The sequence below is a fragment of the Streptomyces sp. NPDC052721 genome, from assembly GCF_040678315.1.
Taxonomy (GTDB): domain Bacteria; phylum Actinomycetota; class Actinomycetes; order Streptomycetales; family Streptomycetaceae; genus Streptomyces.
This window is the reverse complement of record NZ_JBFATL010000051.1, coordinates 1-54,742: the sequence shown is the minus strand read 5'-3', so window position 1 is coordinate 54,742 and position 54,742 is coordinate 1. Positions and strand designations below refer to the sequence as shown.

Here is a 54,742-nt window from a genome sequence, read left to right as displayed (position 1 = left end):
CGGCACCCAGCCCATCGCCTACTTCGGAATCCACGGCGTCAGCGACTCCGTCCTCAACATCGCGCAAGGACGGTCCCTGCGCGACCGATTCGTCGGCAACAACGGCTGCACCCCCCAGAGCCCGCGCGAGCCCGCGCCGGGCAGCCGTACGCACATCACCACCACCTACTCGGGCTGCCGTGCCGGGTACCCGGTCCAATGGGCCGCGTTCGACGGAGGCCACATACCCGGTCCGGTCGACGGCTCCTCCGGCGAAAGCGGCATCACCACCTGGACCAAAGCAGAGATCTGGAGGTTCTTCGCACAGTTCCAGTAACACGTCCGCACCACGGAGTGGAGCCAGGGTGATCCTGGCTCCACTCCGCCGACGTCTATCCCAGATCGAAGAAGGGAGCGGCCTTTCAGGAGAGCTCCACGCCTTCGGCCCCCCCGCGGGGGGAGGTATCGCCCGCCCCGTTCACGGCCTCGCAGGCCCGCCACGGCCACGGGTTTGCTGAACGAGGGCGACGGTGGCGGTGATCTCGGCGGCCTCCTGCAAGAGATGGTCGGCGGGCCACCGGGGACCGCGCTCATCGACTCCGCCACGAGCTTCGCAATGATCCGCGGAGGCCACATCGACACCGCAGCCCTCTGCGCCATGCACGTCTCGGCAGACGGTGACCCGGCCAACTGGATGATCCCCGGCAAGATGGATCCGGCCGCCTGCACCTCCTACCTGCTGGACGGCCCGCGGCGCGAATGCTGGCAGACCACATGGTGTGCTATCCGCCCTCCCGGCCGCATGGCGGGAGGGCAAGCCCTCCAGCCGCTCCTACCCGACCGTCTCGCCGAGGACTTCATCGCACTCACTCTGCCCGACAGCACCGCGCCGAACACCGGACATCCGTGGGCGCGGCACATGCTGGATGCGCTGTGCGCTCAGGACGGGCCGCGGGCGGCATACGGTACCCACGCGGTCACGGTGCTGGTCACGGCGGCGCAGCGACGGCCGCACGCCGGACGCGACCATCTGCGGCATGTGGCGCTTGTTTGTGCCGAGTTTGCCGCCCGGCCAGCGCGGGGTCGATCCGGCGATAGCGTGATCCTCATGACGGCTGAAGACGAGGCGCTGGTCGGCGGGATGATGAACGCGGGTGCGGTCTTCCGCCGGGGGGAGTTGGTGGAGCGTCCGGCACCGCGCAACGCGCGCGCTCTGCATGCCCATCTCCTTGCGTTGAAGGAGCGCGGCTTCGACGCGGCGCCGGTCCCTGTCGGTCTCACCGCGGATGGCCGCGAGCAGCTGACCTTCGTCCCTGGCGACGTGGCTCTGCCGCCGTACCCGGACTGGGCGATGACGAAGACAGCCGTCGAATCGGTGGGGAGCCTGCTGCGGCGTCTGCATGAGACCAGCGCGGCCGTCGCGGTGGACCCTCATGCCGAGTGGCCCCGGGACCTGGCCGACCCGGAGGGGGGAACGATGCTGTGCCACAACGATGTGTGCCCGGACAATGTCGTCTTCCGCGACGGCCGCGCTGCTGCCCTGATCGATTTCGACTTGGCGGCCCCGGGCCGTCCCCTGTGGGACGTTGCCATGACCGCGCGCTATTGGGTGCCCATGCTCGATCCCGCATCCGCCGCCACCCTCCACCCCTCCGGCCTGGACGCGCCCGCACGGCTGAGGATCCTTGCCGACAGCTACGGCCTCTCGGCGGGGGACCGCGCCGAGTTGGCCGGCGTCATCGAGCAGGCCACGGAGGTCTGCCGGGCCTTCGTCGCCCGCCGCGTTGCCGACGGCGACCCCGTCTATCTCCAGGCGCTGGCCGAGCGTGGTGGATGGGAACGCTGGGACCGTATGCAGACATGGTTGATGGACCACCGCGAGACATTCACGGCTGCCCTGCTGAGCTGACCGGACCGGACGTTCGAGGACAAACTCACGGGCCTCAATATCCTAACCACCCGTGGATACGTCACGGTCTTCGACGAGGACGTGATCCGTCACTACGTCACACACCTCGACAAGCGCAAGGTCGAACTCGGCTCCTGCGACAGGCCATACGGCTCTCCTGCCAACACGAGCACGCCTGCACCGCTGTCCGATGCTGCACGTCAACCCCAAGACGCCGGCCCGCCTCGGTGAACTCGAGAAGGACCTCCTCTCACGCCGTGAGCGTGCGGAACGAGAGCGATGGGCCGGTCAGATCGCAGGACTCAACCTCACCCTCGTCCTCCTCCGCTCCGAACGCGGCGAAACCCAGCGCATGGCACGCCGACCCGCTGTCGGCCTTGGGATTCCCAAACCGCGCAGGGTGAGGGAGAACCCGTGAGGCACGACTGCGGCGCACATCTCACTCCGACGCTGACGCGCTGGCCAGGGCCTGCCGGACCTCAGCTGCGGGGAATGGAGTGCGCTTGGTCTCCGTAACAAGTCGATGGGCGAAGTCGTCCATGACGACGGCGTGCGGGGCATGGCGATCAATGATGGCCATGATCCCGGGAGGAACGCCGTCAGGGCGGCGGCCCGCGATCCATTCGCGCAGGAAAGTCCCGAGTTCCGTGTCACCGCGCACGGCCTCGGGCAGGTGGTGGCGCAGCAGATGCCACGGTGCGTAGCAGCGGTCATACATGAGGTGGTCGGCGAGGAAGGCGGCTTCCTGGGCCGAGAGCTCGAAGTGGCGGCTGAGCGCAAGCCCGAAGTCCGCGAAGTACACCTGTTGACCGTCGGTCAGCAGGTTGTCGAAGTGCGTGTCAAAGTGCACCAGCCCGCGTGAACTCATGAACTCGGTCCCCCGCAGCAGCGCGTCTTCCACCCACAGATACGAGGAGTCGTCTCCTGGCTCCGTGCTAGCCGCGTCACGGGTGTCGCTGAGCCAGGCCGCGAGTGTCTGAGGCACGTGCTCCAGGAAGAGCACCAAACTGAGGGAGGATCTTCCGATGGCTTCCAGCCGATGACGTACGGCAGGCGATCCCTCCCAATGCGCGACGGCTCCCTCGACGCCCCCGAACTCATCAGCGAAGTCGACAGGCGGCCGGTCCGGCAGAACCCGCCAGTGATACATGAGCGGGAAACCGGCAAACTCGTCCCTCAGAACCCAAGCGGTGGTCATGACGTGCGCGGCCAGTTCACGCCAAGCCCCGAAGCCTGCCGACCCCACCCCGTACTGGTAGTAGAGAGGGAGTTCGAACAGGTTGGCGGTCGAGCGCACATGCTCCGGCCGCGACTCGATGTCCGTCAGCGGGATCCGCTTGACGAAGACAGGTATCCCCGCGACCTCCATCTCGCCCCGTCTGCCACCGAGGCCCGAGCCCAGTGCCGGCGCGGCAGCCATCGCATCGCCGAGCCTGCGGTCGCTGAGCAACGAGAGCTGTGCTCCTACGGCCGCGTAAGCGGATACACGTGCGGCGGATAGTGGCTCGGTTCCATCCATCGGTGACTCCTGCCTGACATCACACTGACCGCTGTCGATCATGCCAGGCATCCCGATGCGACTCCCGATGTCGCCGTCAACGGCTCCCCGAGAAGCCGAGACAGCCCATTCTCCGCCACGACCGCACCACCGCGCCTACCAAGCGGCACTGAACCGGCCCACGATGAACCGACGGATCGAGGACTTCATCACTGGGCATCCGCACTGGCCCTCCGCTCGGGACGCCCCGCGAAGTGATCCCTGACGACCCGCACGGCGCCATCGGCGCCGAACGGTTCCGCCGCACCCTGGCCTGGCACATCGCCCGCCGTCCCGGAGGACTCGTCGCCCTCGCCATGCAGTACGGCCATATGCGCACCGCCGTCAGCGCCGGCTACGCCGCCCACAGCCGTGACGGAATCCACGACCTGCTCGACATCGAGAGCGCCGGCGCCACCGCGGACCCGCTCGCCACCCTGCACGACGATCTCGCCTCGGGCGTCGGCGTGCAGGGGCCGGCCGCGAGGCGCGCCATCCACGCTGCCGCACAGGCATCCTGGCGGCGCCCCCGAGCGCTCGAGCGGCGCCCTGACCGTCGTTGCCCTGGCCACCGAAGCGGACGTTCCCCGCAACGCGCTCACCCAGCGTCAAGGAACTCCGCACCGCGGACCAGGAGGAACTCGCCGAACTGCGCGCCGACCGCGAAGCCCTCGTCCGCGTCGTCAACCAGCTGACACTGCAGCACCGGCAGTTCCGCCGGCAGCTCACGGCCCCCGCCCCCGTCGTCCGTATCCCCGCCTGAGGATCGGGCAGCGCACATCGCCGCCATCAACCTTTGGCTCCCCAATCGGTGAGGGCGGGCGAAGCCCGCCCTCACACCAGCTTCGAAACACCTCCAGGACTTGGTTTCCGGGCCGGAGCTTCAGCTCTTGGTCAGGGTGCGGCCGAGAAGGGGCAGCAGGCGGTCCCAGTGAAGCTGCAGTGCGGCGGCGTTGAAGGCATCGGTGTCGGACATGGTGAAGCCGTGGACGGTGCCGGGGTAGATCTCGGAGGTGTAGCCGACACATGCCGCGTCCAGGGCCTTGTTGAGCTCGCCGAGGGCCTCCGGCGTCAAGTCGCTCTCGGCGTGGCCGAAGTGGACCTCGGCGGTGAGCTGCGAGAGGCCGTCGGGTCCGTCGGCTCCCACCGGGCCGTGGAATGCGGCGAGGGCGGCTATCTGGCCGGGGTGGGCCGCGGCGGTGCGCGTCGCCAGGAGGCCGCCCATGCAGTAGCCGGTCACCGCGACCGGTCCGGCGCTGACCTCGGGCTGGGCAGTGAGGAACCTGAGGTAGGCGTCGGCGTCGCTCAGGACACGTTCTGTGGTGTGCTCCTCGATCAAGGGCATCAGCTGGGCGAAGACTGCGGGCCGGGCCTCTTCTCCGATGTACTCGGGAAGTTCGATCACCGGTGCCGGGCCGTGCCGGTAGAAGAAGTTGGGCACGAGGACGTAGTACCCGTGCCCGGCCAGTTCGCGGGCCATTTCTCGCAGCACGGGCCGGATGCCGAAGCCATCCGCGTACATCAGCACCCCTGGGTGCTGCCCGCCGCGGTCGGGGAAGGCAGCGAAAGCGTCGGCCTGGCCGTCCGCGGTGGGAATCTGCAGCGTCTTGGTGGGCATGAATGCTCCTGTCGTGGTTGATGTGTGGAGCCTGCGATCAACACGACGGAGGCGGAGCCCGCGCGGCAGCCCGAGATCTGCGATCGAACAGCGGGCCCGCGCTGGCCCGTACGGCGCTCAGAAGGGCACCGGGTCACCAATCCGTGTGTGGCGCAATGCCGTCCCGGTAGTCATGTCTGCAACATAGCCCACGCAACAAGCCCGCCGCTAAGCCCGATAGGACCCGTCCGGCGGATCACGCTTGCGCCTGGGAGGTCGTAGAGGTAGGGGCTGCTCGGTAAGGTCGGGGCGTGCACCGCGATGAGAGCGCTTCCGTCGATTCGACGCCTGTCCTGGACTGGCAGGTCGGGTCCACGTTGCGGTGGATCGATCGACCTGAGGAGGTCGATGCCGCGTTCGATCGGGGTGAGCCGCTCGTGGGGGTGGCTGTCATCGCTCTCGCCCTCAATCACGTGGACGCGGACGTGATTCTGCCGCGGGTCAGCGAGGCGATGGAGTCCGAGGATGCGGAGATCCGCCGCCAAGGTGTCATCGCTCTGGCCCACGTCGCTCGTCTGCATCGGACTGTTGATCAGCGATCTCTCGCGCTACTCCGCGCTTGCCCGCGCGGCAACGAGGCCGATGACGACCTGTGGTCGTTCGTCGCTCACCGTCGGCTGCCGTGGTGGCTTTGGCGGCACCACTTCACCCAGCGATTGACCTCGTTGTTCCGCGGCGGCTGGCGGGTTTGACGGCTGACGGTCCCGAAATCGGCGTCCCACCCTTATCCCGGCCGGCAGATCATGGGTGGAGCCACAAGCGGATCGCCGCCGCAGTGACGCTGCCGTGGAAGACGTAGGCCCGCTGGTCGCCACGGCACGGGAGTTCGCAGCGACGGGCAGGCGAACGTACGCGAGTCCGGCGCTTGGTCAGCCGCAGCGGCGTGAGCCGATCAGGAACGCGTCCCCATCGCCTCCGGCCGAACCGCACTCGTTCTGGACGCGGACGGCGCGGAGTTGTGGCGCACCTGCCGTCGCGGGTGCGCCGGATGTGGATGGAGGCGTCCTGGTTGCCGCGGCAGATCCACTTCCCCGTGCATGCCACGGCCAGCGCCAGGTGTGAGCCGACGTAAGGGTAGGTGGCCACCGGCGTTTCGGTGTGGCGTTAGCGAGCTGACCATGTCCGGTTACCCGGAGAAGGTCTCCCGCCACGCCTTTGCCGACCCCGGATTCCGGCCGGCCGCCGACGGCGCACCCGACGTGACCGTGTGGGACTTCTCCGGCAAGGGGCCGGAGGGCACCGCACCGCGTCAGCTGCGCTGCCATGAGACCGTCACCGCACTCGCCCGGCGCCCCGGCCCGGCCGGCCATCTGGCCAGCGGCGGCCACAACGGCACCATCGCGCTCTGGTGCGCCCCGGCCGGTAGGCCCCAGACACAGATGAGCCCGGTGCGTGAACTGGACGGGCACGGCTCGGCGGTCGCAGCGCTGGCCTGGGCCGGACCCCATCTGCTGATCGCCGCCTGGCGCGACGGCCGTGTCCGGGCCTGCGGCGTGCCCTCCCGGAATGCCCTGTGAACCGCTCCGTGATCCAGGCCGCCGCGAACCGGCCCTACACCCTCGTCGTCTGCCGGGGCTGCTGCGACCAGGCCACGTCATCGTCGTCCAACCCTCGACCGCAGGCCGCCGGGCCGGCGCCCGCGCCGTGTGGATCGGCTTCGCTATGGACGACGAGTGCACCGACGACCTGCTCAATCGGGCAGCCGCCGGCGGGCCGGGCGTCGCCGAGCCGCCGGCCACGCTGGCACTGCAGGTCATCCGCCCGCCCCGGGAGGCACGGGCCCGTGCACGCCGGTGAATCCCTGCAAGCCACGGACGGCCGTGACGTCATCGCGGCGTCCGTCGCTGCCACGCTCCAGGCCCCGGCCACCCCTCCCGGCTGCTGATCCTCACTACCCTGCGGCACGCACCCTGCTCCGTCGGCGACCTCGCCGCCACCGTCGGCATGGAACAGCCGTCGTCTCCCGCCAACTGCGCCTGCTGCGTGCCCTCGGCCTGGTTACCCGACGCCGAGAGGGCCGGCGCAGCGTCTACAGCCTCTACGACGACCACGTCGCCCCACTCCTCGACCAAGCCGTCCACCACCTCGAGCACCTGCGCCTGGACGTCCGCGGCAACCGCCATTAGTAATGGGATCCATTTTCATGTAGCGTCTTCCTCGCCCATCCGAGGAGGAGAACCATGGCCGTCCCCAAGCGGAAGATGTCCCGCAGCAACACCCGTCACCGCCGCGCCCAGTGGAAGGCCGCCACGCCGACGCTGGTGCCGGTCATGATCGACGGCGTGCGTCACCTTGTACCGCAGCACCTGGTCAGGGCCTACGAGCGCGGGTTGCTGCGCCCCGAGGGCTGAGGGGAACGGAGATGGCGCACGACCCGCTGCCGGTGACCGTTCTGTCCGGCTTCCTCGGCGCGGGGAAGACCACGCTGCTCAACCATGTGCTCGGCAACCGGGAGGGGCTGCGCGTCGCGGTCATCGTCAACGACATGAGCGAGGTGAACATCGACGCGGCGCTCGTGCGCGGCGGTGAGGCGGCGCTGTCGCGGACCGAGGAGCGGCTGGTCGAGATGACCAACGGGTGCATCTGCTGCACGCTGCGCGACGACCTGCTGGTGGAAGTGGACCGGCTGGCCCGGGAGGGGCGGTTCGACTACCTGCTCATCGAGTCCAGCGGCATTTCCGAGCCCATGCCGGTCGCGGCCACCTTCGCCTTCGCCCGCGACGACGGTGCCACCCTCGGCGATCTCGCACGTCTCGACACCATGGTCACGGTTGTCGACGCCGCCGACTTCCTGCCCGAACTGGCCAGCGGAGACGAGCTCGTCGAGCGCGGCCTGGACCAGTACGAGGACGACGAACGCACGGTCAGCGACCTGCTGATGGACCAGATCGAGTTCGCCGACGTCATCGTGCTCAACAAGCTCGACCTGGTCGACGACGAGGCTGCCGAGCGACTGCGGGCGACGCTCACCCGCCTCAACCCGGCGGCCCGGGTCGTGCCCGCCGTCCACGGACGCGTGGAGCTCAAGGACGTACTCGGCACCCGGCTGTTCGACCTGGAGCGTGCCCAGCAGGCACCCGGCTGGGTCATGGAGCTCAATGGCGACCATGTGCCGGAGACCGAGGAGTACGGCATCTCCTCCACCGTCTTCCGCTCCGAACTGCCCTTTCACCCTGGACGGTTGTCGCGGTTCGTCACCGAGGAGATGGACAGTGGCGCCTACGGGCAGGTCCTGCGCTCCAAGGGTTTCTTCACCCTGGCCAGCCGCCCGCAGGTGACGGGGCTGTGGTCGCAGGCCGGCTCCGTCGCCCGCTTCGAGCCCTCCGCCGCCCGCGACACCGACAGCCCGGCAGGCCAGGAGCTGGTCTTCATCGGCACGCACCTGCATGCCGAGGCGCTGCATGCCGCGCTCACCGACTGCCTGCTGGCCGACGGTGAGAGCCTGCCGGCGGACGATCCGTTCCCCGCCTGGGACACCTACGGCATCGACGACGCCTGCGACCACGAACCACCCGTACTCGTGGCGCGGCCCTGAGACTCCGGGCCGGGCGGTGGACGCAGCCACGGCGCCGTTCGGCCCGGTACATCCCGTACGGACGGAGACCGAATCGGGAGGCCGGCATGACGGAGCACACAGAACACGGTGTACGGCTGGGCACGGTCCAGGAGACCCTGCTGATCCCGCTGTACGGGCGGGCGGTGGACAACCGGAAGCCGGACGCCATCCTGCGCGACACACGGGCCGAGGAGATCGTCGCCTCGATCGACTACGACTTCGCCCGCTTCGACGGCCTGCCCAGCCTGACGGGAGCGGTCCTGGGCACCGCCCTGTTCGACCGCTGGGTCGCGGAGTTCCTCACCGAGCACCCCTCCGGCACGGTCGTGGAACTCGGTACGGGACTCGACACGCGGTACGAGCGGGTCGGCAACGGCCGCGCCCGCTGGTTCGAGCTCGACCTGCCCGACGTGATCGACCTGCGTCGGTCCTTCTTCACCGACACTCCGCGCCGGACGACCATCGCCGCTTCGGTAACGGATCCGGCCTGGGCATCATGACCGCCCAGGACGAGCACGACGCGCTGAGCAAGGTGGACGCCCGGATGCAGGGGTCCTGCACTGGCCCAAGTAGCTCGCGTACCGTCAAACCACCCCGAAATGCGCCTCTCGGACAGCGCTCGTTTCGGCCGCTTCAAGCGGACTAGCCACCCTTCGTTGAGTGGGCATGGTGGCCGCACGCACAGTCAACCCCTGAACTATGTTGCCCCGCCACATGTGCGGCTGACCTGCATGTTTCTACGGTGTGCCGACACGTACCCGTCCCCACCGCACACGAGGAAGTGGCGCACATGGCCTCCGGAACCACCGCTCCCCCACCCCCTGCCAGTCTCCCCCGCATCGTCGCCGCCAGCCTCATCGGGACCACGATCGAGTGGTACGACTTCTTCCTCTACGGCTCCGCCGCCGCGCTGGTGTTCAACAAGCTGTTCTTCCCGGACTCCGACCCGCTCGTCGGCACGCTGTTGTCGTTCCTGACGTACGCCGTGGGGTTCGCGGCCCGGCCGCTGGGAGCGCTCGTCTTCGGGCACTACGGTGACCGGCTGGGGCGGAAGAAGCTGCTGGTGCTGAGCCTGCTGCTGATGGGCGGGGCCACGTTCGCGATCGGCCTGCTGCCCACGCACGCCACCGTCGGCACCGCCGCGCCCGTACTGCTCACCGCGCTGCGGCTGGTGCAGGGCTTCGCGCTCGGCGGCGAGTGGGGCGGTGCCGTCCTGCTGGTGTCGGAGCACGGGGACGCGCGGCGGCGCGGCTTCTGGGCCTCGTGGCCGCAGACCGGCGCGCCGGCCGGGCAACTGCTCGCGACCGGTGTGCTGTCGGTGCTCACCGCCGTACTGTCCGACGACGCCTTCGGCACGTGGGGATGGCGTATTCCGTTCCTGCTCTCCGGGGTGCTCGTGCTCGTCGGTTTGTGGATTCGTCTTTCTGTCGATGAATCGCCCGTCTTCAAGGAGGCGCGGGAGCGGGCCGAGGCGCGGCGGGACGGCGCGCAGGAGAAGCTGCCGCTGGTCTCCGTGCTGCGGCACCACTGGCGGGACGTACTCGTGGCGATGGGCGCCCGCATGGCGGAGAACATCAGCTACTACGTCATCACCGCCTTCATCCTCGTCTATGCCACCACGTCGGCCGGCGTCTCCAAGCAGACCGCGCTCAACGCCGTACTCATCGGCTCGGCCGTGCACTTCGCCGTCATCCCGGCCTGGGGCGCGCTGTCCGACCGGGTCGGGCGGCGGCCCGTGTACCTGCTGGGCGCGGCCGGTGTCGGGCTGTGGATGTTCCCCTTCTTCGCCCTCGTGGACACCGGCTCGTTCGGGTACCTGATCCTCGCCGTCACCGTCGGACTCGTGCTGCACGGCGCCATGTACGCGCCCCAGGCCGCTTTCTTCGCCGAGATGTTCGCGACGCGGATGCGGTACTCGGGCGCGTCCATCGGCGCGCAGTTCGCCTCCGTGGCGGCCGGCGCGCCCGCCCCGCTCATCGCCACCGCGCTGCTCAAGGACTACGGCAGCTCCACCCCGATCGCGCTGTACGTGATCGCCGCCGCCGTGCTGACCCTGATCGCGGTGGGGCTCGGGCGGGAGACCCGGCACCGCGATCTGGCCCAGGTCGACGGTGAGGGCGGGGAGCCCTCCGCGGCGAGTCCGGCCGCGGAGGCGCGCACCGTCTGAGCGGCGACGTCGCGTCCCCTGCCGTCCGCCCGACCGGCCTGGCACCGCACCGGCCTACTGACCGGCCCCGCGCGGGGCCGGTCAGTGCCGTCCCGGTGCCGCCAGCCGGTGCAGTCGCAGGGCCAGCTGGATCTCCAGGGCCCGCGCGGGCGTCTGCCAGTCCTCGCCCAGCAGGCGGCCCACGCGCTCCAGCCGCTGCGCCACCGTGTTCACGTGGACGTGCAGCGCGTCCTTGGTGCGTGCCGGGCTCATCCCGCCCTCGAAGTAGGCGTCCAGGGTCCGCAGCAGTTCCGTGCCGCGCCGCTCGTCGTACGACACCACCGGGCCGATGGTCCGCTCGACGAACCCGGCGATGTCCCGTTCGCCCGCGAGGAGCAGGCCGAGGAAGCCGAAGTCCTCGGCAGCCGCGCCGTCCCCGGCCCGGCCCAGCAGGTGCAGCGCGTCCAGGCAGCGGCGGCCCTCGGCGTAGGCGGCGGTCACGGTCTCGGGGTGCCCGGCGAGGTCGGTGACGGGTGCGGAGGCGCCGACCGTGACCGGCTGGTGGACGGCCGTGCCCAGATGGCGGGCGGTGCGGCGGGCCACCTCCGTGGCGGTGTCGCCGGCGCCGAGCGGCAGCAGCAGGACCGTGCCGCCGTCGCGGGCCGCGGCCAGGCCGTGCCGAGTGGCCGCGAGGTGGGAGGCTGCGGACCAGAGCCGGCGGCGGGCCGCGGCCTCCTCGTCGGCGTCGGCCGCCGGGCCGTCGAGGCGGGCGGCGAGGACGACATGGGTGGCGTCCAGGTCCGCCTGGAGGCGGCTGGCGCGCTCGCGCAGCAGCCGCGGGTCCCGGTCTCTCGCGTCCAGCAGATCGTCCAGCAGCTCGCCGCGCACGCGCTGTTCGGCCTCGGCGGCGGAGCGGCGGGCGAGCAGCAGCAGAGAGGTGACCATCGCCGCGCGCTCCAGGGTGCGCTGGTCGACGGGGTCGAGGCCGGGGTGGCCGCGCAGGACCAGGGCGCCGAGGAGTTCGCCGCCGGCGGCCACCGCGGCGATCCAGTCGCTGCCGTGCCGTACCGCGTGCCCCTCGGCGCGGGAGGCCTCCAGCGCCTCGGCCGGTGCCGCGGCGGCCTCCGTGAACGCGACGGTTCCGGCGAGGACCTGGGAGACGGCGGCTGCCACGTCATGGACTCCGCCGCCGCGCAGGACGAGTTCGGCGAGCCGGTCGTGGACGTCGGACGCGCGCTCGATGACGGCGCTGCGGTCGCGGATGATCTCGTTGGCGTGCTCCAGGCCGGCCAGGGCGGCGCGGGTCTCGGTGAGCAGGTTGGCGGTGTCGATGGCCGCTGCGGCGAGCGCCGCGAAGGAGCCGAGCAGGGCGATCTGCTCGCGTTCGAAGACCCTCGCGCGCCGGTCCGCCGCGAACAGGACGCCGATCACGTGCGGGCCGAGCATCAGGGGCACGCCGAGGATGGCGACCAGCCCCTCGTCGCGGACTCCGGCGTCGATGGTGAGGGTGTGCTGGAAGCGGCCGTCCTGGAAGTAGTCGTCGGTGACGTACGGCCGTGCGGTCTGGGCGACCAGTCCGCCGAGCCCCTCGCCCATGCCGAGGCGCAGTTGCTGGAAGCGGGCGGAGACGGAGCCCTCGGTGACCCGCATGTAGGTGTCGCCGCGGGCCGGGTCGTTGAGGCTGAGGTAGGCGACGTCCGTGCCGAGCAGGGAGCGGGCGCGCTGCACGATCGCCTGCAGGACGGCGTCCAGATCGCGCAGTCCGGCCAGGTCGTGGGCGGTCTCGAAGAGCGCCGACAGCTCCGCCTCTCGCCGTCGGCGGCCCTCCAGTTCCGCTCGTACACGCAGGGCGAGCAGTCTGGCCTCTTCCAGCGCGGCGATGCGGCCGGCCGGCGCGCCCTCGGCTCGGGCGCGCAGCACGGGCTGCTCGTAGGCCTCGACGGAGGCGTCGCGGGCCAGCAGGTCGAGGTACGGGGCCTCGGCGCTGCCGCTGGGTGCCGACTGCAGGTGATCGCGGGACATGGTCACAGGATTCCGTATGGGCCACCCGGCCCGGCAGCCCTGTGGAAAACTCCCGGAGCCGGTGCCGCCGGGCCGGTCAGTGGGCCGTCCACCCGCCGTCCAGGACGAGCGAGGTGCCGGTGACGAAGGACGCCTGCGGGCTGCACAGGTAGGCCACGGCTTCGGCGACCTCCTCGGGTTCGATGAGCCGCCGCACGGCGCTGTCCTTCAGCAGGACCTCGGAGAGCACGCGGTCCTCGGGGATGCCGTGTGCCTGTGCCTGGTCGGCGATCTGCTTCTCGACCAGTGGGGTGCGCACATAGGCCGGGTTCACACAGTTCGAAGTCACTCCATGGGCGGCGCCTTCCAGGGCGGCCGTCTTGGACAGCCCTTCGAGGCCATGTTTGGCGGCCACATAGGCGGACTTGAAGGCCGAGGCACGTAGACCATGGACGGAGGACACATTGACGATCCGGCCCCAGCCCTGTGCGTACATGTGCGGCAGGGCGCCCCGGATGAGGCGGAAGGGTGCCTCCAGCATCACGGTGAGGACCGTGTGGAACACCTCGGGCGGGAACTCCTCGATGGGCCGCACGAGTTGCAGTCCGGCGTTGTTGACCAGCACATCGGTACCGGCGGCGGCGCGTTCGGCGGCGTCCAGGTCGGTGAGGTCCACGACCACGGGTACGACGGTGCCCGCGAGGTCGCCGGTCCGCTCCGCCTGCTGGGCCAGCTCGGCCAGGCCGGCCGCGTCCCGGTCGACGGCGCGCACCTCGGCACCGGCGGCGGCGAGCCGCAGCGCGCAGGCGCGGCCGATGCCGCTGGCGGCACCGGTGACGAGGGCGGTCCGGCCGCCGAGGTCGAGGCTGAGGGCCTGGGGCCGGGGGCCGGGACCCGGCAGGGGGGTGGGCGAGGTCATGTGCCGACCCTAAGTGGAACCCCACGGTCACCACATGTGGTGGCCACCCATACTTCAGCTGGCAGTCATAGGGTCAAACCATGTGGGTGCATCCGACATGGCTTGCTTGATCCGGAAGAGCCCGAACTCATGCAGTTCGGGCAGCGCGTCGACCGTGAACCAGCCGACCTCCAGCGACTCGTCGTCGTTGACCCGGGCCTCGCCGCCCACGGCCCGGCAGCGGATGGTGATGTCCATGTACTGGCAGATGTCGCCGTTGGGGTAGGTCACCGGCTCCAGCGCCTGGACCAGGACGACCCGCTCGGCGACGCAGTGCACCGCCGTCTCCTCGAAGACCTCCCGCACCGCACAGGCCGCGGGCTGCTCGCCCGGCTCCGGGATGCCGCCGATCACCGACCACTTGCGCGTGTCGGACCGCCGGCCGAGCAGCACTCTGCCCTCGTCGTCGAAGACGATCGCGGTGACCCCGGGGAGCCACAGCAGTTGTCGACCGGCGGTGGCCCTGAGCGTGCGGATGAATTCGGGAGTAGCCATGATCCCGACCCTAACGGGCCGATGCGCCGCGTCAGGGCCGGTTCAGAGGTCGTACGACGGTCATACAGCGGTCGTACGGCACACGTACGGCACACGTACGGCTACGCGGCACCGGCGCGCCGGCGGGCGCGCGGTCCGGACCCGATCGCCCAGCCGATCCCGCCCGCGGCGACCAGCACCAGGGCGATCTCCGGGACGATGCCCAGCTCGGTGGCAGGGGTCGTGGACGTGCGCAGCGGTACCTTCTGGACGAGATAGGCGGGCACGAACATGCCGGTCCTCTGGGTGATCCGCCCGTCCGGCATGATGACCGCGCTGACCCCGCTGGTCACCGGCACGGCCACGGTGCGGCTGTGCTCGACGGCGCGGATGCGGGACATGGCGAGCTGCTGGTAGGTCATCTCGCTGCGGTCGAAGGTGGCGTTGTTGCTCGGCACGGAGATCATCTCCGCGCCGTGCGTCACCGTGTCCCGCACGGCCCAGTCGAAGGCGGCCTCGTAGCAGGTGGCCAGGCCCACCTTGGCGCCACCGATGTCGAACACGCCCGGCTTGGTGCCCCGGCTGAAGTCCTGGTGGACCATCTCGGTCCAGCTCTTGTTGACCGCGCCGACCAGCGAACGCAGCGGAAGGTACTCGCCGAACGGCTGGATCTGCCGCTTGTCGTAGGTCTGCGTCGGCCCCTTGACCGGGTCCCACAGGATCTGCTCGTTGAGCAGCCTGCCGTCCCGCTCGACCACGCCGCCGACGGAGACGGGCACGCCGATGTCCTTGGCCGCCTGCTCGATGACGACTGCGGCGTCCGGGTACTCGAAGGGGTCGATGTCGGAGGAGTTCTCGGGCCACAGGACGTAGTCCGGCTTGGCGACCTTGCCCGCCCTGACGTCGGCGGCGAGCTTGTGCGTCTCGCGCGCGTGGTAGTCGAGCACGGCCCGCCGCTGGGCGTTGAACTCCAGCCCGGCGCGCGGCACGTTGCCCTGGATGAGCGCCACGGTCGCGGTGCCGTCCTGCGCGGAGTCGCTCACCAGCGCGCGGGCGGCGACCGAGCCCACCACCGGTACGGCGACGCTGAGCAGCGCGGCGGTCGCGGCGGCCCGCCGCACGACCCGGTTACGGCGCCGCTCGGCGATCAGCCGGCCGGTCTCGTACAGGCCGAAGCCGCACAGGACGACCGCGAAGCCGAGCACGGGGGTGCCGCCCACCGCGGCGAGGGGCAGGAAGACGCCGTCCGCCTGGCCGAACGCGACCTTGCCCCAGGGGAAGCCCTGGAAGGGCGCCCGCGCGCGTGCCGCCTCCCCCGCCGTCCACACGGCCGCGGCCCACACCGGCCAGGCGGGCAGCCTGGAGACGGCGGCGACGCCCACGCCGACCAGCGCGATGAAGACCGCCTCGATGGCGACGAGCGCCAGCCAGGGAACGGGGCCCACCTCCACGCTGGTCCACACCAGCAGGGGCAGCAGGAAGCCCAGCCCGAAGAGGTAGCCGAGGCCCAGGGCGGCCTTCCAGCTCCGGCCGCGCAGCACCCAGCCGAAACCGGCGAAGGCGGGCAGGGCCAGCCACCACAGGGTGCGCGGCGGGAAGCTGACGTAGAGCAGCACTCCGCACAGCGCGGAGGCGGCGGCCGGGACCAGGCGCAGCAGCCCGCCGCCGCGCGCGCCGGAGGCGGGGCCCGGCTGGAGCTGGTCCGACTGGTCCACGGAAGTTGCGGTGACGGTCACCCGGGTGAGTGTACGGCGGGTGACGTCACCGCCGACAGCGCGGTCGGACCCCCGTACACCGGCGTTCGCCGCTGGTGGGCAGCCTGTTCTCGCCGTGGTGGGCGGTCTCCGTCACGTGGCGGGATCACGGTGTTGCTCCGCACCTCGTCCCCAAACCGGTCATGAGCCGTTACGGTGTGCCCAGCTTCGGCGGCGCGGCCGGATCCGGCGCGCGGCCGTGGCCTGCCACAGGTCGGGGGACCGGGTACGGGGGGCGGCGGGTGGGGTCGACGGGGACGGGGTCCGCGACCGGTGCGTACGGTGCGGATGCCCACAGCGCGCGAAGAAGCGTGTCCGACGGGACGGGCATGATCCTGTTGGGGGCCTGCGCCGGGTGGTCGCTGATCACCGCGGCGGCCCACGGCGGACGGCCCGAGGGCATGCTGCTCGCGGTGCTCGCCGTGGCCGCCGGGTATGCCGCGGGCCGGGTCTCCGGTGCGCTGCTGCCGGTGGCGGCGCCCAGCGCCGGTGCCGCGGCGGGACTCGCCCTGGCCGTGACACTGCCCGCGCTCTCCCCCGGTCCCTGGTACGCCGCCCCGCTCGGGCACGCCGGTGCCACGGCCGCCTTGCTCGCGCTGGCCACCGGCGCCGCGTGCTGTGCCGCCTGGGCGACGGCCGTACCGGCCCTCCGGCTGGCGCTGTGGGCGCTGGCCTGCGCCGTCGTGACGGCCGGGGCGGTGCTGGGGTCGACGGCGGGCTGTGTGGCCGGCGCGGCGGTCCTGCTGTGCTCACTCGCCGCCGGCTCGGCGCGCGGCCGGGGCGTGTGGCTGGCGGGGACGGCCGTGGCGGCGGGCCTGGTGGCGGCGACGATCTGGGCGGTCGCCGGGGACGCGCTGCCCGGCGGCCTGGCCGGGGCGCTCGAAGGCCGGTTCACCGCGCACCGGGTACGGGTGTGGCGGGACGCCCTGTGGCTGGCGGGCCGGAACAGCGGTCTGGGCATCGGCCCGGGCCGGTTCGGCGACCTGAGCCCGGCGACACCGCGGACCCCGCTGTCCGACGGCAAACCGCACTCGGCCCCCCTGCAACAGGCGGCAGAACAGGGCCTGGTCGGAGTGCTCCTGCTGGTCGCCGTGTTCTGCTGGGTCCTCTACGCGCTGTGGCGCGCCCCGCGCCCCACCCCCGTCGCCCTCACCGCGGGCGCGGCCCTCGCGGCGCTGGCCGCCCTCGCCTCGGTGAGCAACGCCCTCAGCTTCACGACGGTGACGTCAGGCGCGGCCCTCCTGGCCGGCTGGGCCACGGCCCGCCCGTGGACGGGCGGGCCCCCGGCGCCGAGACTCTGACCGAGGCCGGTGGGCGCCATGAGTGACGAACTCCTGGCGCGGGCGTCCCGGCGAGACGGGTCAGGCCGCCGTCCCCGGCTTGATCGTCCGCAGGCGGTCCCTGATGGCCCGTACCGCCGCTTCGGCGTTGTCCACGGTGATCGTGAACGTGTGGCCGTCCCACAGGCGCAGCACGATGCCCTCGCCACGGCGTACGACCACCGCGGTGCCCTTCTCGGGGCGCCAGCGGTAGCCCCAGCCGCCCCAGTGCCGGGGGGTGACGAGTGCGGTGAAGTCGGCGCCGGCCACGTGGGAGAGCGGGATGCGGCGGCGCGGCAGGCCCATGTGCCCGCAGCGCACTTCGACGCACTCCTTGTCGAGCTTGAGGTCGACGTGCACGAAGGCGAGCGTGCCGAAGAGGACCAGCAGGCCGGCCGCGATGCAGCCCACGACCGACATCACGAGCGGGGCGATGCCGGAGCTCCAGGCCGAGTCGACGGCCAGCTCGATGCCGAGCGCCATACAGGCGGCACCGACCAGCGCCAGCAGCCACTGGACCCGGTTGGTGGCGCGTCCCGTCCAGACGTCCGGGCGCGGGGTGTCGTCGGCGTCGGGGTGGTCCCTCATGAGTACGAGGTTACTCAGGTTTCGGTGCGCGGGTAGGGCGTGGCACGGGGTGACTGGCCCGGCCGGGGCACGGCGGACCGCACCGCCGGGCCGGTTCCGCGCCGGTCAGCGGACGGGGCTGACGGCCTGGAGGAAGCGGCCTTCCTCGTAGGACAGCGCCGTGTCCGGGAGGGTTGCCTCGCGGCCGCTCAGCAGCACCGTCAGCGTGGTGTCGGCGACGGCGGCCGGGACCGACTCCGCTCCGATCCGGCGCAGGGCCTGGGCAGCCACCGCCCCGGCGGTGCCGTGCAGGATGAGGGGCGGGCGGCCGGGCCGCTGGACGGCCGCCCGGATGCGCTCGGCGACCAGCTCGTAGTTGGTGCAGCCGAGGACGAGCGTGGTGACGTCGTCGGGGGTACGGGCGGCGGCCGAGGCGATGGCGGCGTCGATCGCCGCGTCGTCCGCGTGGTGCACGGCGTCCGCGAGGCCGGGGCAGGCCACCTCGGTCACGGCCACCCCCGCGGCGAACTCCTCGATCAGGCCGCGCTGGTAGGCGCTTCCCGTGGTGGCCGGGGTCGCCCAGATCGCGACGGGCCCGCCGCCCGCGGCGGCCGGCTTGATCGCCGGTACGGTACCGATGATCGGCAGGTCCGGCTCGAAGCGGGCCCGCATCGCCGGCAGGGAGTGCACCGACGCCGTGTTGCAGGCGACGATCAGGACGTCGGGCTCGTGGGCGGCGGCGGCCTCGGCGACGGCGACGGCCCGCTCGGTGATGTCCTGCGGGGTGCGCGGTCCCCAGGGCATGCCGTCCGGGTCCCACGACAGCACGAGATCGGCGTCGGGTCGCAGTCGACGTACCGCGGCGGCGGCGGGCAGCAGGCCGATTCCGGAGTCCATGAGCGCGATCTTCACCCGGCCACGATAGACGATGCGTCCTCGGGAGCCGGCCGGGTGGGGCAGACTGCGGCCGTGAGCGCCTTCCTGTGGATCACCGTCGTATCACTGGCCGCCTGGTGCTGGCTGCTGCTGGGCCAGGGCTTCTTCTGGCGCACGGACGTGCGGCTGCCGCGGCGCCGGGACCCGGACGTGTGGCCGTCGGTCTGTGTGGTCGTACCGGCCCGCGACGAGGCCGCCGTGCTGCCTGTCAGCCTGCCGTCGCTGCTGACGCAGGACTATCCGGGGCGGGCGGAGGTCTTCCTGGTGGACGACGGCAGTACGGACGGCAGCGGGGACCTGGCCCGCGAGCTGTCCCGGCGGCACGGCGGGCTGCCGCTCACGGTGGGATCGCCCGGGGAGCCGCCGGCGGGCTGGACGGGCAAGCTGTGGGCGGTGCGGTACGGCATCGGGCTGGCACGCGCGCGTGACCCCGAATATCTGCTGCTGACGGACGCCGACATCGCGCACGCGCCGGACAGCCTGCGCGAGCTGGTGGCGGCGGCCGGCACCGGCGGCTTCGACGTCGTGTCACAGATGGCGCGGCTGCGGGTGGCGAGCCTGTGGGAGCGGCTCGTGGTCCCGGCGTTCGTGTACTTCTTCGCGCAGCTGTATCCCTTCCGGTGGATCGGCCGGCCGGGCTCGCGCACCGCCGCCGCGGCGGGCGGCTGCGTCCTGCTGCGCGCGGACATGGCCGAGAAGGCGCGCGTCCCGGAGGCCATCCGGCACGCCGTCATCGACGACGTCGCGCTCGCGCGCGCGGTGAAGGGCTCGGGCGGTCGCGTCTGGCTGGGGCTGGCCGACCGGGTGGACAGCGTGCGCCCCTATCCGCGGCTGCGCGACCTGTGGCGGATGGTCGCGCGCAGTGCCTACGCGCAGCTGCGGCACCGACCGCTGCTGCTCCTCGGTACGGTCGCCGGGCTCGCGCTGGTGTACCTGGTGCCGCCGGCGGCCGTGGCCGTGGGCGCGGCCGGCGGCGCCGCGTCGGTGGCGCTCGTGGGGGCGGCGGCGTGGGCGGTGATGGCGGGGACGTACGTGCCGATGCTCCGCTACTACCGGCAGCCGCTGTGGCTCGCCCCGCTGCTGCCGTTCACCGCGTTGCTCTATCTGCTGATGACGGTCGACTCGGCCGTGCAGCACTACCGCGGGCGCGGGGCCGCCTGGAAGGGCCGCACCTACGCCCGCCCGGACGCCGTGGCCGACGAGGGCTGAGCCCGGTTCACTTGCGGCCGGGGGTCCAGTTCATCCCCCAGCCGTAGGCGCGGTCTACGGCCCGCTGCGGGCTCGATCCGCGTTCCGGTACCAGATACCGCGCCTCGCGCTGGACGAGGAGGTCGCCGCCGGTGTTGGTGATCAGGGCGAGCGCGCACACCGGAGAGTCGACGGTGCACTCGTCCAGCGAGAACTCGATGGGTGCGCCGTGCTGCGGCTGCAGGGTGACGGTGGCGTGCAGGTCGGCGAAGGAACGGGCGCCCTCGTAGATGGTGACGAAGACGAGGACGCGCCGGAAGTCCTGCCTGTGGTCCAGGTTGATGGTGAGGTTCTCGCCGGCCGCCAGGGCCCCGGTGCGGTCGTCGCCGTCGAGGTGGATGTACGGCGGCCGGTGGAGCGAGCCGAAGGCGTTCCCGAGGGCCTGTACGACTCCCTTGCGGCCGTCGGTGAGTTCGTACAGCGCGCACAGGTCGAGGTCGATGTCGCCACCGCCGCCCCAGCGGCCCCGTCCCGCGGACTGTTTGCGCGTCTGCCAGTTGAGGTTCACCCGCATCGCGCCGGAGGTGCCGCCCTGCTTGGCCAGCGAGACGGAGGGGGCCGCCTTGGTGAGGGTGACCTTGGAGAGGCGGACGGGCTGGGCCGGGGGCGGCGGGGTCGGGGCCGTGGTGGGGCGCGGTGGGGTGGCGGGCGCGGCGGGCGGTGGGGTGTGCTGCGGTGCGTCCACGGTGATGCCGAAGTCCGTTGCCAGGCCTTCGAGTCCGCTGCTGTAGCCCTGGCCCACGGCGCGGAATTTCCAGCCGCCCTGGCGGCGGTAGAACTCGCCGAGGACGAAGGCCGTCTCGACGGTCGCGCCGGGGCTGTCGAAACGGGCGACCACCTGGCCCGAGGCGGCGTCGGTCACCTCGATGGAGAGGTCCGGGACCTGCCCGAAGGTTCCGCCGTCGGCGGAGGCGGCGAGGACGATCCGTTCGACGGCGCCCTCCACGCGCGCGAGGTCGGCCAGCAGGGTGTCGGTGACCCGTCCGCCGGCCGTCCGCTTGCCCTCGTGGCGTACCGCGCCGGAGGAGTGCGTGGGCTGGTTGTAGAAGACGAAGTCCCCGTCGGAGCGGACCTTTCCGGCGGCGAGCAGCAGTGCCGAGGCGTCGGCGTCCGGAACTCCGGGGCCGGAGCGCCAGCCCACTTCGACGCGCAGCGCCGTGGTGGGCACCGGTGTGTTGGATCCTTTGGGCATTGACATGTCCGCCCCCATCACGTGTCGGCTTCCGGGTCTCGCCCCGCGTCCGTGTCGTCCCTGCCCCCACAACCTATTCCGGGGTGGGCCGCATGCCCATGAGCGGCACAGGAAGATCGCCGGTCAACCGCCGGTAACCCGGGACGAACTCGGCCTTTACATGATCCAAACGTGGATCTGCGTCCCTTTTTGCCAAGTTCGCTCGTATTGGGGATCCCAGGCTCTTGCCGACACGGAAAACAACCCTCTTATCGGTCTCCCCAACCAGCACATCGTGGGCTTAACTTATGTGCCATGACCTCCCCCCGCTCCACTTATGGTGGCGGCTACTACTCCGCCTCCTTCCCGGACACCCCGATCTACGACTCGCTCGTCGCCGAGCGGGGCACCCCGCAGATCGCCCCGATCCGGGTCCCCGCCGCCTACGACACGGGCAGCAGCCTGCCCGCCCTGCCGTCGGCCCTCCCCGCCCTCCCGGCGGCCCCGGCCCAGCAGCAGCCCCCCGCCTACGGCTACCCGCAGCAGCAGCCCGCACCGCTGCAGCAGGCGCCCACGGCGTACATCCCGCAGCAGGCGAGCGCCCCGCGCGGCTATCCCGGTCCGCAGGCACAGCAGCAGCAGCGGCCCATGGCGCCGGGCAACGGGTACGAGGCCATGCGCCCGGCCGCGCCGCGGCCCGCGCCGGCTCCCTACCAGGACCCGTACAACAACCAGCAGTACCGCGGGTACTGACCGGCGGGTCCCGGCTGTCGGTGCCGCCTGGCACGATGGACGGCATGGGATACGCCGAAGTGGAGTCGATCCACGTCCACCCGGTCAAGGCGTTCCGGGGCGTCTCGCCCCGGGAGGCCGTCGTGGAGCCCTGGGGCCTGGCCGGTGACCGACGCTGGACGCTGATCGACCACGGGGGAAGGGTCGTCACACAGCGCGAGCAGCCGCGTCTCGCCCTGGCCGCCGCCGAGCCTCTGGCCGGCGGCGGCCTTCGTCTGTCCGCGCCCGGTCGGCCGCCGCTGACGGTGGAGGTGCCGGAGCCGACGGCGACCGTGCCGATGAACGTGTTCGGCACGAAGGTGGAGGGGGTCCCGGCCGACCCGGCCGCGCACGCCTGGTGCAGCGCCTATCTGGGGTCCGAGGTCCGCCTTGTCCACATGGACGACCCGGCCCACCGCCGCCCGGTCGACCCCGAGTACGCCCTGCCCGGCGAGACGGTGAGCTTCGCCGACGGCTACCCCCTGCTGGTCACCACGGTGGCCTCCCTTGACGCCCTGAACTCCCTGATAGCGCGGGGGCCGGACGCCCACGAGGGCCCGCTGCCCATGAACCGGTTCCGGCCGAACGTCGTCGTCGCGGGCACCGAGCCGTGGGCCGAGGACCACTGGACGCGGATCGCCGTCGGCGAGGTCGTCTTCCGGGCCCCGAAGCCGAGCGGACGGTGTGTGGTGACCACCACCGACCAGGCCACGGCCGTACGCGGCCGGGAACCGCTGCGCACCCTGGCGCGCCACCGCAGGATCGGCGGCGGGCTGCTGTTCGGTCAGAACCTGGTGCCCCTCTCCACCGGCACGATCAGGGTCGGCGACCCGGTGCGGGTGCTGGGGTAGGGACCGGCTCGCGCACGGCCGTCGGTGATGATCCGGCGGACCGGGAACCAGGGGGCGGGCGCCGGTCGTTGAGCGAGCGTGAGAAATTCGTGAGAGGCCGCGTGCGTCAGGTACCGCGGCGGACGTGAAGCGCCCTCACCCGGCCCGGTCAGGGGGCGAGCGCCGATGCCGGGGATCATGACGGGCCGGAAGGGGGTGGGGACATGCGAGAACTCAGTGGGCTGTGGCGCTGGCGGCGCAATCCGCTGTGCCGCGCGACCGATCTGGCCGAGGCGTGGGTGGCCCTGGTGGCGCTGCTGCTGATCGCCGTGGCCGCACCCGTGACCGGCTGTCTGGTCGGTGCCGCCGCGCAGGACTCGCTCCAGCGTTCCGTACGACAGCAGCAGCACACGCGCCATCCGGTCACGGCCACCGTGGTGCGGGAGATGGGCGGCGCGCTGCCGGAGTCCGACCCCGACACCACCTCCGCGCGCGAGACCGGCAGCCGTGTCCTCGCGGACTGGACCGCGCCGGACGGCACCCCGCGGCACGGCCCGGTCCTGGCGGACCTCAAGTCCCCGCACCGAGGGGACCACTTCCGGCTCTGGACCGACCCGCACGGCCGAATAACGACCCGCCCGCTGGACTCCGCCACGGCGACGACGCACGCCGTCCTCGCGGGATTCGGCGCGGCCCTGCTGACCGCGGCCCTGGTCGAGGGCGGCCGGCGCCTGACCGTCTGGCGCATGGTCCGCCGGCGGTACGCGCGCTGGGACCAGGCCTGGGACCGGGCGGGCCCGGACTGGGGCAAGGCGGGCACCGGCAGCTGACGGCCTTCCGGCTCTGGTCAACTCGGCGTGCACGCACGCGCTACGGTGGACCGGCCGAAGCGCATTCGGCGACAACCCGCGGGTGCGTGAACCCCCGGGGCGCACAGGTCTCCAGGGGCGCGGACGCGCTCACGCCCCGAGGGCCGAGCACGGTCGCGGTCCGGGCACCGGCGGCAGCGCCCCGGCGGGCAGCGAGCCATCAGTACGACGAGGTGGGGGCACAGCAACGCCATGGCACAGGGCACGGTCCAGGTGACGCACACCGGTACTTCGCGGTGGCGGCGCCGCACGGGTGAGTACGCTTCGCTCGCCGCCGCCCTGGAGGCCGCCGCCGACGGCGACGTCCTCACCATCGCCCCCGGCACCTACCGGGAGAACCTCGTCGTCCAGCGGGCGGTGACACTCCGTGGACCCGAGGGCTCGTCCGGCTCGGTGCGGATCGCGCCGGTGGACGGCGTTCCGCTCACCGTGCGGGCCTCGGCCGTCGTGCAGGACCTGCACGTGGAGGGGCAGGACGCGGCGGCGCCCGCACTGCTGGTCGAGGAGGGCACGCCCGAGCTGATGGACGTGCGGATCGTCACGCGGTCCGCCGCCGGCATCGAGGTGCGCGGCGGCGCCCGCCCGACCGTGCGCCGGTGCACCGTCGACAACCCGGCCGGCATCGGCATCGCCGTACTCGACGGCGGCGGCGGGGTGTTCGAGGAGTGCGAGGTCGTCGCGGCCGGGCAGGCGGGCGTGGCGGTGCGCGGCGGAGCCCATCCCCGGCTCGAGCGCTGCCGGGTGCACCACGCCTCCGGTACCGGGCTGACCGCGACCGGCGAGAACTCCTCGCTGGAGGCGGTGGGATGCGAGATCTACGAGGTGCGCGGCTCCGGGGTACAGGTCACCCAGCGGGCCACCGCGCACCTGACCGACTGCGAGGTGCACCGCACCACCGCCGACGGCATCACCCTGGACACCGACGCGGTGCTCACGCTCGCCGACTGCCACCTCCACGACATCCCGGAGAACGCGGTCGACCTGCGCTCCCGCTCGGTGCTCACGCTGACCCGGACGACGGTCCGCCGGTTCGGGCGCAACGGCCTGTCGGTGTGGGACCCGGGGACCCGGGTGGACGCCAACCAGTGCGAGATCTTCGACAGCACCGGCGACTACCCGGCGGTGTGGGTGAGCGACGGGGCCACCGCGGTGCTGGACTCCTGCCGGGTGCACGACGTGCCGGACGCGCTGTTCGTCCTGGACCGCGGCTCCCGCGCGGACGTCGTCGACAGCGACCTGTCGCAGGTGCGCAACACGGCCGTGTCGGTGAGCGACGGGGCGACCGCGCAGCTGGACGACTGCCGGATCAGGGAGGCGGCCACCGGTGCCTGGTTCCGCGACCACGGCAGCGGCGGCACGCTCAACAACTGCAGCGTGGACGGCACCCAGACCGGTGTGATCGTCACCAAGGGCGCCGACCCGACCATCGAGCGGTGCACGGTCGACTCGCCCTCGGAGGCCGGTTTCTACGTCTCCGCGGGCGGCCGGGGCAGCTTCCTGAACTGCCGGGTCACCGGCAGCGGCGGCTACGGCTTCCATGTGATCGACGGCTGTCGTACGACGCTGCGCAAGTGCCGTACGGAGCGGTGCGCGCGCGGCGGGTACGAGTTCGCCGACGGCGGCCCTGACGCGGGATCCGGGACGGGACCGGTCGTGGAGGACTGCACCAGCGACGAGAGCGGCGGTGTCCGGGCGCCCGCGGTCCGGGAGGCGGCCGTGGAGACGGTGACGCAGTCCGCCGGCCTGTTCGGCGCGCTCCCCGGGCAGCGGGCGGCGGAGCAGACGCCGGCCGTCGCCGCGGCGGAAGCGGAGCAGCCGCAGCGCACGTCGAAGGACGTGCTCGGCGAACTCGACGCGCTGGTCGGCCTGGAGAGCGTCAAGCGCGAGGTGCGGGCGCTGACCGACATGATCGAGGTCGGCCGGCGCCGGCAGCGGGCGGGGCTGAAGGCGGCCTCCGTCAAACGGCATCTGGTCTTCACCGGCTCCCCCGGCACCGGCAAGACGACGGTCGCCCGGCTCTACGGCGAGATCCTCGCCTCGCTGAACGTGCTGGAGAAGGGCCATCTGGTGGAGGTGTCCCGGGTCGACCTGGTCGGCGAGCACATCGGTTCCACGGCGATCCGCACCCAGGAGGCCTTCGAGCGGGCGCGCGGTGGTGTGCTGTTCATCGACGAGGCGTACGCGCTGTCCCCGGAGGACGCCGGGCGGGACTTCGGCAAGGAGGCCATCGACACGCTGGTGAAGCTGATGGAGGACCACCGGGACGCGGTGGTGGTGATCGTCGCCGGATACACCGCGGAGATGGAGCGCTTCCTGTCCGTCAACCCGGGCGTGGCCTCCCGCTTCTCCCGCACCATCACCTTCGGCGACTACGGTCCCGAGGAACTGCTGCGGATCGTGGAGCAGCAGGCCGACGAGCACGAGTACCGGCTGGCACCGGGCGCGTCCGAGGCGCTGCTGAAGTACTTCACGGCGATCCCGAAGGGCCCGGCGTTCGGCAACGGCCGCACCGCCCGGCAGACCTTCGAGGCGATGGTGGAGCGTCACGCGAGCCGCGTCGCCCAGCTGCCCGACCCGACCACCGACGACCTGACCCTGCTCTACGCGGAGGACCTGCCGGAGCTGCCCTGAGCAGTCCCGTGGTCGGTTGGGGGCAGCCTGTCGAGTACGTCACGCCGAGGGTCCGGCGGCCTCGGCCCGAGGCCCCGGCTCCGGGCGCTGGACCGGCAGCTCCGGGTGCAGGCGGGTCAGCAGACGGGCCCGTTCGTGGGTGAAGGCGGGGTCCGACTGGTAGTCGGAGTGGCCGAGGATCGGGGCCGGCAGCGGGTGGTCCGGGGTGCGGCCGTAGACGAGGGGGTCCCGCAGCGGCTCGTGGTCCACGTCGGGGGTGGTGTCGTCGGAGACGCGGACGGGGCCGCCGATGGGGTCGGTGCGCCGGTAGAGGTTGCGCCAGCAGTCGATGTCGTGGTGCAGCGCGGCCAGGGCCGGCGGGCCGAAGTGGGCCGGGAACCAGCGGCCGTACAGGCGCTCCAGCGGGGAGCCGTAGGTGAGCAGGGCGACCCGCCCGCGTACGGACGGCGGCAGCTGCCAGGCCGCGGCGGCGGCGAGGACGCTGCCCTGGGAGTGGCCGGACAGCACCAGCCGGCCCCCGGTGCGCCGGGTCCAGGTGGCCATGCGCCAGGTCAGGTCCGGCACCGCGCGCTCGGCGTAGCAGGGCGGCGCGAAGGGGTGGGCGGCACGCGGCCAGAAGGTGCCGACGTCCCACAGGATGCCGATGGTGCGCCGCGCCGAGGCGTCCTTGTAGGCGCGCCTGCCCCAGGTGACGAACAGCAGGAAGCCGACACCGACGAGCCAGGAGCCCAGCGCCTGCGAGGTCTCGGCCACGGCCTGGACGAGGTGGTGGGTGCGGTGGGCCGCCCCGTCGGGCGTCTTCCGCGTGGCCAGGGCACCGGTCAGCGCCGCGGAGCCGAGGACCAGGGTGGTGGCGGTGAGTACGGCGACGACGAGCGGCATCCGGTCGGTGAGGGTGGCCATGGCCCGGGCGTGCGCGATGGCGCGGGTACGGGCCGGGTCCTCGGGCTCGCCGGGGTGCTCGCGGCGGACCCGGTCGCGTTCGGCGCGGGCGAGCCGGGCGGTGTTCAGGGCGAGCCCGGCGGCCAGGAGCAGCAGGACCGCGAGGAGCGGCGGGATGACGGACGCCTGCCAGGTCAGCAGGACCGGCGGCCCGGTGAGCACGGCGCGGGTGCCGTCCAGCCAGTCGGCGACGCGCTGGGCGACCCCGCCGGAGATCACGCCGCCCAGCGCGCAGCCGAGCAGGGCGACGGCGGGCCCGCCGAGGCCGCGCATTCCGGCGCGCGGATCGGGACGGCGCCGGTGCAGGTATCCGGCCACGGCGGCGAGAGCGACGACGAGGAGGCCCTGGGCCAGCATGAGGGCGCCGAAGGACGGGTCGCCGGGCAGCCGGCCGGTGGACTGCCAGCCGGGCCGGGACCAGCCGGCGTACACCAGCCCGAGCAGCAGCAGGGCGAGCGCGGCGAGCGGCAGGCAGCGCGCGAGGTGCCGGTCGAGCCGCTGGTCGAGCCGCCTCTCGCTGCGGCCCCGGCGGCAGACCACCGCGACCACCGCCGCCCCGCAGACGAGCAGGGCCGCGGCCAGCAGCAGGCCGAGGGCGTCCAGGACTGCGGGGCCGCCGGGCCGGTGGTCGAAGCGGGCGGCCGGGGTGGTGACGGCGGCGGCCACTGTGAGCAGGCCGGCCGCGGTGTGCGCCGCGCGCAGCCGGGCGACCAGGCGGCGCCCGTACCAGAAGCCGGGCCGGGCCAGCGCACTGCCGTGGACGGCGGGCTCGGGCTCGTCGCTGTCCGGCTCCGGTCCGCGCCTGTCCGGGACGGATCCGCCGCTCCCCGGCCCCGACCCACCGCCGGCCGAAGCGGACCCGTCGCCGGCGGGCTGCGGTCCCTCGCCGGCCGGCCGAGGCGCACCGCTGGCCGGCTGCGGTCCGTCGCCGGCCGGCACCTGGTCGTCGTGGGTCGGCTCCGGTCCGTCGCCGGTCGGCACCTGGTCGTCGTGGGTCGGCCCCGGTCCGTCGCCGGCCGACACCTGGTCGTCATTGGCCGGCTGCGGTCCGTCGCCGGCCGGCACCTCGTCGTCGTTGGTCGGCCCCGGTCCGTCGCCGGTCGGCATCTGGTCGTCGTTGGCCGGCCCCGCGTCGGGGGTCAGCGGCCGGTGGGACTCGTAGGCGCTCCAGGTGCGGTGCGAGAGGTACCACAGCAGGCCGGTCAGCGTGGTCGGCAGCGCCGCCGCGAGGGCCAGCCGGCGGCCGGGGGCGCTCCACCAGCCGCCGGCGGCGGGTGACAGGAAGTCCAGCCAGGAGTGGCGGCGCACGCAGGCCTGGACGCCCGCGCACTGCCAGGCGACCAGGTCGAGCGCCACCTCGCAGGCGGCGGCCACCAGCAGCACGGTCAGGGTGAGGGCGGTCAGGCGCACCAGGAGGCCGTAGAGCCGGACGGTGCGTGGCCGGCCGGGTGCGGCGGGGCGCATCCAGTGGGCGAGGTTCACCACCATGAACGGCAGCAGCAACAGCCACAGGGCGCGGCTGCCGTCGCCGGAGGTGAGGTTGCACCAGACGTACGCCTCCCGGACCGGTCCGCTCCGGGGCGCGCGCCCGCGCTCTGCCCCCGCCTCTCCCCCGGCGCCTCTCCCGTCCGGGGCCGCCTCGGTGTCCTCGGCGCGCCGGAAGACGGCGGCCGTGTCGTCGCCGGTCACCCGGACCGTGCGCGGGTCGCCGAGCATCTTTTCCGGCGTGGTCCCGCCGACGCCGTGCACCAGCAGTTCCAGCTCGGTCTCCGGCGGCTCCCGCCGGCTCGCGTACGGCCCGGCCGGGCGCTTCTCCCGCTGCCCCGCCGGGCGTTCCTGCGCGCGTTCCACTGTTCTCGCACTTCCCCCGTGACGCCCTGACGTCTGTGTCGTGCGCGCTTCAGGATCGCCGGTCCGGCGGTCGCGTACACCTCTCCTCACGGAATCTCCCCGAACCGTGTGACGGCGGACGGGTCGCGACGCGGTGGCGCAACCGGTGCCGACCCGTGAAAAGATGGGACGCCCGCGCACTGCCGGACAGATGGAACGTCCTGGTCGGAGCCGGTGCGCCGGGCGTGTCGGACGGATGGCGGCGAAAGGACCGGAGCGTACGTGAGCGAGAATCAGAACCTCCTCGCGGAGCAGCGCCGCGCCCTGATCCTGGACGAGGTCCGGCGCCGGGGCGGGGTACGGGTCAACGAACTGACCCGCAAGCTCGGTGTCTCGGACATGACCGTGCGCCGCGATCTGGACGCGCTCGCCCGTCAGGGGGTGCTGGAGAAGGTGCACGGCGGCGCGGTGCCGGTGGTCGAGGCGAGCACGCACGAGCCGGGGTTCGAGGCGAAGTCGGGGCTGGAGCTGACCGCCAAGGAGGACATCGCGCGCGCCGCGGCACGCCTGGTCGGTCCGGGGGCGGCGATCGCCTTGTCCGGCGGTACGACGACGTACGCGCTCGCGCAGCATCTGCTGGAGGTGCCCGACCTGACCGTGGTGACGAACTCGGTGCGGGTGGCGGACGTCTTCCACTCGGCGCAGCGCACCTCGGGGCAGCGGCAGGGGTCGGCGACGGTGGTGCTGACCGGCGGGGTGCGCACCCCGTCGGACTCGCTGGTGGGGCCGGTGGCGGACCAGGCGATCGCCACGCTCCACTTCGATCTGCTGTTCCTCGGTGTGCACGGCATATCGGTGGAGGCCGGCCTGTCCACGCCGAACCTCGCGGAGGCCGAGACCAACCGGCGGCTGGTGCATTCCGCGCGCCGGGTGGTGGTGGTCGCCGACCACACCAAGTGGGGTGTGGTGGGCCTGAGTTCGTTCGCCGCGCTGGAGCAGGTGGACACGCTGGTGACCGACGCCGGCCTGCCCGCCGAGGCGCGCGCGGAGATCTCCGAGCACCTGCGGGTGCTGGTGGCGGGCGAGCCCGGCGAAGAGGACGGCACAGACATCTGACATTCCGTCAGCTAAGGTGACCGATGCCCGGTCGACGATGCTCCGTCGACCGCCCTGCGGGAGTGTTCACGAGGGGGTTTCGTCCATGGCTCGTCGTCTGCGCCCGGTGGATCTCGGCTTCATCGGGACCGCGCCCGTACGTCTGGTCTTCGCGCGGAACATCTCCGCCTCGCCCGAGCAGGTCTTCCACGCGCTCGCCGAGGACGTGCCCGGCTGGGCCGAGTGGTTCGCGGCGGTGACGCTCGCCCGGGCCGCCGACGGCGGCGCCGGGCGGGAGATCCGGCTCCGGGGCGGGACGCGGTTCGCGGAGACGGTGCTCGTCGCGAAGGCGCCCGAGGTGTACGCCTACCGCGTCGACAGCACCAACGCGCCCGGGGCCCGCGCCCTGGCCGAGGAGTGGCGCCTCACGCCCCGGGGCACCGGCACGCGTGTGCGGTGGACCTTCGCCGCCGACGGGACGGCGCCGTTCCGGTTCCTCCTCACGCTGGCCCGGGCGGGACTGGGGCGCGCCTTCCGTGACGCGGTGACATCCCTGGACGGGTACGTGTCCCGGCGGTGATCAGTCGCCGCGGTCGTGCTGCGCCTCTGCCACGACCGCTGCCATCAGCTCCGCGTCCAGCGCCGAGACGTCGGCCAGGCGGGAGGCGGAGGACAGGGAGTTGAGCAGGGTCTTGGTGACGCGCAGTGCCGCCGGGGGGCGGCGGACGATGGGCTTGGCCCAGGCGTCGACGGCCGCGTCAAGTTCGTGCGCCGGCACGACCTTCTGCAGGATGGACAGGGAGTGGGCTTCCGCCGCGGTGAACGCCCGCCCGGTGAGGACGAGTTCGCGGACGCGGGCGGCGCCGACCTCGTTGATGAGGCGGGGCAGCAGGCCGCCCCAGGCGGTGGGGAGCCCGAGGGCGAGTTCGGGCAGCCGGAAGGTGGCGTCCTCGGAGCCGACCCGCAGGTCGCAGGCGAGCGCCAGCGCCATGCCCGCCCCGATGGCCTTGCCGTGGACGCGGGCGATGGTGACGGCCGGGTTCCCGGTCAGGGCGTCGCAGACGCGCCGCGCCTTGGTTCCCGACACGCGGATGCCGCTGCCGGCGGGGTCGGCGGCGAGGTGCCGGGCGAACTCGCCGCGGTCCCCGCCGAGGCTGAAGTCGCCGCCCCTCCCGGTGAGCACGAGCACGCGCACCGCCGGGTCCTGGTTCTGGAGGACCGCCAGGAGGTCGTCCAGGAGGGCGTCGGTGACGGTGTTGCCGTGCTCGGGGGTGTTCAGCTCGATGGTGAGGACCGGGCCCTCCCGGTGGGTCCGCAGGGTCTGCCGTACGGGGCCGGCCGGGAGAGCCGTGAGGGGGAGGGCGGTCATGTCGTCGCTTTCGGGGGAGTCATGTCGTCGCTTTCGGGCAGGTCGTCTCGTCAGGTGCGCAAAGGCCGCCTCCAGGAGGTCACGCCGTCACCGTCAGGGAGGTGACGCGCCGGAAGACCATCCGGCTCGCGTACGTCGGGCCCGCGGTCGGCCGCAGGGTGGGGAATCGTTCCAGCAGCTCGCTGAGCAGAAGGCGGGCTTCCAGGCGGGCCAGGGCCATGCCGAGGCAGTAGTGGGCCCCGCCGCCGAAGGTGAGATGGGCGCCCTTGCGGCGGATGTCGAACACGTGCGGGTTCTCGTGGCGGCGCGGGTCGTGGTTGGCCGCGCCGTACAGGACGTGGACGGTGGTGTCCTTGGCGATGGGGACGCCGGCGAGGACGGTGTCGTCGGCGGCGTACCGGGAGTTGAGGTGGATGGGCGGGTCGTAGCGCAGCACCTCGTCGATCGCGTCGTCGATGTGTTCGGGGTGCCGGCGCAGCCAGTCGGCCCGGGCCGGGTCCCGGGTGAGGAACCACACGGCGTTGGTCAGCAGGGTCGCGGTGGTCTCCAGGGACGCGATGGTGATGAACATCGTCAGGTCGTAGAGCATCTGGTCCGCCGCCGCGCGGTCGTCGGGGTACTGGGCGTCCCAGTAGCGGATCCAGCCGGAGAGGACATCGTTGCCAAGGTGGCCGCGCCGGTGGGCGATCAGGCGGGTGAAGAAGGCCCTCATCTCCAGGGTGGCCTGGGCTGAGACGGCCAGTTCGCTCTTGGTGGGCAGGAGTTCCTGGGCGTGGACCTGCCGGTGGGTGAAGTCCAGGATCCGCGGGTAGTGCTCGGCCGGGATGGCGAGCCACTGGCCGACGGTGTGGATCGGGAGCCGGTCGCCGACCGTGCCGACGAAGTCGGCCTCGCCGTGGGTGCGCAGCTGTAAGGCGAGGCGGTCCAGGAGCCGGGTGACGTGGCCGGCGATCCGGGGCCGCATGGTCTGCAGGGTGCCGCGGTCGAAGAGGTTGCCCAGAGCGCGCCGCTGGAAGGTGTGCTCGGGCGGGTTGAGGCGGGCGAGGGTCCGTGTCATCTCCCGCGTCGCCGGCTCCCGCCAGCGCGTCGGGTCGGGCTGGCGTTCCTGCCAGTCGAAGTCGGGGACGAGCCAGTTCCTGCCGCGCAGGACCTGGCTGCACGCATCGAATCCGGTCACGAAGTACCCGCCCCAGGGCGCGGGCACCACATCGCCCAGGGCGCGCAGTTCGTCCCAGACGGGGAGGGGGTCGGCCAGTCCCTCGCCGGACCTCAGGCGACGAAGGAGGGGGATGACGACTCGGCGGTCGGGGGTGGTACCGCGTATGACGCCAACGGCGGTCACGCGAAGCTCCTTAGTGGCTGGGCGCTACCGTTACCGCCGGAACCTACCCTTCCCCTCTCCCTCGTCATGCGCCTGACAGTGTTGCTCCTGTCACATGCCGCACATCAGACCCGGAAAATGTCCAGGAAACTGCTCCAGAATCCCTTCTTCCTGGCCGGCTCCTGGCGGCCGGCGGAAGCGGCGGAGGCCGGAGCCGTGGGCAGTGGCCGCTCCGCCGCGGCGGGGGCGGTCCGGTTCTGGAGGGCGGAGACCATGCGGGTGGCCGGGGTCGGGCTGAAGGCCACGGGCAGCGCGACCAGGGCCCGGTGGAACGGCCCCGGCCGCCATTCCAGCTCCTTCTCGGGAACGGCCAGCGTCAGGTCGGGCAGGGCGTTGAGGATCTTCTCGATCGCGGTGACGGCGATGACCTGCGCCGGGTCCTTGGCGGGGCACGCGTGCGGACCGGCTCCCCAGGCAAGGTGGGCGCCCTTGCTGTGCGTCCGGCGGGCCTCGGCCAGCGCGGGATCGCTGTTGGCCGCGGCGAAGCTGATGACGACCGGTGTGTTGGCCTCGGCCACCACTCCCCCGAGGTCCACGTCCTGCACCGGGTAGTGGGTGGCGTAGTTGGCGATGGGCGTCTGGTTCCACAGCACGTCGTCGATCGCCTCCTCGACCAGCAGCCCGGAGTCACGCCCGCTCGTGTCGGGCGACAGCAGCAGGAGCAGGGCGTTGCCGATGAGGTTTCGCTCGGGTTCCACGCCGGCGCCCATCAGCATGACGAGCTGGTCCTTGAGTTCCTCGTCGGTGAGCCCGGCGGGGTGCTGGATCAGCCAGGAGGTGACGTCGTCGCCGGGCCGGCGGCGCTTGAGGGCGATCAGCTCCATCAGGCAGGCGGTGAGTTCCTCGTTGGCGCGCAGGGCGTCCTTGCCGTCGAAGATCGCCGACATGGCGCTGGTGAGGGTGTCGCCGATGTCCGCCGGGCAGCCGAAGAGCTTGTTGAACAGCAGCAGCGGCAGCAGCTTGGCGTAGTCGTTGAGGAGGTCGGCCCGGCCTCGCTCGCTGAACTGGTCGATGAGGTAGTCGGCGATGGGCTCGACGTCACGCCGGATGCGGGTGATGTTGAGCCGGGCCAGGCTGTCCGTGACGGCCTTGCGCAGCCGCAGGTGCACGGCGCCGTCGGTGAACAGGCAGTTGGGCCGGTACGCCATCATCGGCAGCACCGGGCTGTCCAGCCCGACACGCCCTTCGTTGAGGGCCTTCCACCGGCGGGCGTCCCGGGCGAAGAGCGTGGAGTTCTGCAGCACGCGCAACGCCATCTCGTGGCCGACGACCAGGGTGGCGTCGACTCCGGGGGCGAGTTCGACCGGTCCGGCCGGGCCGTGGGCGCGCAGCCGGTCGTAGACCTGGTGCGGGTCGGCGGCGAACGCGGCGTCGTGCATGGGGCATCTGGCGCCGGCGGGGGCGGGGGCTGACTGGCGGTCCATGAAGTTCCTTCTGCTGGCTCCGGGCCGAGGGTCCGGGCGGATGGTTCCGGGCCGGGGGCCGGGGGATGGTTCCGGTCCGGGGGCCGGGAGGTGGTGCCGGGCCGGGGTCCCGGCGGAGGGTCCGGGCCGGGGCCCGGGCGGGGGGTCCGGGCCGGGGGTCGGGGGGATGGGCGGGTCGGGCGGCTGCGGACGGTCGTGTCAGGCGGCCCGGGTGAGCAGATGACGCACGAGCGCGATCAGCGCGTGGGCGGAGGACTGCCGGTCGCGGGCGTCGCAGTAGACGACGGGGGTGTCCGGGAGCAGGTCGAGGGCCTCGCGCACCTCCGCCTCGTCGTACACCCTGCCTGCCTCGAAGCTGTTGACCGCGATGGCGTACTCCAGGCCGTACCGCTCGACGAGGTCGATGACGGGGAACGTCTCCTCCAGCCGGGCGGGGTCGACCAGGAGCAGCGCCCCCAGCGCCCCGCGGGCCATGTCCTCCCACAGCTGCATGAAGCGCTGCTGTCCGGGGGTGCCGAACAGGTACAGCACGAGGTCGTCGCTGAGCGTGAGCCGGCCGAAGTCCAGGGCCACGGTGGTGGTGGTCTTGCCGCCCACGCCCCTGAGGTCGTCCACGTGGAGCGACGCCTGCGTCATCTTCTCCTCGGTGCGCAGCGGGGTGATCTCCGACAGGGAGCCGATGAAGGTCGTCTTGCCCACGGCGAAGTGCCCGACGACCAGGATCTTGGCAGCGTTGGTCACCGCGCTGGAGACATAGATGGAGCCGGGGGCCGTCTCAGCCGATGAGGGATTGGAGTCCATTCAGAACCTTTTCCAGGGTCGCTCTGTCAACGTTCTGAGCCCGGGGCGGCTCGGCGCGGCGCAGGAGGTGTCCCTGCTCGAATAAATCGGTCAGCAGCAGCCGGGCCACCCCCACCGGCAGTCCCAGGTGGCCGGCCACTTCGGCGACCGACAGGTAGCCGCCCGCGCACAGCTTCCAGATCGCCGTCACCTCGGGGCCGGCTCCCAGCGGGGGTGTCCGGTCGGGAGCCAGGGTGACCAGGGTGTGCAGCGCCAGGTCGTCCGAGTCCGGCAGCGTCCGGCCGCCGGTGATGACGTAGGAGCGGACGAAGTCGCTGGTGACGGAGGCTTCCTCCTCGGGGGTCGTCATGCGCCGGCACCGTTGTCCGAGCGGGGCGCCACACTCATCGCCTTGCTCAGGCCCGCCACCGTCTTCTGCATGCGGAACGACATGGCCTCCATGTCGACGTCCAGCGCGGCGGAGACGGCGAGGTACGAGCCCTGGCCGGCGGCGATCAGGAAGATCCAGCCGCCGTCGTACTCCAGCAGCGTCTGCTTCCAGATCCCGTGTCCCGCTCCCACGAACCCCGCGACGGCCCGGCTCAGCGACTGCATGGAGCTCATCGCGGCGGCGTTCGTCTCGGCGTCGTCCCGCCCGATGTCGTCCGAGCGCTGCAGCAGCAGGCCGTCGCCCGAGACGAGGATCGCGTGCCGGGCTCCGCGTACCTCGAGCACGTCGTTCAGCACCCAGGACAGGTCGATGTTCACTTGTTGTCAGGTCCTTCCGTGGTGTTCGTGGTACGCCCAAGCTGTGTTCCGCGCGCGAACGCCCCGAGCCGGGACGCCGTCACCTCGCTGGCGGGCTCGGGCGTGCCCTCCTGACCGGCCGTGGCGTCGAGTGCCGGGACCACCGTGACGGGGCCGCCCCGCCGCCGGCGTTTGGGCAGACCGCCCGAGGTCGTCCCCACCACGTGGGTGGGGCCCACCACCGGGACCGGCGCCAGCCGCTGGGGGGCCGCCTCCGGGCCCGTGGCGTCCTGGGCGTCGGCCGCGGGGGCGGGCGCGTCGGCCGCGAGGAGACTTTCGGGCACACGAATCACTGCACGCACTCCGCCGTAGGGGGACACGGAACCGACGGAGACGGCGAAGCCGTAGCGGGCGGCGAGCATGCCGCACACGGCGAAGCCGAACCGCGGCGGATCGCCGAGACCGGTGATGTCGACCGGACCGTCGACCGACAGCAGAGCCGCCGCCCGGTCCTTGGTCTCCTGGTCCATGCCGAGCCCGGCGTCGTCGACGATGAAGCACACACCGGTCGGTACGGTCTGGATGTTGACCTCGACCGGGGTGCCGGGCGCGCTGTAGTTCGTCGCGTTGTCCAGCAGCTCGGCCAGCACGACGGCCACCGGCTCGACCGCCTTGCCGACGAGGGAGACGTTCACCTGCGAGTGGACGCTGACCCGGTTGAAGTCCTTGATCCGGCCCTGGGCGCTGCGGGCGACGTCGTAGACCGTGGCGGCGCCCTCGCGCCTGCCCAGCCAGCCGCCGCACAGCACGGAGATGCCCTTGGCGCGGCGGCCGAACTGGCTGCCGGTGTGGTCGACCGTCATCAGGTCGGCCAGGACCTCGGTGGTGTCGCCGTACTTCTTCAACAGGCTGTCGAGGAGTACCTGCTGCTCCTCGGCGAGCGACTGGAGCGTTCCCATCGCGGACTTGAGCACCGCCTTGGTCGCCGCCTCCGCGTCCGCCCGGACGTCCGCGAGGTCGCGCTGGTGCTGGGCGGTCAGCGTGGCGATGTGCGCGTGGAGTTCTCCGACATCGCCGCGGGCCTCCCCGAGTCCTGCCTCCAGGTCCTTCTTCGTTCTTCGGAGCGCCATATTGGTTCTCCGGGCCCGCATCACTGCGAGGACCGCAGCGATGAGCACCACCAGCAAGACCCACAACAGTGGATCCTGAGTCAATGACGTCATGAGACTCTCTTCAAGTCGCATCGCGCCGGGAACGTGAACAGCGCGACGGTGCCTTCGAGACTGTCCCCCAGACGCGTTCATGACACGCCGTCAGTCCACTGAAAAGTGGGGTGATCTTATCAGCCGCTTAGGGCCAACCGGCTTGCTCAGGGCTCCAATTGAGACGTCACCAAACCCACACAACCCCGCAACCCGCCTGTCGCGCGGCGGCCGCCCGAGGATGGGGGCGGTTCAGTCCGGCCACACGCCCGTGGCCAGGAACGTGTCGACCGCGGCGGCGTACGGCGCGATGTCCAGGCCCTGCTCCGCGAGCCACGCGTCCGAATAGTATTTGTCCAGGTACCGGTCGCCCGGGTCGCACAGCAGCGTGACGACGCTGCCCGTACGCCCCTCGGCCACCATCTCGGCGACGATCTTCAGCGCGCTCCACAGGCCGGTGCCCGTGGAGCCGCCCGCCTTACGGCCGATGGCCGCCTCCAGGGCCCGTACGGCCGCGACGCTGGCCGCGTCCGGGACCTTCATCATCCGGTCGATCGCGCCGGGCACGAAGCTGGGCTCCATGCGCGGCCGGCCGATGCCCTCGATCCGGGAACCGCAGTCACAGGTGACGTCCGGGTCGCCGGTCGTCCAGCCTTCGAAGAAACAGGAGTTGTCCGGGTCGGCGACGCAGATCCGGGTGTCGTACTGCATGTAGTGGACATAGCGGGCGAGGGTCGCGGAGGTGCCGCCGGTGCCCGCCGTGGCGACGATCCAGGCCGGCTCCGGAAACCGCTCCAGCCGCAGCTGACGGAAGATCGACTCGGCGATGTTGTTGTTGCCGCGCCAGTCCGTCGCGCGTTCGGCGTAGGTGAACTGGTCCATGTAGTGGCCGCCGGTCTCCACCGCGAGGCGGGCCGACTCCTCGTACATCTTCCGGGAGTCGTCCACGAAGTGGCACTGTCCGCCGTGGAACTCGATCAGGCGGATCTTCTCCGCGCTCGTCGTGCGCGGCATGACCGCGATGAAGGGCACGCCGATCAGCTTCGCGAAGTAGGCCTCGGAGACCGCCGTCGAGCCGCTGGACGCCTCGATCACCGGGCGGCCCGGCCGGACCCAGCCGTTGCAGAGGCCGTAGAGGAACAGGGAACGGGCCAGCCGGTGCTTGAGGCTGCCGGTGGGATGGGTGGACTCGTCCTTCAGGTAGAGGTCGATACCCCACCGCTCGGGCAGCGGGAAGCGCAGCAGGTGCGTGTCCGCCGATCGGTTCGCGTCGGCCTGAACCTTGCGGACGGCCTCTTTCAGCCAGTCACGGTAGGCGGGGTCACTGCGGTCGACGTCGACGGTGGCGCCGGTGCTGATCTGGGGAGTGCTGCTCACGGCGGGGCTCCTTACGCTGCTCGCCGACGGCGCCTCGCGCGGGCCGGCAGATCGAGCATAGGCACCTTTCACACCGCTTCCCACCTGCATAAACGCATCTTTGAGCCACCCAAAGACGCGCTGGGGCACGGATGTGCGAGCCGACGGGGGCGCATGGGCGCGAGTGCTCCGGGCGGCTGTCGCGCGCGCCCCCGCGCACTGGTGCTCCACGCCGAGCCGGGGCAGACTGCACGCGACGGGACGACCGTCCCGAACGGGGGCGCAACAGGGAACCACCGGAACACCGCGAGGGGGCGGCCAGACATGGCGGAACCGGAGTTCACGGCGACAGGCGTGCGCATCGGCAAACGCCTGCGTTCGCTCACCCGGGCCGGGCAGGTCCGGATCAGCGACGGCAGGCTGCAGTTGCTCACCAGCTACGGCAGCGAGATAGACAGCGCGCCGGTGCAGGCGGTGCGCGCGTCCAAGCCGTGGTTCGTCCCGGACGACCGGGCGCTCGCCGACGTCAACGGCACGCGGTACCTGCTGACGATGGGCGCGCACGATCCCGCGCCGGGCCGGCCGGGGCCGCCCGCGGCACGGCGGTTCATCGAGGCGGTGCGCCGGGCGGCGGGGCGCGGCGGCTGAGGAGCGCCGGCCGCGCACGCCGGCCGGCGGTCGCCCGGGCATGCTGAGCGGCGGTCGGCCGGGCATGCTGAGCGGCGGTCGGCCGGGCATGGCGAGCGGCGTCCGTCGCACACCCTGAGCAGCGGTCGGTCGCGGCGAGTTGCGGGAGCGTATCCGCTGCGCCACGCTGGTCTCACGTCACTCTGGGTTTACCGGCGATAACGCTGCGAACCAGCCCGCCGGCCACGACAGCAGGCGGACGTTTGGACGCAAGCACCCTGCTGGATCCGTTGTTCTCCGTGTTCTTCCGGTTCCTCCGGACCTCACATCGGGGAGTCGCAGCCGTGATCAGTCACCCAAGCAGGCACTGCACGGTGGAGCTCCAAGCCCTGCCGTCGCGGATCGGCCAGGTCCGCAGAATCGTATCTGCGCAGTTGCGCTACTGGCATATGGAGCCGTTGATAGACCGGGCCGCGCTCGGTGTGACGGAGCTGCTGAGCAACGTCCACCGGCACGCCAGACCCGACAAGTCGTGCACCGTCGAGCTGGAGCTGCTGCCGGACCGGCTCACCGTCTCGGTGCGCGACCACGATCCGCGTCTTCCGGTGCCGGCCGACGCCCCCGAGGCGCCGGGCCCCACCCCGCTGGCCACCTGTGGGCGGGGCCTGGCCATGGTGGCCGCGGTGAGCGAGAGCTGGGGCGCCCGCCCGGACGGCGAGAACGGCAAGGTCGTCTGGTTCACCCTCCCCGCCCCGGCAACGGCCCGGAGCCATCTGTCGGGGTCGCTGCGGGGCGCGGTACGGGGCACGCCGGCGCCGACGGTGAGGGCGGGGGCCCGGGTGGCTGTACCAGCGAAGACGACCGGTCCGGCGGACCCGGCTGTCCCAACGAGGGCGGCAGTGCCAGCGGGAGTGGGCGCCCCGGCTGAGGCGGCCGTGCCAGCGGGAGCGGGTGCTCCTGCTAAGACGGCTGTACCAACGGGAGCGGGTGCTCCTGCTAAGACGGCTGTACCAACGGGAGCGGGCGCCCCGGCTGAGGCGGCCGTGCCGGCGGGAGTGGGCGCCCCGGCTGAGGCGGCTGTCCCGGCTGGGGCGGTTCTCCCGGCGGGGACAACTGGTTCGGCGGGGCCGGCTGGGGCGCCGGCAGCCCCTGTACCGGCGGGTGCCACACCCCTCACAAGTCCCGCATCCCCACCCCTCCGCCGTACAGCACCTGCCGGAAGCACGGCACCCCTCACCGCCACGGCTACGGCACCGGTCGCGGCGCCCACACCCGCCGCGGGGTCCGCCCCCACCCCGACCGGGACGCCGGCACCCGCCCGGTCAGCCGTACCTTCCTGACCCGCGGAGGCTCCCGCCCCCCTGACCCGCGGAGGCTCCCGCCCCCCTGCCCCGCGGAGGCTTCCGGCCGGACGCTCCGTGCTCATCCAGCGGTGGCGCCCCGGCCCACCACGCCTCCGGCCGGCCGGGAGTACCGCGCCCGGTACGAGTCCGGCGCTCCCCTCGGCAACACAGCACCAGCGCGGGCCGACCGGGGCCCGAGGGGCCCGTGATCGCCTGAACCGTCCGGCGGGGAAGGTGACGTCGACGCGTCCAGGGCGCGTACGGCGGTGTCGCCGGAGCCGTACACCTTCACCGCGTCGACGACGTGGGCCGCGGCCCCGCACCGCGGTCGTCGTGGTCATGCCGTGCCGCCCTTTCCGGTGCGGCCGAACTGCTCCTCCAGGACGGACAGGCGGCGCCAGTACTCGTCCTCGTCGATCTCGCCGGAGGCGAAGCGGCGGCCGAGGACCGCGAGCGGCGAGTCACCCGCCGGACGTCCCGCGTCCACCGGCCGCCAGGGGCCGCCGCGCCCGCGCCAGGCGGTGCGGCGCAGCACGGTGACGGCGCCGGTCACGACGGCCGCCCAGATCAGCGGGACGAACAGGATCCACGGGCCGGGTCCGCCGCCGTCCCAGTGCGCCAAGGTCTGCATCTCGGGTCTCTCCCTCGTCGGTTCGGGTCTTCGGGTGATGTCCCGAGGCTCCCTCCGGCAGGGGGTGCGGGTCGTCGTGCGGCCGGCGGCAGTGCGTGTACCTCGCGGGGAGTACAGCGGTGAGGCCGGGCTGCTCCCGGAGGGATGCGACTGTAACTACTAGTATGTACAGTGACGGTGTGAGCACCTCGGAACGACTGATCGAGTCCACCCGCGAGCTGCTGTGGGAGCGCGGGTACGTGGGCACCAGCCCGAAGGCGATCCTGGAACGCGCAGGGGCCGGCCAGGGCAGCATGTACCACCACTTCAAGGGCAAGCCGGACCTCGCCCTGGCGGCCATCCGGCGCACCGCCGACGAACTGCGGGCCACCGCCGAGGCCGTGCTCGGCGGTCCGGGCACGCCCTACGAGCGCATCGAGGCGTATCTGCTGCGCGAGCGTGATGTGCTGCGGGGCTGTCCGGTCGGCCGCCTGACCATGGACCCGGACGTGATCGCGAGCGAGGAGTTGCGCGCGCCGGTCGACGGGACGATCGCCGCCATCCGCGAGCGGATCGCCGGGATCGTCGAAGAGGGCAAGCGGCAGGGGCAGTTCGCGCCCGGTCTGGACGGCGAGGAGATCGCCGCGGCCGTCCTCGCGACCGTACAGGGCGGCTATGTCCTCGCCCGCGCGTCCGGATCGCCGGCCGCGTTCGACGCGGGCGTACGCGGTCTGCTCTCCCTGCTGGCACCTCCGGCTCCCGGACAGGAGCACTGAGTCACGTGCACCTCACCAGACGGCGTCCCGGCACCCAGCGGGGCCCCGCGCCCGGCACGCACACGGCCTGGCACCGGCCTCGGCCCGGGCAGGTGCTGCACGCCCCGGAGGGCGAGGGGCTGGTCCCCGCGGCCTTCATGACCCGCCTGGCGGTGGTGGAGGCCGCCGCGGACGGCACGACGACCGAACGGCACGCGCACCTGACCCGCCATCCCGCCTGAGGCGTGGCCAACTCCCCTGTCCGAGAAGGGATTCCGAGATGCACGCCATGCAGTACGAGTTCACCCTGCCCGCCGGCTACGACATGGGGATCATCCGCTCCCGGGTCGCCCGCGTCGGACATCTGCTGGACGACTGGGACGGCCTCGGCATCAAGACGTACGTGATGCGCGAACGCGGTGTGAACGGTTCGCCGGTGAACCAGTACGGCCCGTTCTACCTCTGGAACACCATGGAGGGCATGAACAGCTTCCTGTGGGGCGGAGCCTTCCAGGGGCCCGTCGACGACTTCGGACGGCCCGCGATCCGGCAGTGGACCGGCCTGGCCTTCGAGGAGGGCACCGCGGCCGCCTCCGCGCCGGCGTTCGCCGTGCGCCGGCGTCAACCGGTGCCGGACGGCACGCGGTTGGCGTCCTTCATGGCGGACGCGGCGGCCGGGACGGAGAAGCTTGCGGCGCAGGACGGCGCGGTGCTCGCGGCGGCGGCCGTGGACACCCACGCCTGGGAGCTGGTGCACTTCTCCCTCTGGGAGCACGAGGCGCCCAAGGCCGACGGGGACGTCTTCGAGGTGCTGCACCTGTCCGCACCCGGCCGGGACCGGCTCCCGCGCGGACGGCAGTGGTGACCCACGTCCGTACGGTCCCCGATGGCATCCCGCCCGAGGGGCGGGGCGTGTGCGACGCGCACGACCATCCCTTCCGGCGCAGCCCCGGTTGCCGGGTCAGGAGCTGGACGGCCTCTGCGGCGCGCGGTCCGGGCTGAGCGGCCTTCCGCGCGGCGGGCGGATCGGCCGTCACGCAGTGGCCGCCGTACGGCTGGCCGACGCCGGGATCAGAGCCTGGGCACCCTGACGGCCGGCCGACGCACGCCGCATGGCTCGACGCGCTGGAGTCGGACCGGCTGCCCTTCCCCGACCGCGCCTGTGGCACCTGCACGGTGCTGTACGACGAGAACGGCCCGGCGCGGGGAGCGTACCGGGGCGTCACCGCGGACTAGTCGCTCCCGGCCAGCGCCTCCAGCGGGTCGTCCAGCACCGGCTGCCAGGCCAGTTCCGCCGCGCCGACCAGGCTGTTGTGGTCCAGGGTGCACGGCAGGATGGGGACGCCCCCGCTCTGGCCCCACAGGCTGCGGTCGGCGACCACCGCGCGCAGCCGGCCGGGGTCCGCGTCGAGCAGGGTGCGGTGCAGGCCGCCGAGGATGATGCGGTCCGGGTTGAGGATGTTGACCAGGCCGGCCAGGCCGAGGCCGAGACGGTCGATGAGGACCTCGGCGGCCCTGCGGACGGCCGGGTCGTCGTACTGTGTGCGCAGCAGGTCGCCTGCCTGCTGGACCAGCGACACCTCGGGGCCGGGCTCCCGGCCCGCCTCCACCAGCAGGGCCAGCGGGTCCGCCTCGACGTCCAGGCAGCCCCGGCTGCCGCAGTGGCAGGGGCGGCCCTCCGGGTTGACCGTGAGATGGCCGACCTCCAGGGCGAGACCCGAACTGCCCGTGTGCAGACGGCCGTCCAGGACGAGCGCGCCGCCGACACCCCGGTGCCCGGTGGCCACGCACAGCAGGTCCCGCGCGCCCCGGCCGGCGCCGTGCCGGTGTTCGGCGAGTGCGGCGAGGTTGACGTCGTTGCCCGTGAACGCGGGTCCGCCGATGCCGGCGGCGCGCACGCGCTCCGCGAAGATCTCCCGGACGGGGGCGCCCGCGGGCCAGGCCACGTGCAGGGGGTTGAGGGCGAGGCCGGCGGGTTCGGCGACGGCGGACGGCACGGCGAGTCCGGCGCCGACACAGCGCCGCCCGGTGCTGCGCAGCAGCTCCGCGCCCGCCTCGACCACGGAGCCGAGGACCTTCGCCGGGTCGGCGTCGACGGTCTCGCAGCCGGGGGCGGTCGCCACGATCCGCCCGCCGAGTCCGACCAGCGCGGCCCGGAAGCCGTCGGCGTGGATCTGGGCGGCGAGCGCCACCGGACCGTCCTCGGCGACCTCCAGCCGGTGCGAGGGGCGTCCCTGGGAGCCGGCCGCCGAGCCGGGCCGGGCGTCCACGCGGATCAGGCCCAGCGCCTCCAGCTCGGCGGCGACCGCGCCGGCCGTCGCCCGGGTGACGCCGAGTTCGGCGGTGAGCACGGCACGGGTCGGCGCCCGCCCGGTGTGCACCAGCTCCAGCGCCGGCCCGAGCGCCCCGCGCCCGCGGTCCAGCCGCGCCCTCGACGTGGTCCTCTCCCCCGCTGGCCGGGGATCCGCGTTGCCGCTCATGAGGGCGAGTCTCCCATGATCCGCACCCCGGGTGGCCTGCGCCGCCGGCTACAGGCCGCTCACCCGCAGGGTGATGTTCAGCCGTCCGGCCAGGCCCAGCCAGGCCGGGGCCGTGCCCGCGCGGACGCGTGGCACGCCGTGGTAGGCGAACCGGGACGGGCCGCCGAAGACGAACAGGTCGCCGCTGCGCAGCTCGACGTCGGTGTACGGCTTCGCGCGTGTCCCGGTGTTGCCGAAGCGGAACACGCAGGTGTCGCCGAGGCTCAGCGAGACCACCGGCGCGTCCGCCTTCTCGTCGGCGTCGCGGTGCATGCCCATGCGGGCGTCGCCGTCGTAGAAGTTGATCAGCGCGATGTCGTACGGCACGTCCGGTACGGCGTGCGGGCCGAGCGCGTCGGCCACCGCGCGACGGCCCAGCGCGTCGAGCCAGTCCGGGAACGGCTTCACGGGGCTGCCGTCGCCGTCGACGACGGTGCGGGCGTAGGCGTACGGGTACCAGTGCCGGCCCAGGCAGACCTGGCGCGCGGTCATCGTGCCGCCGCCCGGCGTGCGGACCGTGCGCAGACCGGCGGGGGGCCGGGCCCAGTCCCGGCAGGCGGCGAGCAGGGCGCGCTGCCGCTCGGCGTCCAGCCAGTCCACGACGTGCACGGCGCCCGGCGCAACCTCCGCACGCTCCCGGGGGAACAGCTCGTCCTCCATGCCCCCATCCTGCCCCATGCCCTCTGATCTGCGGCTCCGCTAGCCTGGACGCACGATGAGCGACCGTATGACGACACCGTGGGGCGAGGTCGAGCTGACCCGCTTCCCCGAGGATCCCCGCGACCGGCTGCGCGCCTGGGACGCCTCCGACGCGTACCTGCTGCGCCACCTCGCAGCGGAGAAGGTGCCGCTGACGGGCACGGTGGTCGTGGTCGGGGACCGCTGGGGCGCGCTGGTGACCGCGCTGGCGGAGCACCGGCCGACGCAGATCACCGACTCCTTCCTCGGTCAGGAGGCGACCCGGGCGAACCTGGCGCGGGCGGGCGTGCAGCCCGGTGCCGTACGGCTGCTCACCACGCAGGACCCGCCGCCGGAGCGGGTGGACGTGCTGCTGGTGCGGGTACCGAAGAGCCTGGCGCTGCTGGAGGACCAGTTGCTGCGGCTGGCGCCCGCCGTGCACGCGGACACGGTCGTGGTCGGCACCGGGATGGTGAAGGAGATCCACACCTCGACGCTCCAGCTGTTCGAGCGGATCCTCGGCCCGACCCGGACCTCCCTGGCCCGGCAGAAGGCCCGGCTGATCCTCTGCACCCCGGACCCGGCGCTGGAGCGGCCCGCGAACCCGTGGCCGTACAGCTACGCCCTGCCGGACGACGTCGGCGCGGTGTCGGGGCGCACGGTCGTGAACCACGCGGGTGTCTTCTGCGCCGACCGGCTGGACGTCGGCACCCGGTTCTTCCTCCAGCACCTGCCCGGCCCGGGCGCCGGGCGCGTGGTGGACCTCGGATGCGGCAACGGCGTGGTCGGTACGGCGGTGGCGCTGGCCGATCCGGCGGCCGAGGTGCTGTTCGTGGACGAGTCGTACCAGGCGGTGGCCTCGGCGGAGGCGACGTACAAGACGAACGGGGTGCCGGGGCATGCCGAGTTCCGGGTCGGGGACGGGCTGGCCGGGGTGGCGCCCGCCAGTGTGGACCTGATCCTGAACAACCCGCCGTTCCACTCCCACCAGGCGACCACGGACGCGACCGCGTGGCGGATGTTCACGGGGGCGCTGCGCTCGCTGCGGCCGGGGGGCGAACTGTGGGTGATCGGGAACCGGCACCTGGGGTACCACGTGAAGCTGAGGCGGTTGTTCGGGAACAGTGAACTGGTGGCGTCGGACCCGAAGTTCGTGGTGCTGAAGGCGGTCAAGAAGGGCTGATCGGCTCTGCTGGAAGGCGAGCCGATCAGCCGCCGGTCCGGGAGAGGACCCCGATGATCCGCCGTACCTCGTCGGCCATCGCCTCCCGCCCCACGCTGAGGTACGTCCGCGAGTCGACGGCCTCGGGACGGGCGGCGAGGAAGTCCCTGATCGCGCCGGTCATGGCCGCGTTGAGCGCGGTCCCGACATTGACCTTGGCGATGCCGCCGCCGACCGCCGCGACCAGTCCGTCGTCCGGCACCCCGGAGGAGCCGTGCAGGACGAGCGGCACGGTCAGCGCGGCGGACAGCCGCCAAAGCAGGCCGAGGTCGAGGACGGCGGTGCGGGTGGTCATGGCGTGCGCGCTGCCGATGGCGACGGCCAGGGCGTCGACGCCGGTGCCGGCGACGAAGTCCCGCGCCCTGCCGGGGTCGGTCCGGGCGCCGGGCGCGTGCGCGTCCAGCGGGGGCCGGCCGTCCTTGCCCCCGATCTGTCCCAGCTCGGCCTCGATCCAGAGGCCCTGGGCGTGCGCCCAGTCGGCGGCGGCGCGGGTCGCGGCCAGGTTGCCGTCGTACGGGAGGCGGGCCGCGTCGTACATCACCGAGCTGAACCCGGCGCCGGGCGCCTGGCGCAGCAGGTCGTCGCTGTGCACATGGTCCAGGTGCAACGCGACGGGTACGGCGGCCCGTTCGGCGGCGGCGACGGCGGCGCGGGCCAGCGGCAGCAGCCGTCCGTAGCGGAACTTGACGGCGTTCTCGCTGACTTGGAGGACCACGGGTGCGCCGGCCGACTCGGCGCCGGCGATGACGGCCTCGATGTGTTCCAGGGTGATGACGTTGAACGCGGCGACGGCAGAGCGGGCGGCGGCGGCCCGGGTGATCAGCTCGCCGGTGGACGCGAGGGGCACGTGAGGTGTCCTTCCGTGACGGGCCGGGTTCAGGGGGCGAGGATCACCGAGCGGGTGAGGTGCCGCGGCCGGTCGGGGTCGAGGCCCCGGGCGGCGGCGACGGCGACCGCGAGCCGCTGGATCCGGACGAGTTCGGCGAGCGGGTCGAGCCCGCCCTCGATCCACAGGGCGCCGGTGGCGCGGACCTGTTCGGCGAGTCCGTCGGGCGCCGCGCCGAGCATCCAGGTGGCGGTCCCCTCGGTGGTGACGCTGATCGGGCCGTGCCGGTACTCCATCGCCGGGTAGGACTCGGTCCAGGAGAGGGAGGCCTCGCGCATCTTCAGCCCGGCCTCGTGGGCGAGTCCGACGGTCCAGCCGCGCCCGAGGAAGGTGAACTGCGTGCACTCCACGAGCCCTTCGGGCAAGGGAGTGGCGAGTGCGGTACGCGCGTCGGCGACGACGGCGTCGGTGTGCAGGCCGAGGTGGGCGCGCAGGAGAGTGAGGGCGGTGGTCGCGAACCGGGTCTGGACGACGGAGCGTTCGTCGGCGAAGTCCAGCACGACGAGGTCGTCGGCGGCCGAGACGACCGGGGTGTCCGGGTCGGCGGTGACGGCGGTGGTAGGTGTCCGCCCCGCCAGTTCGCCCAGCAGTTCGAGTACCTCGGTGGTGGTGCCGGACCGGGTGAGGGCGAGGACCCGGTCGTACGGCCGCCCGTGCGGGAACTCGGATGCGGGGAACGCGTCGGTCTCGCCCTGTCCGGCGCCCTCGCGCAGGGCGGCCACGGCCTGGGCCATGAAGTACGAGGTCCCGCACCCGACGACGGCGACCCGCTCCCCCGCCTCCGGCAGTGCGCCGCGGTGCCGCCCCGCCTGTTCGGCCGCCCGTATCCAGCACTCGGGCTGGCTGTTCAGCTCGTTCTCGACATGCGTCATGCCCAGACCCTCCCCTAGCTGATCGTTCCTGCAAGATATAGCGAGATTTCGAGCACAATCAAGCATTCGGGCGCCAGGCCGGGTGCGCTAGGGTCGCCGGGAGATCGAACGGAAGGGAGCGGCGGATGTCCCGGGACGCCCGCTGGAAGGCGCTGCTGGAACTGCTCGTCGAGCGCGGCCGGCTGGAGGTCGAGGAGGCGGCGGCCGAGCTGGCGGTGTCGGCGGCGACGATCCGCCGGGACTTCGACCAGCTCGCCGAACAGCAGATGCTGGTCCGCACCCGGGGCGGAGCAGTGGTCCACGGGGTGTCCTACGAACTCCCGCTGCGCTACAAGACGGCCCGGCGCGCCTCGGAGAAGCAGCGCATCGCCAAGGCGGTGGCCCAGCTCCTCGCTCCGGGCGAGGCGGTCGGGCTGACCGGCGGTACGACCACCACCGAGGTGGCCCGGGCGCTGGCCGTACGCGGTGACCTCGCCACCGGCTCACCGGCGCTCACCGTGGTCACCAACGCGCTCAACATCGCCAACGAGCTGGCCGTACGCCCCCAGTTCAAGATCGTGGTGACGGGCGGGGTGGCGCGTGCGCAGTCGTACGAGCTCATCGGCCCGCTCGCGGACGGGGTGCTGGGCCAGATCACGCTCGACGTGGCCGTGCTCGGTGTCGTCGGCTTCGACGTGACGCACGGGGCGGCGGCGCACGACGAGGCGGAGGCCGCGATCAACCGGCTGCTGTGCGAGCGCGCCGAGCGGGTGGTGGTCGCCGCCGACTCCAGCAAACTGGGCCGCCGGGCGTTCGCCCGGATCTGCGGGACGGAGCTGGTGGACACGCTGGTGACGGACACGGCGGCGGAGCGGGAGACGGTACGGCGGTTCGAGGAGGCGGGCGTCCGGGTGCTGACGGTGTGAGGCGGCGGCCAGGCCCGCCTCCCGGCCCCGGCCGCCGCCTCAGAGACCGCCGAGGTCGGCCTTCACGAACCCCGCGCCGCGCTGGTCGTTGCAGCCCCCGACCGCCCGGTCGGCCGGGTCGGGCCACGTCTGCTGTGCCTGGAGCGCCACGCTGACCAGTGTCAACAGCAGGTCGACGTCGCTCGCGGCGTCCAGGCGCAGGGTCACCCACTGCGAGCCGGGCACGACCCTGATGGCGTCCGAGCCCCTGAGGTCCCTGGCGAACCGCCGGATGGCCCGGTCGGTGAGCCGCAGGTCGACATCGCGCTCGGAGTGGAAGTGCGCGATCTCGCCCTGGGCCGACCTCACGGCCTGTCCCAGACCGCAGCTCGGGACGGCCCGTCTCAGGTCCGGCCAGGCCGCCAGTTGCGCGAGCGCGCGCCAGGCCAACGTCATGGCCCCATCATGGCGCGCTCACCCGCCCGCAACCAGCTCGTGAGCGAGCATGAACCGGCCCGTATCCACCGCACGTTCAGGAAGCTGAGCTTCGACACTCCGTTGACTGCGGCCGAACCGCCGTGCGACGGTGAGGGCGCGCTCGTCCCAAGAAGCCCTGGGAACTGGAGGCAGACCGCTGTGACCTTCGGCAACGATGACTCCCGCCAGGCCATGGAACGCAGTCTGACCCCGGACCAGCTGGAGCTGTTCGAGAAGGAGTTCGCCGCGCGCCCGGTGAACCGGCTGATGCAGAACGCGGTCACCCAGACGCCCGTGGACGATGTCGCCCTCGACCGGCGGATACTCACCGGAATCGACCACTCGGTCTCCCACCACCTGGACGACTGGAAGGCCACCGACCAGAAGCAGAGCGGGCGTTGCTGGATGTTCGCCGGGCTCAACCTGCTCCGGGTCGGGGCCGCACGGAAGCTGGGCGTGAAGGATTTCGAGTTCTCCCAGAACTACCTGCTCTGGTGGGACAAGTTCGAGCGGGCGAACCACTTCCTGGAGGCGGTCATCGAGACCTCGGACCGGGACGTGGACGACCGCACGGTGGCGCACCTGCTGACGGATCCGATCGGTGACGGCGGCCAGTGGAACATGTTCGTCGCGCTGGTCGCCAAGCACGGCCTGGTCCCCAAGTCGGCCATGCCGGAGACCGACAGCTCCTCCTCGACCCGGGCGATGAACCGGGCCCTGAAGACCCTGCTGCGCCAGGGCGCCCGCGACCTGCGCGGGCTGGCCGCCGAGGGGGTCGAGGCCCAGCGGGGGCACAAGCGGGAGGTGCTGGCCGCCGTCCACCGGGTGCTCAGCATCCACCTCGGCACGCCTCCGCAGCGGTTCCTGTGGCAGTGGGAGGACAAGAACAAGGAGTTCCACCGCGACGGCTGGCTCACCCCGGCCGAGTTCGCCGCCTCGTACGTCCAGCTCCCGCTGGACGAGTACGTCTGCCTGGTGCACGACCCTCGGGAGTCGAGCCCGGTCGGCCGCACGTTCACCGTCGAGTACCTGGGCAATGTCGTGGACGCCCCGCCGGTGGTCTATCTCAACGCGCCGGTGGAGCTGCTGAAGCGGCTGGCCATGGAGGCCATCGTCGGCGGCGAACCGGTGTGGTTCGGCTGTGACGTGGCCAAGATGATGCGTGCGGACGTCGGCGTCTGGGACGCCGCGCTCTTCGACTACGCGGCCGTCTACGACGCCCCGTTCACCCTGGACAAGGCCGACCGGCTGCTGCACCACGACACGCAGATGACCCACGCGATGCTGTTCACCGGCGTCGACGTGGTGGACGGGAGCCCGCGCCGCTGGCGGGTGGAGAACAGCTGGGGTGAGGAGAAGGCCGACAAGGGCTTCTGGACCATGAACGACTCGTGGTTCGGCGAGCATGTCTTCGAGATCGCCGTGCGTCGCTCCGCGCTGCCGCCGGAGCTGGCCACCGCCCTCGACCAGCCGCCGATCGTCCTGCCCGCCTGGGACCCCATGGGCGCCCTCGCGAAGTGAGCCGTCGCACCCACTCGGCCAGGACCGTGGCCGCAGTGCCCTGCCCGGCTACGGACCGATCGACGCGGACGCGGCGGTGAGGGCCGCCGCCTCCCACCACACTCCGAGGACGTAGGCGGCGCCCGAGTAGCCGAGTTCATGACCGCGCTCGGCGAGGGCACGTACCTCCGGCCACCGGCGCGGGTCGCGGGCCACGAAGACGGCCTGGTCGACCAGCGCTACGGCGCTGCCGGCCGCCGCGGCGCGGGCGAACAGGGCCTCCGCCTCGGCGACCAGACGCGGATACGCGTCGAACATGTGCCGGTGCTCCGGGTCCTTCAGTTCGCGCAGCGCGTCGTACGCGGCCTCGGGGTCCCCGTTCCGCTCGGCCTCCGCCAGGGCGGTGGCGCACTTCTCCAGCTCGTACCGGATGGTCCGGATGCCGTGGCGGGCGTGGGCGGCGGTGCGGTCGCCGCTCTCCGCCGCCTCGTCGAGCAGCGCCGACGCCTCGTCCCACTCTCCGCGCCCGGCCCGCAGCAGGGCCCCGTTGGTGAGGCACTCGACGCTGCCCAGCTCGGCACCGCGCGCGTACCACTCCTCGGCCGCCGCCGGGTCGCCCGCCTCCGCCAACAGGGTCGCGAGCCCGAACGCGCAGCCGCCGTCCCGGTCGGCGGCGGTGCGGTACCACCGCTCGGCCTCCGCGAAGTCCCAGCGGTCCCGGTGGACGATGGCGAGGGTACGGGCGGCCTGCGCGTCCCCCTCCCCGGCGGCCTTCTCCCACCAGGGCAGGGCCTGGTCCAGCTGCCCCCGCCGGGTGAGCGACTCCGCGTAGGTCCGGGCCGCCCCCGGCCTTCCGGCCTGTGCGGCAGCCAACTCGTCGCCTGCGACGGGTACTTCGGCGAACGTCTGCTCGTGCATCCGTAGATGATGGCAGTCGGTCACGGGGCGTCGTTCCGGTCCGCTTCCTCGGCCGAAGACTCGCGCCGCGCATTCATGTGCGCTGGAGCACGCTCCATGCGGCACACTCGGCCGCATGGAGACTGCCGAGTTCCTGGAGATCCTGGACCGCGAGGGTCGGCTGCTCGCGGCGGCCGCCGCTGCGGCGGGGGCCGAAGCCAAGGTGCCGACGTGCCCGGAGTGGCAGGTGCGGGACCTGGTGCGGCACACCGGCACGGTGCACCGGTGGGCCGCCGCCTTCGTCGCCGGGGGGCACACCGCGCCCCGGCCCCTCGGCGAGCCGCCGGTGCTGGACGGGGCCGAACTGGTGGCCTGGTACCGGGACAGTCACCGTCTGCTGGTGGAGACGCTGGCCGCCGCGCCCGCCGGCCTGGAGTGCTGGACCTTCCATCCCGCGCCCAGTCCCTCGCCGCTGGCCTTCTGGACCCGGCGTCAGGCGCACGAGACGACCGTGCACCGCTACGACGCCGAGGCGGCGCGCGGCGGTACGCTGTCCCCGATCGCGCCGGACTTCGCGGCGGACGGCATCGACGAACTGCTGCGCGGCTTCCACGCCCGCCCCCGGAGCCGCGTGCGCACCGAGGAGCCGCGTACGCTCCGGGTGCGCGCGGTGGACGCGGGGCCGGACGCGGTGTGGACCGTACGGCTCAGTGACGGGCCGCCGGTGACCGTCCGGGCGGGGGACGGCCCGGCGGAGGCCGAACTCTCCGGGCCGGCCGATCAGTTGTACCTGGCGCTGTGGAACCGGACGGCGGTGCCGCACGTGACCGGCGACCCGTCACTCGCGGCCCTGTGGCGTGAGCGGTCCCGGATCTGACGACCGTCGACAGCCCGGGCGCCGGCGGTCCAGGGGGTCCGGGATCCGACGACCCCGACGGTCCTTCCCCGGTTCCGGCCGGCGCCGAGACCCGTCAGTCCGCTTCGGTCAGCATCCTCGCCAGCACCGCGCGCTGCACCGGTCGTACCTCGCCGTGCAGTGCGCGTCCCTTCGCCGTGAGGGCCACCCGCACCCCGCGCCGGTCCTCCGGACACATGGCCCGCTCGACCAGGCCGTCCTTCTCCAGGCGGCCGATGAGCCGGGACAGCGCGCTCTGGCTGAGGTGGACCCGGTCGGAGATCTCCTGCACCCGGTAGGCGCAGCCGCCGTCCGCAGCCGCGCCCTCGGCCAGCAGGTCGAGGACCTCGAAGTCGCTCGCGCACAGTCCGTGCCCGTGCAGCGCCCGGTCCACTTCGCACTGGGTGCGGGCATGCAGAGCCAGGATGTCCCGCCACTGCTCCACGAGCGCCTGTTCGGGCTGCTTCTTCGCCGCCATGGGCGCACCGTAGCAGAGAAACGCATTTATTGCACCATCATTAAATGCGCTTGCATCTCATGCACGTGCATGTAATGGTACGCGGCATGACCTCTCCGCTCACCACCTCCGCGACCCCGTCCCCGGCGGTCCGCTGGACACCCAGGCTGTGGGGCACCCTGCTGGTGCTGTGCGCCGCGATGTTCCTGGACGCACTGGACGTGTCGATGGTCGGCGTCGCGCTGCCGTCCATCGGTTCCGATCTCGGCCTCTCCACGTCGACCCTGCAGTGGGTCGTCAGCGGCTACATCCTGGGGTACGGCGGCCTGCTCCTCCTCGGCGGCCGGACCGCCGACCTGCTCGGCCGGCGCCAGGTGTTCCTCGTGGCCCTCGGCGTCTTCGCACTGGCCTCACTGCTCGGCGGGCTCGTGGACTCCGGCCCGTTGCTGATCGCCAGCCGCTTCATCAAGGGCCTGAGCGCGGCCTTCACCGCACCGGCGGGCCTGTCGATCATCACCACGACGTTCCCGGAGGGCCCGCTGCGCAACCGGGCCCTGTCGATCTACACCACCTGCGCCGCCGCCGGCTACTCCATGGGCCTTGTCTTCTCCGGGCTGCTCACCGAGGCCAGCTGGCGGTTCACCATGCTGCTGCCCGCCCCCGTCGCCCTGCTCGCCCTGCTCGTGGGCATGAAGCTGCTGCCGCGCAGCGAGCGCGAACGCGACCACGGCGGCTACGACATCCCGGGTGCCGTCCTCGGCACCGCCTCGATGCTGCTGCTGGTGTTCACCGTCGTCCAGGCGCCCGAGACCGGCTGGGCGTCGGCCCGGACACTCCTGTCCTTCGTCGCCGTGGCCGTCATGCTGGTCGCCTTCGTGCTCGTCGAGCTGCGCAGCCCCAGCCCGCTGATCCGGCTCGGGGTGCTGCGCTCCGGACCGCAGGTGCGGGCCCAGCTGGGCGCGTTGACGTTCGTCGGCAGCTATACGGGGTTCCAGTTCCTGGTCACGCTCTACATGCAGCAGGTGCTGGGCTGGTCGGCCCTGCACACGGCGCTGGCCTTCCTGCCGGCGGGCGCGCTGGTGGCGCTCTCCGCGACCAAGGTCGGGTCCGTCATCGACCGGTTCGGCACCACGCGGCTGATCGTGCTCGGCTTCGTCCTGCTGGCGGTCGGATACGTGCTGTTCCTGCGGGTCGACCTGCACCCGGTCTACGCGGCCGTGATCCTGCCGACCATGCTGCTGGTCGGCTCGGGCTTCGCGCTGACCTTCCCGTCCCTCAACGTCCAGGCCACCAACGGCGTGGACGAGCACGAGCAGGGCATGGTCTCCGGTCTGCTGAACACCTCGGTGCAGGTGGGCGGCGCGCTCTTCCTGGCCGTCGTGACGGCGGTGGTGACCGCGCACGCTCCCGCGAAGGCCACCCCGCAGGCCGTCCTGGACAGCTACCGGCCCGGTCTGGTCGTCGTCGCGGCCATGGCCGTCGTGGGGCTGCTGCTGTCGCTCACCGGGCTGCGCCGCCCCCGCCAGGGACGGTCGGTCGTGGTCGCCAGGTCCACCGTGAAGGAGGCGGACACCATGACGGAGGCGGACGCGGACCGCGTACCGGTCCGCGACTAGGTCCTGTCGTCAAACTCCCGTCGTCCGCCCGGAGGGCGGGCCGCGCGGCAGACGGGAGTTTGACG

At 72.6% G+C, this 54,742-nt stretch carries 54 protein-coding genes and 4 pseudogenes (1 of these 58 cut by a window edge); 30 read left to right on the top strand and 28 right to left on the bottom strand.

Features of this window, described 5'->3' with window-relative positions; translation table 11 throughout:
- From AB0L21_RS34375 to AB0L21_RS34365, 3 genes and pseudogenes are all read left to right on the top strand, one after another.
- On the top strand, window positions 1-316 hold the 3' portion of the coding sequence (locus tag AB0L21_RS34375; protein ID WP_365788206.1) for an RICIN domain-containing protein. 983 nt of this gene lie to the left of the window's left edge; 316 of the gene's 1,299 nt are visible here — the last part of the coding sequence; its start codon lies off the left edge, out of view; its stop codon occupies window positions 314-316.
- 240 nt (window positions 317-556) lie between these two features.
- Window positions 557-691 (top strand): annotated as a pseudogene (locus tag AB0L21_RS34370) (CoA-transferase); the annotation flags it as partial.
- A gap of 396 nt (window positions 692-1,087) precedes the next feature.
- A complete protein-coding gene (locus AB0L21_RS34365; RefSeq protein WP_365788205.1) occupies window positions 1,088-1,888 on the top strand; it encodes an aminoglycoside phosphotransferase family protein in 801 nt (266 codons plus the stop codon).
- Between the two features lie 439 nt (window positions 1,889-2,327).
- Here AB0L21_RS34365 and AB0L21_RS34360 read toward each other — a convergent pair whose 3' ends face one another.
- Together AB0L21_RS34360 and AB0L21_RS34355 are read right to left on the bottom strand one after the other, a co-directional pair.
- Entirely contained in the window at window positions 2,328-3,407 is a 1,080-nt protein-coding gene (locus AB0L21_RS34360) for a protein kinase family protein (protein WP_365788204.1), read from the bottom strand.
- 188 nt (window positions 3,408-3,595) lie between these two features.
- A complete protein-coding gene (locus AB0L21_RS34355; RefSeq protein ID WP_365788199.1) occupies window positions 3,596-3,925 on the bottom strand; it encodes a hypothetical protein in 330 nt (109 codons plus the stop codon).
- A gap of 59 nt (window positions 3,926-3,984) precedes the next feature.
- On the opposite strand from AB0L21_RS34355, the gene AB0L21_RS34350 reads away from it, so the two are divergent.
- Window positions 3,985-4,188, top strand: a complete 204-nt coding sequence (locus AB0L21_RS34350) for a hypothetical protein (RefSeq protein ID WP_365788198.1) — start codon at window positions 3,985-3,987, stop codon at window positions 4,186-4,188.
- Between the two features lie 120 nt (window positions 4,189-4,308).
- On the opposite strand, the gene AB0L21_RS34345 is transcribed toward AB0L21_RS34350, so the two are convergent.
- On the bottom strand, window positions 4,309-5,043 hold the full coding sequence (locus tag AB0L21_RS34345; RefSeq protein ID WP_365788197.1) for a dienelactone hydrolase family protein: 735 nt from the start codon (window positions 5,041-5,043) through the stop codon (window positions 4,309-4,311).
- 290 nt (window positions 5,044-5,333) lie between these two features.
- Here AB0L21_RS34345 and AB0L21_RS34340 point away from each other — a divergent pair, with 290 nt between their 5' ends.
- The 8 genes and pseudogenes from AB0L21_RS34340 to AB0L21_RS34305 all read left to right on the top strand — a co-directional run bounded on the left by AB0L21_RS34340 (window position 5,334) and on the right by AB0L21_RS34305 (window position 10,805).
- Entirely contained in the window at window positions 5,334-5,774 is a 441-nt protein-coding gene (locus tag AB0L21_RS34340) for a hypothetical protein (protein WP_365788196.1), read from the top strand.
- A 426-nt stretch (window positions 5,775-6,200) separates the two neighbouring features.
- Entirely contained in the window at window positions 6,201-6,599 is a 399-nt protein-coding gene (locus AB0L21_RS34335; protein ID WP_365788195.1) for a hypothetical protein, read from the top strand.
- Window positions 6,600-6,744: 145 nt separating this feature from the next.
- On the top strand, window positions 6,745-6,879 hold the full coding sequence (locus tag AB0L21_RS34330; protein WP_365788194.1) for a hypothetical protein: 135 nt from the start codon (window positions 6,745-6,747) through the stop codon (window positions 6,877-6,879).
- Window positions 6,866-7,208 (top strand): annotated as a pseudogene (locus AB0L21_RS34325) (metalloregulator ArsR/SmtB family transcription factor). The gene AB0L21_RS34330 and the pseudogene AB0L21_RS34325 overlap by 14 nt, the downstream one beginning before the upstream one ends.
- Window positions 7,209-7,262: 54 nt before the next feature.
- Window positions 7,263-7,433: a 50S ribosomal protein L32 gene (gene rpmF, locus AB0L21_RS34320; protein ID WP_365788193.1), complete on the top strand. Its 171-nt coding sequence runs from the start codon at window positions 7,263-7,265 to the stop codon at window positions 7,431-7,433.
- Between the two features lie 11 nt (window positions 7,434-7,444).
- Window positions 7,445-8,617, top strand: coding sequence for a GTP-binding protein (locus AB0L21_RS34315; protein WP_365788192.1), 1,173 nt, complete (start codon window positions 7,445-7,447; stop codon window positions 8,615-8,617).
- Between the two features lie 86 nt (window positions 8,618-8,703).
- Window positions 8,704-9,138: a class I SAM-dependent methyltransferase gene (locus AB0L21_RS34310; protein WP_365788191.1), complete on the top strand. Its 435-nt coding sequence runs from the start codon at window positions 8,704-8,706 to the stop codon at window positions 9,136-9,138.
- Window positions 9,139-9,428: 290 nt separating this feature from the next.
- Window positions 9,429-10,805: an MFS transporter gene (locus AB0L21_RS34305; protein ID WP_365709302.1), complete on the top strand. Its 1,377-nt coding sequence runs from the start codon at window positions 9,429-9,431 to the stop codon at window positions 10,803-10,805.
- 81 nt (window positions 10,806-10,886) lie between these two features.
- On the opposite strand, the gene AB0L21_RS34300 is transcribed toward AB0L21_RS34305, so the two are convergent.
- The 4 genes from AB0L21_RS34300 to lnt form a co-directional block, all read right to left on the bottom strand.
- Complete coding sequence (locus tag AB0L21_RS34300; RefSeq protein ID WP_365788190.1) at window positions 10,887-12,806, bottom strand: GAF domain-containing protein; 1,920 nt, start codon at window positions 12,804-12,806, stop codon at window positions 10,887-10,889.
- A 76-nt stretch (window positions 12,807-12,882) separates the two neighbouring features.
- Window positions 12,883-13,704, bottom strand: coding sequence for a 3-hydroxybutyrate dehydrogenase (locus tag AB0L21_RS34295; RefSeq protein ID WP_365788189.1), 822 nt, complete (start codon window positions 13,702-13,704; stop codon window positions 12,883-12,885).
- Between the two features lie 54 nt (window positions 13,705-13,758).
- Window positions 13,759-14,238: an NUDIX domain-containing protein gene (locus AB0L21_RS34290; RefSeq protein WP_365709308.1), complete on the bottom strand. Its 480-nt coding sequence runs from the start codon at window positions 14,236-14,238 to the stop codon at window positions 13,759-13,761.
- A gap of 101 nt (window positions 14,239-14,339) precedes the next feature.
- Window positions 14,340-15,953, bottom strand: a complete 1,614-nt coding sequence (lnt, locus tag AB0L21_RS34285; RefSeq protein WP_365788188.1) for an apolipoprotein N-acyltransferase — start codon at window positions 15,951-15,953, stop codon at window positions 14,340-14,342.
- A gap of 347 nt (window positions 15,954-16,300) precedes the next feature.
- Between lnt and AB0L21_RS34280 the strand changes: the two genes are divergently transcribed.
- On the top strand, window positions 16,301-17,272 hold the full coding sequence (locus tag AB0L21_RS34280) for an O-antigen polymerase (protein WP_365788203.1): 972 nt from the start codon (window positions 16,301-16,303) through the stop codon (window positions 17,270-17,272).
- Between the two features lie 60 nt (window positions 17,273-17,332).
- On the opposite strand, the gene AB0L21_RS34275 is transcribed toward AB0L21_RS34280, so the two are convergent.
- Both AB0L21_RS34275 and AB0L21_RS34270 read right to left on the bottom strand, forming a co-directional pair.
- The gene (locus AB0L21_RS34275) at window positions 17,333-17,878 is read right to left on the bottom strand and encodes a hypothetical protein (protein WP_365709312.1); all 546 of its coding nucleotides are present in this window, start codon (window positions 17,876-17,878) and stop codon (window positions 17,333-17,335) included.
- A gap of 105 nt (window positions 17,879-17,983) precedes the next feature.
- Window positions 17,984-18,769 carry an aspartate/glutamate racemase family protein gene (locus AB0L21_RS34270; RefSeq protein ID WP_365709314.1) on the bottom strand — a complete coding sequence of 262 codons (786 nt, stop codon included), beginning with the start codon at window positions 18,767-18,769 and terminating at the stop codon, window positions 17,984-17,986.
- Window positions 18,770-18,808: 39 nt separating this feature from the next.
- Here AB0L21_RS34270 and AB0L21_RS34265 point away from each other — a divergent pair, with 39 nt between their 5' ends.
- The gene (locus AB0L21_RS34265) at window positions 18,809-20,002 is read left to right on the top strand and encodes a glycosyltransferase (protein ID WP_365709316.1); all 1,194 of its coding nucleotides are present in this window, start codon (window positions 18,809-18,811) and stop codon (window positions 20,000-20,002) included.
- Between the two features lie 7 nt (window positions 20,003-20,009).
- Here AB0L21_RS34265 and AB0L21_RS34260 read toward each other — a convergent pair whose 3' ends face one another.
- Complete coding sequence (locus AB0L21_RS34260; protein WP_365788187.1) at window positions 20,010-21,233, bottom strand: TerD family protein; 1,224 nt, start codon at window positions 21,231-21,233, stop codon at window positions 20,010-20,012.
- Window positions 21,234-21,527: 294 nt separating this feature from the next.
- On the opposite strand from AB0L21_RS34260, the gene AB0L21_RS34255 reads away from it, so the two are divergent.
- The 4 genes from AB0L21_RS34255 to AB0L21_RS34240 all read left to right on the top strand — a co-directional run bounded on the left by AB0L21_RS34255 (window position 21,528) and on the right by AB0L21_RS34240 (window position 26,313).
- Window positions 21,528-21,965, top strand: coding sequence for a DUF6643 family protein (locus AB0L21_RS34255; protein WP_365788186.1), 438 nt, complete (start codon window positions 21,528-21,530; stop codon window positions 21,963-21,965).
- Window positions 21,966-22,009: 44 nt separating this feature from the next.
- On the top strand, window positions 22,010-22,834 hold the full coding sequence (locus AB0L21_RS34250; RefSeq protein WP_365709322.1) for an MOSC N-terminal beta barrel domain-containing protein: 825 nt from the start codon (window positions 22,010-22,012) through the stop codon (window positions 22,832-22,834).
- 203 nt (window positions 22,835-23,037) lie between these two features.
- A complete protein-coding gene (locus tag AB0L21_RS34245; protein ID WP_365788185.1) occupies window positions 23,038-23,643 on the top strand; it encodes a hypothetical protein in 606 nt (201 codons plus the stop codon).
- 231 nt (window positions 23,644-23,874) lie between these two features.
- Entirely contained in the window at window positions 23,875-26,313 is a 2,439-nt protein-coding gene (locus tag AB0L21_RS34240; RefSeq protein WP_365788184.1) for a right-handed parallel beta-helix repeat-containing protein, read from the top strand.
- Window positions 26,314-26,352: 39 nt separating this feature from the next.
- Here AB0L21_RS34240 and AB0L21_RS34235 read toward each other — a convergent pair whose 3' ends face one another.
- Complete coding sequence (locus AB0L21_RS34235; protein ID WP_365788202.1) at window positions 26,353-29,016, bottom strand: hypothetical protein; 2,664 nt, start codon at window positions 29,014-29,016, stop codon at window positions 26,353-26,355.
- A gap of 351 nt (window positions 29,017-29,367) precedes the next feature.
- On the opposite strand from AB0L21_RS34235, the gene AB0L21_RS34230 reads away from it, so the two are divergent.
- Window positions 29,368-30,201 carry a DeoR/GlpR family DNA-binding transcription regulator gene (locus tag AB0L21_RS34230; protein WP_365709330.1) on the top strand — a complete coding sequence of 278 codons (834 nt, stop codon included), beginning with the start codon at window positions 29,368-29,370 and terminating at the stop codon, window positions 30,199-30,201.
- A gap of 85 nt (window positions 30,202-30,286) precedes the next feature.
- Window positions 30,287-30,760: an SRPBCC family protein gene (locus AB0L21_RS34225; RefSeq protein WP_365709331.1), complete on the top strand. Its 474-nt coding sequence runs from the start codon at window positions 30,287-30,289 to the stop codon at window positions 30,758-30,760.
- On the opposite strand, the gene AB0L21_RS34220 is transcribed toward AB0L21_RS34225, so the two are convergent.
- The 8 genes from AB0L21_RS34220 to AB0L21_RS34185 form a co-directional block, all read right to left on the bottom strand.
- Window positions 30,761-31,549, bottom strand: a complete 789-nt coding sequence (locus AB0L21_RS34220; RefSeq protein WP_365709333.1) for an enoyl-CoA hydratase/isomerase family protein — start codon at window positions 31,547-31,549, stop codon at window positions 30,761-30,763. It abuts the gene before it with no gap.
- A 79-nt stretch (window positions 31,550-31,628) separates the two neighbouring features.
- Entirely contained in the window at window positions 31,629-32,891 is a 1,263-nt protein-coding gene (locus AB0L21_RS34215; RefSeq protein ID WP_365709335.1) for a cytochrome P450, read from the bottom strand.
- Window positions 32,892-32,995: 104 nt separating this feature from the next.
- Window positions 32,996-34,309 carry a cytochrome P450 gene (locus AB0L21_RS34210; RefSeq protein WP_365709384.1) on the bottom strand — a complete coding sequence of 438 codons (1,314 nt, stop codon included), beginning with the start codon at window positions 34,307-34,309 and terminating at the stop codon, window positions 32,996-32,998.
- A gap of 243 nt (window positions 34,310-34,552) precedes the next feature.
- Window positions 34,553-35,155 carry an ATP/GTP-binding protein gene (locus AB0L21_RS34205; protein WP_365788183.1) on the bottom strand — a complete coding sequence of 201 codons (603 nt, stop codon included), beginning with the start codon at window positions 35,153-35,155 and terminating at the stop codon, window positions 34,553-34,555.
- Window positions 35,130-35,504 carry a DUF742 domain-containing protein gene (locus tag AB0L21_RS34200; protein ID WP_365709339.1) on the bottom strand — a complete coding sequence of 125 codons (375 nt, stop codon included), beginning with the start codon at window positions 35,502-35,504 and terminating at the stop codon, window positions 35,130-35,132. Before AB0L21_RS34200 ends, AB0L21_RS34205 begins: the two co-directional genes overlap by 26 nt.
- A complete protein-coding gene (locus AB0L21_RS34195; RefSeq protein WP_030651943.1) occupies window positions 35,501-35,902 on the bottom strand; it encodes a roadblock/LC7 domain-containing protein in 402 nt (133 codons plus the stop codon). Before AB0L21_RS34195 ends, AB0L21_RS34200 begins: the two co-directional genes overlap by 4 nt.
- Window positions 35,899-37,104, bottom strand: a complete 1,206-nt coding sequence (locus AB0L21_RS34190; RefSeq protein ID WP_365709341.1) for an ATP-binding protein — start codon at window positions 37,102-37,104, stop codon at window positions 35,899-35,901. The genes AB0L21_RS34195 and AB0L21_RS34190 overlap by 4 nt, the downstream gene beginning before the upstream one ends.
- Window positions 37,105-37,335: 231 nt before the next feature.
- On the bottom strand, window positions 37,336-38,460 hold the full coding sequence (locus tag AB0L21_RS34185) for a PLP-dependent cysteine synthase family protein (RefSeq protein WP_365709343.1): 1,125 nt from the start codon (window positions 38,458-38,460) through the stop codon (window positions 37,336-37,338).
- Between the two features lie 303 nt (window positions 38,461-38,763).
- Between AB0L21_RS34185 and AB0L21_RS34180 the strand changes: the two genes are divergently transcribed.
- Window positions 38,764-39,087 carry a hypothetical protein gene (locus AB0L21_RS34180; RefSeq protein ID WP_365709345.1) on the top strand — a complete coding sequence of 108 codons (324 nt, stop codon included), beginning with the start codon at window positions 38,764-38,766 and terminating at the stop codon, window positions 39,085-39,087.
- Between the two features lie 323 nt (window positions 39,088-39,410).
- Window positions 39,411-39,818: pseudogene (locus AB0L21_RS34175) on the top strand (ATP-binding protein); the annotation flags it as partial.
- Between the two features lie 756 nt (window positions 39,819-40,574).
- On the opposite strand, the pseudogene AB0L21_RS34170 reads toward AB0L21_RS34175, so the two are convergent.
- Window positions 40,575-40,750: pseudogene (locus tag AB0L21_RS34170) on the bottom strand (ABC transporter ATP-binding protein); the annotation flags it as partial.
- The gene (locus tag AB0L21_RS34165; protein ID WP_365709347.1) at window positions 40,747-41,040 is read right to left on the bottom strand and encodes an SHOCT domain-containing protein; all 294 of its coding nucleotides are present in this window, start codon (window positions 41,038-41,040) and stop codon (window positions 40,747-40,749) included. The gene AB0L21_RS34165 and the pseudogene AB0L21_RS34170, both read right to left, overlap by 4 nt.
- Window positions 41,041-41,204: 164 nt before the next feature.
- Between AB0L21_RS34165 and AB0L21_RS34160 the strand changes: the two genes are divergently transcribed.
- From AB0L21_RS34160 to AB0L21_RS34150, 3 genes are read left to right on the top strand one after another with little or no spacing between them, the layout of a single operon-like run.
- Entirely contained in the window at window positions 41,205-41,795 is a 591-nt protein-coding gene (locus tag AB0L21_RS34160; RefSeq protein WP_365709349.1) for a TetR/AcrR family transcriptional regulator, read from the top strand.
- Between the two features lie 5 nt (window positions 41,796-41,800).
- The gene (locus AB0L21_RS34155; RefSeq protein ID WP_365788182.1) at window positions 41,801-42,016 is read left to right on the top strand and encodes a hypothetical protein; all 216 of its coding nucleotides are present in this window, start codon (window positions 41,801-41,803) and stop codon (window positions 42,014-42,016) included.
- 38 nt (window positions 42,017-42,054) lie between these two features.
- Complete coding sequence (locus AB0L21_RS34150) at window positions 42,055-42,639, top strand: DUF4865 family protein (protein ID WP_365709353.1); 585 nt, start codon at window positions 42,055-42,057, stop codon at window positions 42,637-42,639.
- Window positions 42,640-43,006: 367 nt separating this feature from the next.
- Here the strand turns inward: AB0L21_RS34150 and AB0L21_RS34145 are convergent, their stop codons facing one another.
- Together AB0L21_RS34145 and AB0L21_RS34140 are read right to left on the bottom strand one after the other, a co-directional pair.
- Complete coding sequence (locus AB0L21_RS34145) at window positions 43,007-44,254, bottom strand: ROK family protein (protein WP_365788181.1); 1,248 nt, start codon at window positions 44,252-44,254, stop codon at window positions 43,007-43,009.
- A 48-nt stretch (window positions 44,255-44,302) separates the two neighbouring features.
- Window positions 44,303-44,953, bottom strand: a complete 651-nt coding sequence (locus AB0L21_RS34140) for an alpha-ketoglutarate-dependent dioxygenase AlkB (protein WP_365709358.1) — start codon at window positions 44,951-44,953, stop codon at window positions 44,303-44,305.
- 67 nt (window positions 44,954-45,020) lie between these two features.
- Between AB0L21_RS34140 and AB0L21_RS34135 the strand changes: the two genes are divergently transcribed.
- On the top strand, window positions 45,021-46,154 hold the full coding sequence (locus tag AB0L21_RS34135) for a methyltransferase (RefSeq protein WP_365788201.1): 1,134 nt from the start codon (window positions 45,021-45,023) through the stop codon (window positions 46,152-46,154).
- A 25-nt stretch (window positions 46,155-46,179) separates the two neighbouring features.
- On the opposite strand, the gene AB0L21_RS34130 is transcribed toward AB0L21_RS34135, so the two are convergent.
- Both AB0L21_RS34130 and AB0L21_RS34125 read right to left on the bottom strand, forming a co-directional pair.
- The gene (locus tag AB0L21_RS34130; RefSeq protein WP_365788180.1) at window positions 46,180-47,040 is read right to left on the bottom strand and encodes a class II fructose-bisphosphate aldolase; all 861 of its coding nucleotides are present in this window, start codon (window positions 47,038-47,040) and stop codon (window positions 46,180-46,182) included.
- 29 nt (window positions 47,041-47,069) lie between these two features.
- Complete coding sequence (locus tag AB0L21_RS34125; protein WP_365709364.1) at window positions 47,070-47,951, bottom strand: SIS domain-containing protein; 882 nt, start codon at window positions 47,949-47,951, stop codon at window positions 47,070-47,072.
- Between the two features lie 125 nt (window positions 47,952-48,076).
- Here AB0L21_RS34125 and AB0L21_RS34120 point away from each other — a divergent pair, with 125 nt between their 5' ends.
- Complete coding sequence (locus tag AB0L21_RS34120) at window positions 48,077-48,856, top strand: DeoR/GlpR family DNA-binding transcription regulator (RefSeq protein ID WP_365709367.1); 780 nt, start codon at window positions 48,077-48,079, stop codon at window positions 48,854-48,856.
- Between the two features lie 39 nt (window positions 48,857-48,895).
- Here AB0L21_RS34120 and AB0L21_RS34115 read toward each other — a convergent pair whose 3' ends face one another.
- A complete protein-coding gene (locus AB0L21_RS34115) occupies window positions 48,896-49,291 on the bottom strand; it encodes a luciferase family protein (protein WP_365709369.1) in 396 nt (131 codons plus the stop codon).
- Window positions 49,292-49,471: 180 nt separating this feature from the next.
- Here AB0L21_RS34115 and AB0L21_RS34110 point away from each other — a divergent pair, with 180 nt between their 5' ends.
- Window positions 49,472-50,833 carry a C1 family peptidase gene (locus AB0L21_RS34110; RefSeq protein WP_365788179.1) on the top strand — a complete coding sequence of 454 codons (1,362 nt, stop codon included), beginning with the start codon at window positions 49,472-49,474 and terminating at the stop codon, window positions 50,831-50,833.
- Between the two features lie 48 nt (window positions 50,834-50,881).
- Here the strand turns inward: AB0L21_RS34110 and AB0L21_RS34105 are convergent, their stop codons facing one another.
- Window positions 50,882-51,730 carry a tetratricopeptide repeat protein gene (locus tag AB0L21_RS34105; protein WP_365788178.1) on the bottom strand — a complete coding sequence of 283 codons (849 nt, stop codon included), beginning with the start codon at window positions 51,728-51,730 and terminating at the stop codon, window positions 50,882-50,884.
- 115 nt (window positions 51,731-51,845) lie between these two features.
- Here AB0L21_RS34105 and AB0L21_RS34100 point away from each other — a divergent pair, with 115 nt between their 5' ends.
- On the top strand, window positions 51,846-52,586 hold the full coding sequence (locus tag AB0L21_RS34100) for a maleylpyruvate isomerase family mycothiol-dependent enzyme (protein ID WP_365788177.1): 741 nt from the start codon (window positions 51,846-51,848) through the stop codon (window positions 52,584-52,586).
- A gap of 94 nt (window positions 52,587-52,680) precedes the next feature.
- Here AB0L21_RS34100 and AB0L21_RS34095 read toward each other — a convergent pair whose 3' ends face one another.
- On the bottom strand, window positions 52,681-53,082 hold the full coding sequence (locus AB0L21_RS34095) for a MarR family transcriptional regulator (RefSeq protein WP_365709376.1): 402 nt from the start codon (window positions 53,080-53,082) through the stop codon (window positions 52,681-52,683).
- Between the two features lie 86 nt (window positions 53,083-53,168).
- On the opposite strand from AB0L21_RS34095, the gene AB0L21_RS34090 reads away from it, so the two are divergent.
- Complete coding sequence (locus AB0L21_RS34090) at window positions 53,169-54,677, top strand: MFS transporter (RefSeq protein WP_365709378.1); 1,509 nt, start codon at window positions 53,169-53,171, stop codon at window positions 54,675-54,677.
- The last annotated feature ends 65 nt before the right edge of the window (window positions 54,678-54,742 follow it).

Excerpts from the sequence above, each read along its gene's own strand:
- AB0L21_RS34310 (WP_365788191.1), top strand. The coding sequence starts at position 8,704 with ATGACGGAGCACACAGAACACGGTGTACGGCTGGGCACGGTCCAGGAG.
- AB0L21_RS34335 (WP_365788195.1), top strand. The coding sequence starts at position 6,201 with ATGTCCGGTTACCCGGAGAAGGTCTCCCGCCACGCCTTTGCCGACCCC.
- AB0L21_RS34260 (WP_365788187.1), bottom strand. The coding sequence starts at position 21,233 with ATGCCCAAAGGATCCAACACACCGGTGCCCACCACGGCGCTGCGCGTC.
- rpmF (WP_365788193.1), top strand. The coding sequence starts at position 7,263 with ATGGCCGTCCCCAAGCGGAAGATGTCCCGCAGCAACACCCGTCACCGC.
- AB0L21_RS34180 (WP_365709345.1), top strand. The coding sequence starts at position 38,764 with ATGGCGGAACCGGAGTTCACGGCGACAGGCGTGCGCATCGGCAAACGC.
- AB0L21_RS34145 (WP_365788181.1), bottom strand. The coding sequence starts at position 44,254 with ATGAGCGGCAACGCGGATCCCCGGCCAGCGGGGGAGAGGACCACGTCG.
- AB0L21_RS34315 (WP_365788192.1), top strand. The coding sequence starts at position 7,445 with ATGGCGCACGACCCGCTGCCGGTGACCGTTCTGTCCGGCTTCCTCGGC.
- AB0L21_RS34125 (WP_365709364.1), bottom strand. The coding sequence starts at position 47,951 with ATGACGCATGTCGAGAACGAGCTGAACAGCCAGCCCGAGTGCTGGATA.
- AB0L21_RS34290 (WP_365709308.1), bottom strand. The coding sequence starts at position 14,238 with ATGGCTACTCCCGAATTCATCCGCACGCTCAGGGCCACCGCCGGTCGA.
- AB0L21_RS34240 (WP_365788184.1), top strand. The coding sequence starts at position 23,875 with ATGGCACAGGGCACGGTCCAGGTGACGCACACCGGTACTTCGCGGTGG.
- AB0L21_RS34245 (WP_365788185.1), top strand. The coding sequence starts at position 23,038 with ATGCGAGAACTCAGTGGGCTGTGGCGCTGGCGGCGCAATCCGCTGTGC.
- AB0L21_RS34115 (WP_365709369.1), bottom strand. The coding sequence starts at position 49,291 with ATGACGTTGGCCTGGCGCGCGCTCGCGCAACTGGCGGCCTGGCCGGAC.
- AB0L21_RS34135 (WP_365788201.1), top strand. The coding sequence starts at position 45,021 with ATGACGACACCGTGGGGCGAGGTCGAGCTGACCCGCTTCCCCGAGGAT.
- AB0L21_RS34330 (WP_365788194.1), top strand. The coding sequence starts at position 6,745 with ATGGACGACGAGTGCACCGACGACCTGCTCAATCGGGCAGCCGCCGGC.
- AB0L21_RS34095 (WP_365709376.1), bottom strand. The coding sequence starts at position 53,082 with ATGGCGGCGAAGAAGCAGCCCGAACAGGCGCTCGTGGAGCAGTGGCGG.
- AB0L21_RS34100 (WP_365788177.1), top strand. The coding sequence starts at position 51,846 with ATGGAGACTGCCGAGTTCCTGGAGATCCTGGACCGCGAGGGTCGGCTG.
- AB0L21_RS34160 (WP_365709349.1), top strand. The coding sequence starts at position 41,205 with ATGTACAGTGACGGTGTGAGCACCTCGGAACGACTGATCGAGTCCACC.
- AB0L21_RS34300 (WP_365788190.1), bottom strand. The coding sequence starts at position 12,806 with ATGTCCCGCGATCACCTGCAGTCGGCACCCAGCGGCAGCGCCGAGGCC.
- AB0L21_RS34105 (WP_365788178.1), bottom strand. The coding sequence starts at position 51,730 with ATGCACGAGCAGACGTTCGCCGAAGTACCCGTCGCAGGCGACGAGTTG.
- AB0L21_RS34360 (WP_365788204.1), bottom strand. The coding sequence starts at position 3,407 with ATGGATGGAACCGAGCCACTATCCGCCGCACGTGTATCCGCTTACGCG.
- AB0L21_RS34345 (WP_365788197.1), bottom strand. The coding sequence starts at position 5,043 with ATGCCCACCAAGACGCTGCAGATTCCCACCGCGGACGGCCAGGCCGAC.
- AB0L21_RS34365 (WP_365788205.1), top strand. The coding sequence starts at position 1,088 with ATGACGGCTGAAGACGAGGCGCTGGTCGGCGGGATGATGAACGCGGGT.
- AB0L21_RS34210 (WP_365709384.1), bottom strand. The coding sequence starts at position 34,309 with ATGCACGACGCCGCGTTCGCCGCCGACCCGCACCAGGTCTACGACCGG.
- AB0L21_RS34140 (WP_365709358.1), bottom strand. The coding sequence starts at position 44,953 with ATGGAGGACGAGCTGTTCCCCCGGGAGCGTGCGGAGGTTGCGCCGGGC.
- AB0L21_RS34280 (WP_365788203.1), top strand. The coding sequence starts at position 16,301 with ATGATCCTGTTGGGGGCCTGCGCCGGGTGGTCGCTGATCACCGCGGCG.
- AB0L21_RS34225 (WP_365709331.1), top strand. The coding sequence starts at position 30,287 with ATGGCTCGTCGTCTGCGCCCGGTGGATCTCGGCTTCATCGGGACCGCG.
- AB0L21_RS34120 (WP_365709367.1), top strand. The coding sequence starts at position 48,077 with ATGTCCCGGGACGCCCGCTGGAAGGCGCTGCTGGAACTGCTCGTCGAG.
- AB0L21_RS34275 (WP_365709312.1), bottom strand. The coding sequence starts at position 17,878 with ATGAGGGACCACCCCGACGCCGACGACACCCCGCGCCCGGACGTCTGG.
- AB0L21_RS34250 (WP_365709322.1), top strand. The coding sequence starts at position 22,010 with ATGGGATACGCCGAAGTGGAGTCGATCCACGTCCACCCGGTCAAGGCG.
- AB0L21_RS34255 (WP_365788186.1), top strand. The coding sequence starts at position 21,528 with ATGACCTCCCCCCGCTCCACTTATGGTGGCGGCTACTACTCCGCCTCC.
- AB0L21_RS34090 (WP_365709378.1), top strand. The coding sequence starts at position 53,169 with ATGACCTCTCCGCTCACCACCTCCGCGACCCCGTCCCCGGCGGTCCGC.
- AB0L21_RS34150 (WP_365709353.1), top strand. The coding sequence starts at position 42,055 with ATGCACGCCATGCAGTACGAGTTCACCCTGCCCGCCGGCTACGACATG.
- AB0L21_RS34295 (WP_365788189.1), bottom strand. The coding sequence starts at position 13,704 with ATGACCTCGCCCACCCCCCTGCCGGGTCCCGGCCCCCGGCCCCAGGCC.
- AB0L21_RS34205 (WP_365788183.1), bottom strand. The coding sequence starts at position 35,155 with ATGGACTCCAATCCCTCATCGGCTGAGACGGCCCCCGGCTCCATCTAT.
- AB0L21_RS34190 (WP_365709341.1), bottom strand. The coding sequence starts at position 37,104 with ATGACGTCATTGACTCAGGATCCACTGTTGTGGGTCTTGCTGGTGGTG.
- AB0L21_RS34165 (WP_365709347.1), bottom strand. The coding sequence starts at position 41,040 with ATGCAGACCTTGGCGCACTGGGACGGCGGCGGACCCGGCCCGTGGATC.
- AB0L21_RS34220 (WP_365709333.1), bottom strand. The coding sequence starts at position 31,549 with ATGACCGCCCTCCCCCTCACGGCTCTCCCGGCCGGCCCCGTACGGCAG.
- AB0L21_RS34200 (WP_365709339.1), bottom strand. The coding sequence starts at position 35,504 with ATGACGACCCCCGAGGAGGAAGCCTCCGTCACCAGCGACTTCGTCCGC.
- AB0L21_RS34305 (WP_365709302.1), top strand. The coding sequence starts at position 9,429 with ATGGCCTCCGGAACCACCGCTCCCCCACCCCCTGCCAGTCTCCCCCGC.